The sequence below is a fragment of the Rhodanobacter umsongensis genome (genome assembly GCF_042654965.1).
Taxonomy (GTDB): domain Bacteria; phylum Pseudomonadota; class Gammaproteobacteria; order Xanthomonadales; family Rhodanobacteraceae; genus Rhodanobacter; species Rhodanobacter umsongensis.
The window spans coordinates 1,063,853-1,121,523 of record NZ_JBHSMK010000002.1 but is presented as its reverse complement, the minus strand read 5'-3'; the positions used below and the strand labels follow the sequence as shown (position 1 = coordinate 1,121,523).

The following is a 57,671-nucleotide window of genomic DNA, read 5'->3' as shown; positions in this document are numbered from 1 at the left end:
TGTGGAATCGGCCAAGGCCATTGCGCGGCGGCACTATGAGTTGCTCGAGCACATGCAGCTGTCGCTGCCGGACACGCTCGGCGATCGGCTCGGGGATCTGGCCAGGCTGGCCGACGAGGGCGCCGCGGCGCTGGGCGAGCTGGCCTGGCAGGCGCAGGTGCAGGCGCATGGCGAGCTGATGTCCAGCGCGCTCGGCGCCGCGTTTCTCAGCCACAGCGGGTTGCGCACGCACTGGCTGGACGCGCGCGACTGCCTCGCCGCGATCGCGCTGCCGAACCAGAACGAGCGCACCCGATTGCTGTCCGCCATGGTCGAGGCGAAGCCCGATCCCGCCCTGAGCGCGCGACTCGCCGCGCTCGGCGAAGTGTTCATCACGCAGGGTTTCATCGCGCGCGAAGCGCGTGGGCGCACGGTGCTGCTGGGCCGCGGCGGCTCGGACACGTCGGCGGCGTACTTCGGCGCGCTGCTGAAGGCGCAGCGGGTGGAGATCTGGACCGACGTGGCCGGCATGTTCAGCGCCAACCCGCGCCAGGTGCCGGGTGCGCGCCTGCTGCAGCGGCTGGATTACGAGGAGGCGCAGGAAATCGCCTCCACCGGCGCCAAGGTGCTGCATCCGCGCTGCCTGTCGCCGCTGCGCGAACCGCGCGTGCCGTTGCTGATCAAGGACACCAACCGGCCAGAACTCGACGGCACCGTGATCGGCCCCGAAGTGCGTGCGCACGCGCCCAGCGTCAAGGCGATCAGCGCGCGCAAGGGCATCACCCTGGTGTCGATGGAGTCGGTCGGCATGTGGCAGCAGGTCGGCTTCCTCGCCGACGTGTTCGCGCATTTCAAGCAGCACGGGCTGTCGGTCGACCTGATCGGCTCGGCCGAAACCAACGTCACGGTGTCGCTCGACCCCACCGAGAACCTGCTCGACTCCGATGCGATCGCCGCGCTGGCCACCGACCTGGCGAAGGTGTGCCGGGTCAAGGTGATCGCGCCGTGCGCGGCGATCACCCTGGTCGGTCGCGGCATGCGCTCATTGCTGCACACCTTGTCGGGCGTGCTGGCCGAGTTCGGCCAGCTGCGCGTGCACATGATTTCCCAATCATCGAACAACTTGAACCTCACCTTCGTGGTGGACGAGGAAGTGGTCGATGCGCTGCTGCCGCATCTGCACGATCTGCTGATCGCCGCCGGTGCGTTGCGCACCGACGACAGCGCACTGTTCGGCCCGAGCTGGCAGACGCTGTACGGCACCGGCGAAGCGCCTGGCGCGGTCGCCGCCTGGTGGCGCGACGCGCAGCGGCAGCAGCTGCTGGAGCTGGCGGCCCAGACCACGCCGCGCTACGTCTACCACCTGCCCACGGTACGCCAGCAGGCGCGGGCGCTGAAGTCGCTGGCTGCGGTGGATCGGCTGCACTACGCAGTGAAGGCGAATACCCATCCGGCGATCCTGCGCGTGCTGGCGGCGGAAGGCTTCGCGTTCGAATGCGTCTCGCCGGGCGAGCTGAAAGCGGTTGGTGCGATCGTGCCGGAAGCCACGCCGCTGCTGTTCACGCCGAACTTCGCGCCGCGCGAAGACTACGTCTACGCGCTGGGCACCCGCGCCACCATCACGCTCGACGCGCTGCACCCGTTGCAGCACTGGGGCGAGCTGTTCCGCGGTCGCGAGATCGTGCTGCGGATGGATCTGGGCCGTGGCCTGGGCCATCACGAGAAGGTGCGCACCGGCGGCAGCGGCAGCAAGTTCGGACTGCCACTGGACCAGCTGGCGGCATTCCTGCAACTGGCCGATGCGCACGGTGCCACGGTGCGCGGCCTGCATGCGCATCTGGGCTCGGGCGTGCTCGATGCCGGCCACTGGGGCGAGGTGTACGTGCAACTGGCCAGCCTGGCCGAACGCATCGGCAGCGTGGCGTTCCTCAATATCGGCGGTGGCCTTGGCGTGCCGTCGCATCCGGGCGAGGCGCCGCTGGACATGGTCGAACTCGACCGGGTGCTGCGCGAGGTCAAGGGCGCCTATCCGCAATATCAGTTGTGGATGGAGCCGGGTCGTTACCTGGTCGCCGACGCCGGCGTGCTGCTGGCGCGCGCGACCCAGCAGAAAGACAAGGGCGCGTTCCGCTATCTCGGCATCGACACCGGCATGAACAGCCTGATCCGGCCTGCGCTGTACGACGCCTGGCACGAGATCGTCAACCTGAGCCGGCTGGACGAGCCGGCTACCGCGCTGTATCAGGTGGTCGGCCCGATCTGCGAGAGCGGCGATGTGCTGGGTACGGATCGTCGCCTCCCCGAGGGGCAGGAGGGCGATGTGATCCTGATCGCGCAAACCGGCGCCTACGGCAAGGTGATGTCCTCCCACTACAACCTGCGCGACGAGGCCGACGAGGTGGTGATCGACACCTGATCCGGAACGCGCCTGTTCAAGGATGCGAGCAGGGCGAAAGTCACGGGATCGTCGCTTGACCCGCCCTTTGCCCGCCAAAAGCCATCGAGCCGGTATCGCTCGAAGCTAGAATCAGCCTGTTCGCTCGCGATGAAGCGGGCGATGGAGAACGATGTGAGCAACACGATCCAACCGCGCCTGACGCAGGTGTTCCGCTTCGTGCGTTGCAACTACACCGACGGCGTGGCCGAACTGGGGTATGCATTCGACGACGGCGACGAACTGGTCGAGCGGATCCGCTTCCCGAACGCACCTGCGGTGCCGGCTGCACGCACGGCGGCGTTCGAGGCGGCGCTGAAGCTGCTGCACCTGATCGCCGGCATCAGCTACTACAAGGCCGGTGTGCCGCCACAGATCCACTTGGCCAGCGGCCCGCTCGACCACGCCACGGCCGACTTGCTCGACGCGCTGTACCTGCACGGTCTGGCCGAGTTCGCCTATCGCAACGGCCTGGACCTGCGCGGGCGCATCGCCTTTCCGCGCCTTGGCGCGGAAAGATCGGCAGGTTCGCATGGTGGCGTCGCGCCCGCGGTGGGCGCGCTGGATCTGCCCAGGCGCACCCTGGTGCCGATCGGCGGCGGCAAGGATTCGCTGGTCGCGGTGGAGGCGATCAAGGCGATCGGCGGCGAGGCGACCGCGGTGTGGGTCGGCCAATCCGCGCTGATCGCCGCCTGCGCCGAACGCACCGGCTTGCCCACGCTGAACATCCAGCGCGAGCTGGCGCCGGGCCTGTTCGAGTTGAATCGGTTGGGCGCGTGGAACGGACACATCCCGGTGACCGCGGTGAACTCGGCGATCCTCGCCGTGGCCGCGGTCCTGTACGGCTACGATTCGATCGCGTTCGCCAACGAGCGCTCGGCCTCGGCCGCCACGCTGGAGTACGACGGCCAGCAGGTGAACCACCAGTGGAGCAAGAGTCTCGCGTTCGAGACACTGCTGGGCGACTGGCTGCATACGCACGTGGCCAGCGACCTCGACTACTGCTCGCTGCTGCGGCCGTACTCCGAGCTGGCGATCACCCACGCGTTCGCGAAGCTGACGCCGTACTTCGACGTGTTCTCCAGCTGCAACCGCAACTTCAAGCTGCTCGGCCCGAAGCCGGCCGACCGCTGGTGCGGACAATGCCCGAAGTGCCACTTCGTGTTCCTCGCGCTGGCGCCGTTCCTGCCCAAGCCGCGGCTGCTGTCGATCTTCGGGCGCAACCTGCTGGATGACGAGAGCCAGGCCGCCGGCTTCGACGCGCTGCTGGAGTACCAGGACCACAAGCCGTTCGAGTGCGTGGGCGAGGGCGCCGAGGCGCGCGCCGCGATGTACGCGCTGAGCCAGCGCCCGGAATGGCAGGAGGACGCCGTGGTCGCGCGCTTCCGCAGCGAAATCCTGCCGCAGCTGGATGCGTCATTGCTGGCGCTGGAGCCATGGCTGCAGCCGTCGCCCGAACACCGCGTACCAGTCCGATTGCAGGGCGCGCTGGCGGCGATCGGCGGATGAAACCTTTCACATTTCCCGCAGGAGCCCGCTGGCGGGCGATGCTCTTGTGGGTTCGATCAAAGGCATCGCCCGCCAGCGGGCTCCTGCGAAAGCGCTGCGTGGGCTTGCATGCGCATCGCTGACCTCATCGATCGTCGTGTCGCCATCTGGGGCTTCGGCCGCGAAGGCCGTGCGGCGATCCGTGCACTGCGTCAGCGCGGCGGCGAGCAGCATTTCACGCTGTTTTGCAGTGCGGGTGAAGTCGACGCGGCGCGTGCGTTCGATCCCGCGCTGGACATCGTTGCCGGCGAACCGGATGCTGCCGCGCTGGGCCGTTTCGACGTGGTGGTGAAATCGCCTGGCATCTCGGCGTACAAGCCGGCGCTGCTGTCCGCACAGATGCAGGGCACCCGATTCACCTCCGGCACCGCGCTGTGGTTTGGCGAGAATCCCGACGCACGCGTGATCGCGGTCACCGGCACCAAGGGCAAGAGCACCACCAGCGCGCTGATCGCGCATCTGGCACGTGCGCTGGGTGTGCGCACCGCACTGGCCGGCAATATCGGCCTGCCGTTGCTGGAACTGCTCGACCAGCCTGCGGAGCTGTGGGTGATCGAACTGTCCAGCTTCCAGACCGGCGAGGCCGGCCCGCTGGAACTGGGCGTGGTCACCAGCCTGTACGAGGAACACCTGGACTGGCACGGCTCGCGCGAGCGCTACGTGGCCGACAAGCTGAAGCTGGCCGATGCCGCGCGCACGCTGCTGGTCAATGCGTTGCAACCGGTATTGCTGGAACGCACGCAGGATCACCCGCATCGGCTGCTGTTTGGCACGCCGGAAGGCTGGCATATCGGTGACGGTTTCATCTGCCGCGGTACGCAGGCGGTTTTCGCGATCGAGCAACTGGCCGCACCGGGCCTGCACAACGCACTCAACGCCTGTGCCGCGCTCGCTGCACTGGAATCCATCGGCATGGATGCGTTGGCCGCTGCACCGGCGCTGGCGCAATTCCGCCCATTGCCGCATCGCCTGCAGCCGCTCGGCGCACACGGTGGATGGCACTGGGTCAACGACTCGATCAGCACCACGCCGCTGGCAACCCTGGCCGCGCTGGAAAGCCTGCACGGCCGCGCGGTGACCGTGCTGGTCGGCGGCCACGACCGCGGCCTCGACTGGACGCCGTTCGTTGAGGCGATGCGTATCGCGCCGCCGAACGCGATCGTCTGCATGGGCAGCAACGGCGCACGCATCGAGGCGGCGCTGCGTGGCGCGGAAATCCACTGCCCGATCATGCGCGTCGACGACCTCGCCGGCGCCGTGGCCGAGGCGAAGACGCACATCCCGCGTGACGGCGTGATCCTGCTCTCTCCCGGCGCGCCCAGCTTCGACCAGTTCAAGGATTACGCCGAACGCGGCCGGCGATTCGCTGAATTGGCCGGGTTCGATGCGGCAGCGATTGCCGGCATCGAAGGCTTGGGCATTGGCTGATCGCGGATGAATGCACCGCGCGCAGCCTGACTCGCCGGGTCGGCCGACAGAACAAGTATGGCGTGCATCATCACTCCGATCCGGTTCCGAAGATTCCCCTGTTTCCTTCGTCGCGTGCGCAGGAACGCACCGCTTCCGGTCGTGGGTCGAGGCGCGGACAGGCCGTTGCGCTGCGATGCGACTGCCCGACGACCGCCATGCGTGCGGATTATCCCTGGCGCCGCTATCGTTCCTTTCTTTTTATTCCATTGACATGCCGCAGCCATGACCGACCAGCCCACCTTCGAACACCTGACCGCCTTGTTCAATCAGCGTGCATGGCCGCAAGCGCTGGCCATGGCCAGGACACTGAAGGCCGGCTCGTCGTCGCACCCGATGCTGTACTACATCGCAGGCATCGCCAGCCTCGAGATGCAACAGCTTCCCGAAGCCATCGACTACCTTGGCAGGGCGGCGACCATGGCGCCCGACAATGCCGAATTCGCGGTACACCACGCCAAGGCGTTGGTCCTGGCGCGCCGCACGCGGGATGCACGGCAGGAAGCCGATCGTGCACTCGCGCTCGCACCCGGACGTGCCCCGACGCTGGACACGCTGGGCGTGGTCTATACGCAGATCGCAGCCCATGATCAGGCCGTCGAGGTATTCCGCCAGGCCGTCTCCAGTGCGCCCGGTCACGCTGTCTACCACTACAATCTGGCCACCGCGATGATTGCCGTTGGCGACATCGATGGCGCCGAGCGCGAGATTGAAGCCTGCCTTGCACTGGAACCGCGTTACTGGCGGGCGCATCTGACGCTGGCCCAGCTGCGGCGCCAGACCCCCGCAGCCAACCACGTGGTGCGTTTGGAAGCGGTACTGGGCGAGGCTGGCCCCGACGCCGGGCAAACGCAGGCCCAGGTGTGCCTGAACATGGCGCTGGCCAAAGAGCTGGAAGATCTGGGCGAGTACGCCAGGGCTCTCGATCACATGGCCAGGGGCAAGACCGCCGCCGGCCAGGGCCACGATTATCGGGTCGCGCGCGATGAACAGCTTTTTTCCGCGCTGCAGGCGCGGTTTCCGGAACCACCCCCGCCGAGCCGAGGGTGCGCCAGCGGGGAGCCCATTTTCGTCGTGGGGATGCCCCGCACCGGCACCACCCTGGTCGAACGCATCATATCCAGCCATCCGGACGTCCATTCGGCGGGCGAGATGCTGAACTTCGGCATGGCGCTGAAGTTCATGTCCGGCACCCACACTCGCTCGCTGGTGGATATCGAGACCGTCGCCGGTACCCGTCACGTTGATTTCCGCACGCTGGGACAAACCTACCTGGACAGCACCCGGCCGGCCACGGGCAGAACGCCGCATTTCGTGGACAAGCTGCCGCACAACTTTCTCTATGTGGGCTATATCGCCCAGGCATTGCCCAACGCCAAGATCGTGTGCCTGCGCCGCAACCCGATGGACACCTGCTTGAGCAACTTTCGCCAGTTGTTCGCGCCCAATTCGCCGTACTTCGATTACTCCTTCGACCTGCTCGATACGGGCCGCTACTACGTCCTTTTCGACGCGATGATGCACCACTGGCAGCGCGTGTTTCCCGGGCGGGTGCTCGAGGTGGATTACGAGGCTCTGGTGGACGACCAGGAACGCATGTCCCGTCGCATCATCGAGTTCTGCGCTCTGCCGTGGCACGAGGATTGCCTGCGATTCGAAGCCAATCCGTCGCCGGTGGCCACCGCCAGTGCCGTGCAGGTGCGCGCTCCAATCTATCGCAGCGCGCTGCAGCGCTGGCGGAAGTACGGCGAGGCGCTGGCGCCGCTGCGCGAGTTGCTGGCCGGCGCGGGGATCGAGGTCTAGCGGCACCCCCGCTGCCCGAAAAAAAAACGGCCCCGCCAGAGCGGGGCCGTCGCGTTCCGCATCCAGGTACGGCTACTGGCCGAACTTGTAGCTTGCCTCGACATAGATCGCGCGCCCGAACACGTTGTAGTTGAAGATGTTGTACGGCTCGGCGCTGAGACCGCTGTAGCTGGTGTCCCTGGGCGGCATCCTGTTGAACAGGTTGTTCACCATCAGCGACAGCCCAAGCGCCCTGGTCGGCTTGAACGTGAGGCTCGCGTTGTACAGCGTCCACGGGCCCAGCCGGCCCGTGCCCGGGGAGGTGTAGTTGTCGAGCGAACTGGCCAGGTAGTTCGGCGTGCTTCCGAACCGGTTTGCGTACAGCGTGGTGCTCCACTTCACGTTCGACCAGGTGATCGAGCCGTTGGTCTTGGACTTGAAGTCCGTGCTCCAGTAAGGGTGGCGCAGCAGGTCCACCGGCTCGTCGGTCGGGTAATCCTGGTAGGTGTGCTTGAACATGTCCGAGTAGGACAGATTCAGTGCCAACTGGCCGAAGCGGCCGATGTCCTGCACGTAGCTCATCCCGGCCGTAAGTGCGTTGACCTTCTCGTTTGCCACGTTCTGCTTCGGCGTGGCGATCGAAATGATGTGCCCCAGCAAATTGCCCTGGCCCGGGCCGCGGGTGATCAAGCTGAATGCCATGCTGCAAGTGGTCGAGTTCATGTCCAGCGTGCCGATATCGCACAGGTACTGGGTGTTCGACAGCTGGTCCGCGCTGACCTTGGCGACCTCGTTGCTGATGTCCCAGTGCAGATAGTCGACGTTGAAGGACAACTTGGGAATGGGAGCCCATACGAAGCCGTAGGTCCACACCTTGGCGGTGATCGGCCTCAGGGTCGGATTGCCGGAGGTTTGACCGTTGAACTGCTCGTTGTCGTAGGGCGTCGGGCATTGGTCGATGTTTGCCCCGGAGAAGCCGAGGCGGCCACAATTGAGATAGTCGGTGACACTGCTGTAGTAGCCGCTGGGGCCCTGGAATTCATCGCTCAGGGTGGGCACCTTGAAGGCGGTGCCGTAGCGGCCGCGCAGCAGCAGGGTTTCGAACGGCCGGTATTCGATGCCGAAGTTGTAGGTCTTGTGGCTCACGCGGCTGGAGGCCACGTTGTAGCTGTCGTAGCGACCCGAAACATCGAGCGTGAGCTGGCTCAGCACCGGCAGGCGAAGCTCGGTGGTGGCCGCGTAGCGCGAGCGGTGGCCGGCACCCGGCGTGGCACTCCAGCCCCACACATACGGGACCTGGTTGCCGTTGTAGTTGATGTCCTGCAGCAGCCGGGGATCCGGGGTGCTGTTCCAGCCTTCGTTGCCACCCTCGAGCACCATTGCAATGCCTGCGTCGCCGCCGGGGAGGGAGAACAACGACCCGTTGGTCAGCTGGGCGCGCAGCAGGTTGTCCCAGGTCTTCGCGTTGTCTTCGGTGTAGCCGGTAAAGGCGCGGAAGTCGGCATTGGAGACGGGATGGTAGAGCGCCTCGTAGTCCGGCTGGAACACGGGATAGCCGTAGTAGGTGCCCATCTGCGGCCCCATCACGTGGGAAGCGAAGTAATCCTCTATCGGCTTGGTGAAGCGCTGGAACACGCGACTCTTCAGCTTGTCGTCCGAATGCATGAAAGACAATTCGTAGTCCCAGGTGGACTGGCCGAACGTGCCCTTGGCGCCGAGCGTGAGCATGTAGGAGTTTTCGGTGTCCTTGCTCATGATGTTCTTGTAGCCGCCAACTTCTTCCGGAGAGAAGTTGCGCTGCACCAGCATGTAGTCACCGATGCGCGGATCCCAGAAGTAGCCGCCACCCGCAGCGGCGGTCACCACGTTGGTACCCCACCAGGTGTAGTCGGCGCCGTTGGTGTATTTCTGCTCCTGGTAGTTGTAGAGCAGGTCGCCGTACAACTGCAGGTTGTCGTTCACGTCGAACGTCGCATGCGTGTAGAAGTTCGCCTGCTTGTTGTCGGTGGTCAGCGTCGCGTAGCCGGGGCTGGTGAAGGAACCGCAATAGTCGCCTTTGCCGGCGCGGTGACGCTTGCCCTCGTTGCCGTACCACTGGTCGGTCAGGCCGCTGCAGTTGTCGGGGTCGAAAAAATGGTAGCCGGTGAAGTAGCCGAGTACCAGATAGTCGCGTGACGCCACCGCGGGACTGGTGCCGTGGGTGTAGTAGTGGGCGGTCAGGTCGCGATCGCGGCGCCAGATCGGCTGGGTGCTCTCGTACTGGCCGCCGACCAGCAGGTTGAAACGGCCTGCGCTGAAGCTGTCCGCCACGCTGATGCGACGGCTCGCCCCGCCGCCGTCGCTGTGCCAACCGTAGCGCGCGTCGACGACCGGCCCACCATCCAGGTGCTTCTTGAGAATGATATTGACCACGCCGGCGATCGCGTCCGAGCCATACAGCGAGGATTGCCCGCCCGGCAGGATCTCGATGCGCTCGACCATCTCGGTCGGAATGCCGCTGAGGTTGTTGAAAATATCGCTGCCGTTGTACAGGCCGGGGAAGTTGCCCATCGGGCGCCCGTCGATGAGGTACTTCACGAAGCCTACCGGCATGCCGAACATGCTCAGGGTCTGCGCTGTCGGCGTGAAGCCCGCCGAGAACTGCGACCCCTGCACCGAGCCGGTCGCGAACGAGGACTGCTGCAGGGCTTCCGCCACCGTGGTGAAACCACGAGCCTTGATGTCTGCGGCCGTGATGGTGGTGATCGGCGTGGCGGTCTCGATCTCGGTTTGCGGGATCAGCGAACCGGTCACCGTGACTGCTTCGAGCTTCTTGGCCTTGGTGCTGTCCGGCGTCTGGTGGTTGCCGCCATCGGCGGACTGCGTGGCATCCTGCTGCATGCCGGCCATGCCTGCCTGTCCAGTTGCGTCATGCGCGAACGCTGCGCACGGCCCGAAGCTCAACGCGACCAGGACGGCGGCCGCAAGTTTGGTCTTAAGCATGGATTCCCCCCCAGTATCATTTTCAAAGGACGACCGCCCAGTGCCACCGGGCTTCCCCTGTGGTCAGGGGCTGTCTGGCCGGGTGCAGCTACGCGCTCCGGTGCCTCGTCGGACGTGGATGATTAATGGCGCATTTGTCCACGTCTCGCACCATCGACGCGGACACGTTGCCAACAGACAGCGGGTGGGTGAGTCGGATCCCCTTGATTCCCAGCACCATGCCGCCCCCGCGGTCATGGGGCATCCCCCGTGAATTGCTAATGCGATCCCCGCTGTTGCCGTCATGGTGGACGGGAATTCCCGCGACCGTCTTGTTCTTTGGCAACGCATGTGGTGCGGATTTGAGCATAATCATGTGCACGCCAGTCGATCACTCGATCCTGCGCTCCATCCGCTACGCTCGATCAAAAGGCCCGAATGGCGAGGCATGATTCACCGAGGGAAACTCCCCGGCTCCGCCGAGGCTCCCCAAGTTCAAAGGTTCGGGGGGATTTCGCCCCGCATTGCGTTGCATCGGCCGATGATCTTCACCGGTTGCGGGCCGGCCCCTTTGGAGTGGCGGCGGCCGCAAAGCTTCCGGCTTTGCCGGGAGACCCCTGCTTCCCGAGCGCCTTCACCGCGCCCAGCGTCTCTTGTAGGTGCTGCTTCGAGTTCAGGGTCGAATGGAGGTGCACGATCATCCACGACGGGGCGATCAGGTCATCCCCGACACTTTTTTGCTGAATGGCACTTACTCAAGCGCTGCACTCCCGAGAAAAGTGGATATCCGCTGACGGCCGCTCCGGCAGCTGTTCCGATTCACGCAGAAGGGCCGCGCTCACGCACGGCCCTTCGTGTTTCGCACACCCGGACTCCCTACCAGATCTTCACACGGTCCTTCGGCGCCAGGTACAGCTTCTGGCCCGGCGTCGGCGAGAACGCGTCGTACCAGGCGTCGAGATTGCGTACGGTCTGTGCGCGGAAGCTGCCGGGAGCGTGGCCGTCACCGATCACCTGGGCGCGCAGGGCGGCAGGGCGGGTCTTGCTGCGCCACGACTGGGCGAAGGCGAGGAAGAAACGCTGGTCGCCGGTGAGCCCGTCGATCACCGGCGCGGGCTTGCCGTCGAGCGACTTGTGATACGCGATCCAGGCGATGGTGAGGCCCGACACGTCGGCGATGTTCTCGCCCAGCGTCTGCTGGCCGTTGATGTGCAGGCCGGGCAGCGGCTCGTAGGCGTTGTACTGCTCGACCAGCTTCTGGCCGGTGGCCTTGAAGTGGGCCTGGTCTTCCGGCGTCCACCAGTTGGCCAGGCGGCCTTCGGCATCGAATTCGGCGCCGGTGTTGTCGAAGCTGTGGCTGATCTCGTGGCCGATCACCGCGCCGATCGAACCGTAGTTCGACGCCGCATCGGCCTTTGGATCGAAGAACGGTGCTTCGAGGATCGCGGCGGGGAAGTTCAGTGCATTCTGCAGCGGCAGGTTCACCGCATTGACGGTCTGCGGCGTCATCCACCACTCGCCCTTGTCGATCGGCTGGCCGAGCTTGGCCAGCTGGTGCCGGTACTCGTGCTGCTCGGCGCGCAGGCGGTTGCCGACCGGATCGTCGCGGCGGATCTCGAGGTCGGAATAGTCACGCCAGGTTTCCGGATAGCCGACGCCAACGCGGACAGTGGCGATCTTCGCCTTGGCCTTCTGCTTGGTCGCCGGAGTCATCCAGTCGAGCTGGTCGACGCGGTCGTTGAAGGCGGCGAGGATGTTGTCGACCATCTGCTTCACCTGCGCCTTGGACGAGGCCGGGAAGTACTTCTTCACGTAGATCTGGCCGACCGCGTCGCCGAGGTCGTTGTTGACCGCGCCGAGTGCGCGCTTCCAGCGGTCACGCTGCTTCGGCGTGCCCTGCAGCGTGTGGCCGTAGAACTCGAAACTGGCGTCGGCGAAGGCCGGCGGCAGCAGGCCGGCGCTATGGTTGATGGTGTGGAAGGCGAGGAAGGCTTTCCAGGTGTCCAGCGGTTCGCTGGCGACCAGTGCGGAGATTCCCTTGATCGCGCTCGGCTGCCACACGGTGATTTGCTTCTGCGTGTCGATGCCGGCGGCGTGCAGGTAGGCGGGCCAGTCCAGGCCCGGCGCCTTGCTGGCGAAGTCGCTGGTGTTCCAGGGGTTGTTGGCCTTGTGCACGTCCTCGCTCTCGACCAGGCTCTCCTGCACCTTGGCGATCTTCATCTCCAGCTCGAACACGGCCTTCGCCTTGGCGTCCGCACCGGCGATGCCGGCGTTCTTCAGCTGGGCGGCGATGTAGGCCTGATACTTGGCGCGGATGCCGGCCATGTCCTTGTCGGTGGCCAGGTAATAGTCGCGGTTGGGCATGCCGAGGCCACCCTGCAGCAGGTAGGCGACGTTGTGCGCGGAATCTGCCAGCCCCTGCGTGACGAACAGGCCGAACAGGTGTTCGGTGCTGAAGTTGGTTGCGTTGACCGGATCGACGTCGGCGCGCAGCTGGCTGCCCAGCACGCCGGCGAGATCGGCCGGCGTCTTGATCGCGTCGATGCTGGCGAGTTCCGGCTTGAGCGGGCTCAGGCCATGCTTGGCGATGCCGGCCTGATCCATGAACGCGGCGTAGTAGTCGGCGATCTTGCGCTCGTTGGAGCCGGCGGGCGCGTTCGACGCCGCAGCGGCCTTGATCAGTTCGGCGTTGCGCCGCTCGGCTTTCTGGAACACCTGCAGGAAGATGCCGGTGCTGGCGCGGTCGGCCGGGATCACCGCGGTCTTGCGCCAGTTGCCGTTGGCGTAGCCGTCGAAGTCGTCGCCCGGTTTCACGCCGTGGTCGATCCCGGCCAGGTCGATGCCGGTAGGCGGGTTGGCCGGCGTCGCCGCCCATGCCGCCGGACCGCACAGGATTGCCGCCGTCAGTACCCATCGCATGCGCTGCATGGTCGTTCCTCTGCCTTGGGAGGCGCCCACGATAGTCCGCCCTGCCGGCCGTGTGTGCATGACCTATGGACTAGGCGGCAGGCCTTCGTTGCCGCGACGCTACTTTTCGATGCGGTAATTGAAGCTGGCGCGGCTGAAGTCGGTGGCCTGCTGCGCTTCGAAGTTCCAGCGCCTGCCCAGCCGGTAGCGCAGCGTGATCACCTCCCCCGGCTCGAACAGGCCCACGCCGTAGCTGAGGTACAGCCGCGGCGACAGGTACTTGCCGACGGTGAACGCCGAGCCGCCGCCAAGCGCCTCGTTGCTGGAGACGCCGATGTCGTCGAGGCCGAGCTTCGAGCCCACGCTCTTGGCCAGCAGGTCGCCGGCGGCCGAACCCAGCGCCTGCGCGGCGGCGCTGACCATGTTGCCCTCGCCACCCTTCACCTCGGACAGCGGCTTGCCGGTGATCAGGTAGGACAGCGCGTCGGACTGCTCCATCACCGGATTGGAGAACACCGTGAGGATCGGCCGCTGCGCGGTGCCGGATACCAGCAGACCGACTTCCTGCCCTTCGTCGATGGTGGCGTTCGGGTTGAGCTTGCGCACGGCGCGGATGTTCAGCCCGGGGTTGTCGATCGGCGTGCTGGCGAACAGCAGCTGGCCGCGCTGGATCTGCAGGCTCTGGCCGTAGGCGCGATAGGTGCCGTCGACCGCGAGCTGGCCCCGGCCGGTGGTCGCCCGGCCAGGGCGTTCGCTGACCGTCAGCAGCCCGCTCACGCGACCGTCCAGGCCCATGCCGATGATATGCGCCTGGCGGCCGAGATCGACCCTGACCTGCGCGCTGACCGGCAGTTTGCGGGCGGCCTGTTCCTGTTGCTTCTGATCGACCACCACCACATCGGGCGAAGCCTGGGTAGCGCCGGCGCCGGGCAACTTGTCGGCATTCACCTCGGCGCTGTCGATGGCGAGGCCGCCGCTGATGTCGATGCCTTCGGCGTCCTGCTTCACCACCAGGTCGGGCGAGATCACCACTTTCGCAGCGGGAATGTCGGCGGCGGTGACCTGGCTGCCCTTGAGCGTGATGGCGGTCTTCGCGGCGGCGCCGAGGCCGACGCTGCCGTTGATCGCCAGCGTGCCCTTGCCCGACTGCACGTTGCCGTTGACGAGAAGCTGGTGGGCGTCGACGGTGCTGACGCTGAGGCGGCCCCGGGTCAGCCTGAGTCCGGCCGAAGGCACTTCGGCGGCCAGCTCGCGGACGTCGGCCTGGCCGGTGATCGCCGGCTGCTTCAAGGTGCCGGCAAAACGGAAACTGCCGTCGACGCGGCCTTTGACGTTCGCCACTTCGCTACTGAACAGCTCGATGAAAGCGAGGTTGTTCAGGCGCAGATCGAGCTGGCCACCCAGCGCCTGCTGCGCGCCGCTGATGGTGATCCGGCCATCCAGACGGCCGCCATCGTCGAGGCCGCTGTGCACGTCGATACGCTGGCCGGCGGGTGCGAGTTCCGCGCTCAGGCTCAGCTGGTCGTAGCGCAACAGCGGCGCATCCGCCTGATGGGTGTAGGTGATGCTGCCGCGCGCCGAGCTGATCGAGGCGTTGCCGCTGAGCGCGCCGGCGGCGCTGCGGCGAATTCTGCCGTTGCCTTCCAGCGTGCCGTCGGCGCGCATCGGCAGGTCGGCGTCGGCGGCCGCGTTCAGCAGCAGCGCCAGCGGCAGCGCATGCAGCCGATAGCTGGCGTCGAGGTTGCCGGGCTTGTCCCGCTTCGCCGTCACGCACAGTTGCGGATCGCCGGCGCGGAGGCAGAGTTCGGACAGGCTCATCGCGCCGTCGATGTAGCTCAGCCGCGATGGCTGCTGCAGGCGCCAGCCGGGCATGCCCTGCGGTTGCAGGTCGAGGGTGGCGAGCGTGCCGTTCCATGCCGAGCCCTGCAACGCACCGTGCAGGGCCAGCTTGCCGGAGAGCTGGGTGCCGCGCGCATCCAGGCTCAACCGATGGTCGCCCTGGCTGCCTTCGGCGAGCAGGCTGACGTGCCGGAACGCCAGCCCATCCAGGTGGACGTCGCTGGTCTGCAGATCCACCTTGCCGGTCGGATGGCTGAGGTCGGGCAGGCCGACGACCAGTTGCAACGTGTTCGCCTTCTGTTGCTGCCAGGCCAGCGACTGGCCATGCAGCCGACCATTGAGGCTGAGCTTCGGCTGCCTGCCGCGGATAGTGAAATGGCCGTCCAGACGGCCGCCAGCATTCGGCAGCCAGTCGCCCAGCGAGGCGATCGACAGTTGCAGGTCCGCATTGTTCTCGGCGCCGGGCCTGGCATCCAGCTTCACGATGCTGCCGCCCGAGGCGAGTTCGAGCCGGCCATCGATCACCTCGTTCGATGACAGGTGCAGCGTGCCGTTGCCGCCGACCGTACGGTCGCGCAGCTTGCCGGCCAGCTTGCGGATCTCCAGCGTGGCGTCGGGGCCGGCCTTGGGCAGCGTGCCGCGGCTGGCGATGTCGAAGTCCAGTGCGCCGTTCCAGCCGGCAAAGAGCTGGCCGGGATCGAATCGGTGGGCACGGGCCTCGGCTTGCCACGCGAAGGCCGGTTGCAGGGTCAGCGTGCCGCTCGCCTGCACATCGCCTTGCGGCTGGTTCAACGTCAGCGTGTGCAGGGCGATGCGCTGCGCGCTGCCGTCGAGGTTCAGCGCCAGCCTGGCCAGCTTGCCGGGTGGCCCGATCTCGACATCGCCTTCGGCGTGGTAGTTGCCGGCCGTGCCGCTGGCCTTGAGCGAGCCACGGCTGGCCAGTACCTGGCCGGCCAGATGCTGCGGCAGCAGCAGATCATTCCAGTGGATGTCGAACTGGGCGCTGACCGGCTTCGCATCGAGTTGCACCACGCCGCTGGCGGCGACGCTGCCCTTGATCTGCGGCGAGCCGAGGTCGAGCTGCTGCACGCTCAGCGTGTTGAAGTCGTGGCTGAACTGCGCGCGCAGCTGCCGCAGCAACAGCTGGTAGTCGTTGAGATCGATCCGGCCATCGAGCGCGCCGCCGTAGCGGTCGCCATGCCCCTGCAGGGAAACCGACAACGCCTTCAGCGAGCTGTCGCCGAGCAGCGGTTTCGGGTCGAAACGCGGCACATCGAGCTTGCCGGTCCAGGCGTAATCGCCGCTCGGGCGCAGATCCAGCTGCAGCTGCGCGATGGTCGGCGAGCTGAGCGCGAGATCCAGGTGTGCCTGTTTGCCGTCGCTGTGCGCGACGAGTTCGCCGGCATAGTCCGCATCGCCGGCCCTCCACGCGAATGCGGCCTTGCCGTTGCCCTGATGATGCTTGCCGATCGCCAGCGTGCCGGCAAGGTCGACGTGGCCGGCCGGCGCCTGGAGGGCGAGCCGGCGGAGCTCGATGCCGTCATGGGTCCAGCTGCCGGCCAGGTCGAGCCGGCTGGAGGCGAACAAGGGCTGGCCGGCCCGGGTCACCTTCGCCGTGCCGACGTGGACGCGGTCGAGGATCAGCTCGACCGGTAGCCGCAGCGAGAAGCCGCCCGGGCTGGCGGCCTGTTCCGGCGCAGGCCTGGGCAACGCCACCTCGACGCCATCGAGATCCAGCACGAGTACGTGCACGCGTTTGGCCAGCAGCGGCCAGACGCGCAGGTCCAGGTGCGCCTTCGCCACGTTCGCGACAGTGCCCTTGCCGTCGTCGTAGCGCACGCCAGCCAGATCCAGCGGACCGATCAGGCGACCCTGGGCATCCCGTACGCTGAGCGCGCCATCGGTGGCGGCCTGCACCCGCGCCAGCGCAAAACGCAGGCCGGAGCGGGTGCCGAGCAGCCAGCCGGTGGTGATGGCGAGCAGCACCACCACCACCAGCAACGCGCCGCCGAGCCAGCGCAACCAGCCGAGGCGACGGGGGGTGGCAGCGATAGTCGTGGTCGTGGTCATCTCAGAAGTCCGGCCCGATCACCAGGTGCAGCTCGATGCCATGCGCGCGGTTGTCGTGGATCGGCGTGCCGAGATCGACGCGGATCATGCCCACCGGCGACAGCCAGCGTACGCCCAGCCCGGCGCCGATCTTCGGCCGGTAGTCCGTGCCGCTGAATGCATTGCCGGTGTCGACGAACGCAGCCATGCCCCAGTTGCGGTTGAAGTAATGCTCGACCTCGGTACTGGCGATCAGGACGCTGGTGCCGCCGATCACGCGGTCGTCACGATTGCGCGGGCCGATCGACTGATAGCCGTAGCCGCGTATCGAACGGTCGCCGCCGGCGAAGAATCGCAGCTGCGGTGGCAGCGCGGCGAAATCGTTGGTCCAGGTGTAGCCGGCGCTGCCGCGCAGAATCAGCCGATTGCGCTGCCGTGCGCCGAACGCGCGGATCCATTTCGCGTCGGCGATGACCTGGCTGAAGCTGGCGTCGGACAGCAGCCCCCCCGCGGTGCTGCGGGCGGCAAGGCTGATCGACCATCCGCGCCGCGCGAAGCTGGGATTGTCGGCCTGCTTGCGCGTCAGCGAGGCCTCGCCGAACACCAGCGTGCTGCGGCCATGTTCGATGCCTGGCGTGCTGTCCGGTTCGTTGCCGCGCTTGCCGACGGTGAACGTCCCGGACAGCGCATGTGCGCCAAGGGTTCGGACCCAGCCGTGCCACTGGCGCGCTTCATTGCCAACCAGTTCGAGCGTGCGCGATTGCGAGGTGTCGGTGTTGGCGTCGCGAAAATTCGCGCCGAAGTTGAAGCTGCGCTGGTTGGGGCCCGGCATCGGGATCGAGTACAGCGTGGCCAGCGTCTTCAATCGCTGCGCCACGACCAGTTCGTTCTTCCACTTGTGTCCCCGCCGGTTGACCCAGCGCCGCTCCATGCCGCCGCGGAGGCCGAAGCCGGTATCGGTGCCAATGAACGGGCCACCGGTGTAGATCGTGCGCTTGGCCGGCGCCAGCTGCACGGTGACGTCGATCACGCCATTCCTTGCTTCGTCCACGTCCGGCAGCACGTTGACCACCGCGAAATAATCCGCGCCGTTCAACGCCTGCTGAAGTTCCAGCAGCTGCTCCTGCGAGAAATAGTCGCCGGACTGGAATGGCACGTAGCGATCCAGAAAGCCCTCGTCGAACTGCGAGCCCTCGAAATGCACGCGGCCATAGCGATAGCGCGGGCCGGCCCGCCAGGCCAGCTTGATCGTGGCGCTGCGGTTGGCGCGGGTCACCTCGACCCGATGGGTGAGCAGCCGGGCATCGAGAAAGCCGTTGGCGGTGAGCTGCGCGCTCAACGCGTCGCGCGCGCTGTCGTACGCGCCGTGATCGAGTGTCTTGCCCTTCATGTGCTCGAGCACCCGCTGCGCGCGACGGATCGGCGCGATGGCGGCAGCGGACCGGTCCAGTTGCACATCGACCGCAGCGACTTTCACCGGCTCGCCCGGTTTCACGTGCAGCGTTACCCGCCAGTTCTTGCCGACCTGCTGCAGATCGCCGGTGGCCGTGGCCTCGTAGTAGCCGTAAGGCTCCAGCGCCGACTTCACCTGATCGGGAGCGCGCTCATACAGCCGCCGTACCTGGGCGTCACTGACATCGCGCGTGGCGTACTGCGACAGCTCGACGCCGGCCACGACAGCGCCTTTCAAGGGATCCGCGACGCCATCCACGGTCAGCTGCACGCCGGCATGGGCCAACAACGGAAGCAGCAATGCAGAAACGGCGAAAACCCGGTGGGCGAGGTTCAGGCGTCGGTGGGGGCGGCGCATACGGCGGGATCCCGTCCTCGGTCGATTCAAGTCATGACCTGTGCCGCGGCGCAGGCTGATACAAGCGCGAGATTAACGTCCCGGATGTTGGCAATGCATCAAGCCCGCCGCGACTCGATCATTTCACCGCCCGGAACAGCAGAGGCAGCATGCGCCATGGTTGCTCAGCGGCCGGATCGGCCGAGGTCAGACCTTCGTCAGGAGCATGACACAGGCCGATTTCGACGCGGGTGAAACCCGATTCACGCAGCAACTCGAAAAAGTCCCAACCAAAATTGTGGAACGTATAGATGCCGCCGCGCGCCATGCCGTCGCCGTGGTATTCCGGTGGCTCGAGGTGTTTGATCTGGCCGTCGTCCTGCAGGCGCCCGCGCAGTATGGAGTCGTGCCTGTCCGCAAAGAACGGTGCGGTAAACAGCATCACGCCGCCCTTGCGAAGGATGCGAGAGCATTCCCGCAGTGCCTGTTTCGTGTCGTAGACATGTTCAAGTATGTCGCTGTGCGCAAGCAGGTCGATCGAATGCGAGGCGTAAGAGAACGAGGTGATCGATTCGTGCCGCGTATGTCGCCAGCGCCACCAATGGGTTGACCACCAGTACTGTCCGCCGCCGACGTGGTCGTCGCCGAGATATTCCGAACCGACAATCCAGCGCCATCGTGCATGGGCCACGCGATACAGTCGTGTGGTCTGCTCGAGCATGGCGCCGCGCAAGGGACTGGCCAGACTGTCTATTTCCTGCTGCATCGCCAGCATGATCAGGCGCTGTCGCGCGGTCAGCTTGCAGTGGGAACAGCGCAGGCCTTCACGAAGGTTGGGCCGCTCGGCGAACATGGCGCCGGGGTTGACCTCGAACAGCGTCTGCCTATCGCATGTCGGGCAATGGCCGTTGACGAAGGCCGCTTCGGCGATGGGAATGTCCCATTGCGCGATCGCTTTCTGCATGCCTTTGGCTGCGACGGTGAAGCTCTCCTGGTTCTGGAACCAGCGGATCTGCGCCATCAGGTTTTCCTTGATCCTGGATCAGTAACGTATGCGGAGGCAGTCGATTGCCCTCGCTTCCTCCGGATACGTGCCGTCAGCCCGCCTTGTCGCCCGCCTTGTGGGCGATCCACGCCCCGATCACCGCAGAGACATAGGGGATCGACTGCGCGGCGAGGATGAACATCCACAGCGTGCCCTCGATGTAGTGCGTGCCGTAGTTCAACGCCATGCCGACGATGCACAGCATCAGCGCGATCGCCATCAGCCCTTCCTCGCGCACCGGCGCGAAGGCGGCGAAGTTGCTGCCGCCCAGGCGTCGGCTTTTCGCGGTGACGACGAACGAGGTCTTCTCGCGGGTCAGGCCGTGCAGGATGCCTCGGGCGATCGCATGCGACAGACCCATGCTGGCCAGCGAGGCCATCAGCGTGTCGTACCAGCTGCACGGCACGCGGGCGCGGTACAGCACGATGCCGAAGATCGCCTTGGCGAAGAAGAAGCCGATCACCGGGATCAGGAACAGCTGCATCGGAAGGCTGAAGTATTGCGGGTAGGCCACCATGCCGGCGGTCCAGAACAGCGCCATCAGGGTGAAGATCAGGTGCAGCGCGTCGGCGAACCAGCTGAACCAGCCGGTGAGGAAGTGGAAGCGCTGGCCGGCCGACAGCGGCCCGGCCTTGGTCATCCAGCTCCAGCGACCCTTGAGGATCTGCATCGCGCCGAAGGCCCAGCGGTAACGCTGGCTCTTGTACGCCTTGAAGTCGGCCGGAGTCAGGCCCTTGCCCATCAGCTCATCGACGTAGACCAGGTCGTAGCCGGAGTGCATCAGGCGCAGGCCCAGCTCGGCGTCCTCGCAGATCGTCCACTCCGACCAGCCGCCAGTGCCTTCCAGCGCGGTGCGGCGGACCATCGTCATGGTGCCGTGCTGGATGATCGCGTTGCGCTCGTTGCGGTGGTGCATGCCGATGCGGAAGAAGCCGTCGTACTCCCATGCGGTCATCCGGCGGAACGTGTTGTGCTCGAACTCGCGGTGCGCCTGCGGGCACTGCACCACGGCCACCTTGGGGTCGTGGAAGTAGCCGGTGAGGCTGGCCAGCCAGTCGGCGCGCACTTCGTAGTCGGCATCGATCACCGCCACCACGTCGGCCTGCGGATCGGTTTCCTTCAGGCCGAAGTTCAGCGCGCCGGCCTTGTAGCCGGGCCACGGTTCGAGATGGAAGAAGCGGAAGCGCTTGCCGAGCTTTTCGCAGTAATCCTGCACCGGCTGCCACACCGCTGGGTCCTTGGTGTTGTTGTCGATCACCAGCACTTCGTAGTTGGCGTAGTCCAGTGCCGCCAGCGAATCGAGCGTGATGATCACCATCTCCGGCGGCTCGTTGTAGCAGGCCAGGTGGATCGACACGAACGGCTGTTTCTCCGGCGGGTCGGGCGTGAGCATGCCGGCGTGACGGATCCATTCGCGCCGCCACAGCACTTCGGTGAACTCGAAGCCGTTGATCAGCAGGATCGCCAGGATCGCGATCTGCGCCGGGAACAACAGCACCAGCATGGTCCAGTCGATCCAGCTGAGATAGAAATTGAACGGCAGCGTGGCCGACCAGGTGATCAGGCCGCAGGCGAGCTGGATCAGCATGCAGAAGAACAGCCGCCCCATCAGCTTGAAGCGGCTGAAGCGGCGCGCGAAGAAGATCATCGGCAGCAGCGCCAGCAGGCTGGCGGCAATCGCCTTCCACGGCCAGGCGGTGTCCTCGGTCACCGGGCCGGTGAACGGGAATTTCGGCTGGCGATCGGCGTTGAAGATGCCCCAGTATGCCTCGGTGCGGCCCGACAGCTGCTCCTTCCAGGGCTGGTCGAACGCTTCCATCAGGTAGTAGTCGATGTTGCGCTGCTTCGCCGCGAGCAGCCACTCGCGGATGAAGATCGCCTCGTTCGATACCGACGGATCGGCGTGCTCGTGGCGGTCTCCATTGGAGGGCCAGCCGATCTCGCCGACAACGATGTGCTTGTAGGGAAAGCGCTGCTGCAACGTCTGGTACGAGCCCAGCGCGGCGCCCAGCGCCACACCGTTGGCGACCGGGATGCCGTTCCAGAACGGAAAGATGTGGATGGTGATGAAGTCGACGTGATCGGCCAGCTCGGGATACTTCAACCAGATGTATTCCGGCTCGGCGATCGACACCGGCTGACGCACGGCGGCACGTACGCGATCGAGATAGACCATCATCTGTTCGGGCGTGAGGTCGTTGCGGAACAGCACCTCGTTGCCCACGATCACGCGCTTGATCGAGTCGGGATAACGACGCGCCTTCGCGATCAGCGTGTCGATCTCCTTCTCGTTGTTCTCCATGCGCCGACTGATCTCGGCGCCGGCCATCACGTCCAGGCCGTCCTTGGCGGCCAGCCGATACGTTTGCGGGTTGACCTGCATCGAATAGGTACGGATGCGGTCCGAGTACCTGGCGATGAACTTGAGATCCCGATCGACCTCGTCGTCGCTGGGATAGTCCTGCTTGATCGGATCCTGATAACGCTGGAACGGCGAGAACGCGAAACCGCCGATCTTGCCGTGCCAGTCGTCCGGACCGTGCGGCAGGTTGCTCCACCACCACAACCCGAAATTCATTGCGGCCACGATCAGTGCCAGCACGATTGCCGTGAACAGCGGATACCGACCGTTGTGCTTTGCTGCGGAGGCGCTCAAAAAAATTCCCGACGAAAGCCTGCGCAACAGGCGGTAAAGCCTGTGAAGCTTAACCAATGCGGGGCGCCGGGCTCAATGAAGATCGTCGCCGGCGGTCAGCCCAAGCTCAGCAGCGGCGCCGTGGTGGCACCCTTCATCGCTCCGGCGAAACACCAACGGAGGTCCCGGTGAGTCTGCCTGGCTGCTGTCCGGCGGCAACCGCGCCGTGTCGCCGCGCCGGCGGGCGCCTTCTGCGGCTGATGCTGATTCTCCGGGAGTGCGCCGGTTGGGTCCTTGCCTGTGGCGGGGCCGCCGCCGGCGGGCGGGTGCCGGCCGGCGATCTCCGATGGCCGGCCGCTGGCTGGCCAGGGTCCGTGCGGTGCCGCTCCTGTTGCCGCCCGGGCTGGGCCGGCCCACCGGCGCTGGCCGCGTGTCGGTGTCGGCGCATGCCGTGGCACACGGCTACGAGGATGTGCTGCCGGCCGTGCCAATCGGGCTGGTCGTGCCCGGATGGAGCGGATTCCGGCCGCTGCGCACCCGCCGGGCTGACGCGCGGATGCGGATGCGGCCGCTTGACCGTGCTGGAATGCCAAAAAAAACCCGCAAGTCGCGGGTTTTCCTTGACGCGCATCGGTGCGGCTTACTTGAGCAGGGAGCGCAACATCCACGCCGTCTTCTCGTGCTCCATCAGGCGCCCTGTGGCCAGGTCCGCGGTGCCCTGGTCGCCGGCGGCGTCGGCGGCCTTGATGGTGGCGCGCGCGGTGGCGGCGGCGACTTCATGTCCCTCGACCAGCTGGCCCACCATCTCCTTCCATTCCGGCACGCCGGCTTCCTCCTTGATCGAGGTGAGCTTGCCGAACTGGCTGTACGAGCCCGGCGCGAACACGTCGAGCGTGCGGATGCGCTCGGCCACCTGGTCGGCGGCCAGCCACAGTTCGTTGTACTGGGTCTCGAACATGAGGTGCAGGCTGTTGAACTGCGGCCCGGTGACGTTCCAGTGGAAGCTGTGGGTCTTCAGGTACAGCGAATAAGTGTCGGCCAGCAGCTTGGACAGATGCTTGGCGACGGCTTCGCGATCCTTCCTGGCGATACCGATGGAAATGGCCATGTGCTGCTCCTTTCGGGTGATGGTGCGTTGGAGCGACAGTAGCCGTTCGACCGGGTGCGTGGAAATGAATCCTGCCGATGCGGCCGATAGCCGGGGGCTATCAGCCCGCTCACCCTCGACAGGTGCGACCCATGCGGCCCATGCGGCCACGGGGCCGACCCGGCAACGGCTATCATGTGCGGTCCGATGAACGACGCCCGCCTCCCCCATCCCGCTACCGACCCCCGCCTGCGCCAACTGCACGGGCAACTGGAGCTGGTTTCCAGCCGCGATTTCGGCCGCCTGCTGGGTCGTTGGCGCACGCTGTCGCGCCGGTTCGATGAGCGCAAGCTGGCGGCATTGATCGCGGATATCGAGCGCTCGGCGGCGCAGCGCCGGGCACGCGTCGCCGCGAAGCCGGCGATCAGCCTGGACGATTCGCTGCCGATCAGCGCGCGCGGCGAAGACATCATCCGGCTGATCCGCGCGCACCAGGTGGTGGTGATCGCCGGCGAGACCGGCTCGGGCAAGACCACCCAGTTGCCCAAGCTGTGCCTGGCCGCCGGTCGCGGCGAGGCCGGCATGATCGGCTGCACCCAGCCGCGAAGGCTGGCCGCGCGCTCGGTCGCGCGCCGGGTCGCCGAGGAGCTGGGCACACAGGTCGGCGACATCGTCGGCTTCCAGGTGCGCTTCAACGACCAGGTATCCGAGCGCAGCCTGGTCAAGTTCATGACCGACGGCATCCTGCTCGCCGAGACGCAGGGCGATCCCTGGCTCTCTGCCTACGACACCATCATCATCGACGAGGCGCACGAGCGCAGCCTCAACATCGACTTCCTGCTCGGCTATCTGAAGCAGTTGGCGGCGAAGCGCCCCGAGCTGAAGATCATCGTCACCTCCGCCACGATCGACACCGCGCGCTTCGCCGGCCATTTCGACGGCGCGCCGGTGGTGGAAGTGGAAGGGCGCGCGTATCCGGTCGAACTGCGCTGGCGCTCGCTGGACGAGATCGCCGTACGGCAGGGCCGCAGCAGGGACATGCAGCAGGGCAGCGCCGAACACATCGCCGCCGTGCTCGATGAAATCAGCCACGACGATCCGCGCGGCGACGTGCTGATCTTTTTGCCCGGCGAGCGCGAAATCCGCGATGCGCATCAGCTGCTGTCGCGCCGCCAGTATCGCGAGACCGAAATCATGCCGCTGTACGCGCGGCTGTCCGCCGGCGACCAGGATCGCGTGTTCAAGCCCGGCATCAAGCGCCGCGTGGTGCTGGCGACCAACGTGGCCGAGACCTCGCTGACCGTGCCGCGGATCCGCTACGTGATCGACACCGGCACCGCGCGCGTAAAGCGCTACAGCCAGCGCAGCCAGCTCGAGCGGCTGCATGTGGAGCCGATCTCGCAGGCGGCCGCCGATCAGCGCAAAGGCCGTTGCGGACGCGTGGGGCCGGGCATCTGCTATCGCCTGTACGACGAGGCCGACTTCGCCGGTCGCGCCGCGTTCACCGATCCGGAATTGCTGCGCTCGTCGCTGGCCAACGTGATCCTGCGCATGCTGGCGCTGCAGCTGGGCGACGTGGAGGCGTTTCCGTTCCTGGAGGCGCCGGACCCGCGCGTGGTGGCGGACGGCTACCGCCGCCTCGCCGAAATCTCGGCGATCGACGACGCGCGCAAGCTCACCGCGATCGGCCGCACGCTGGCGCGGCTGCCGATCGACGTGCAGCTGGCGCGCATGCTGGTCGAGGGCGAGAAGCTGCATTCGCTGCGCGAGCTGCTCACCATCGTGTCGTTCCTGAGCATCCAGGATCCGCGCGAGCGTCCGTCGGAGGCGCGCCAGCAGGCCGACGCCGCGCATGCCGTGTTCGCCGATCCGAAATCCGACTTCGTCGGCGTGCTGAACCTGTGGCGCGCCTATCACGATGCGCACGAGGAGCTGACCCAGTCGAAGCTGCGCGACTGGTGTTCGCGCCATTTTCTGAGCTTCATGCGCATGCGCGAATGGCGCGAGCTGCATCGGCAGCTGCTGCTGGTGGTGCATGAGATTTGGGGAGCGGGGAGCGGGGAGCGGGGGACACCGATTGTCCGGCAACCTGCGATTCCTGGCTCTGGCGAGGGCGGTGGTTTGATTGGAAAGCGCAGCGCATCCGGCAGCGCGCAACTCCCTGTTCCGGGTTCCCCGTTCCCTGTTCCCGATCTTGCCTACGAGAACATCCATCGCTCCCTGCTGGCCGGCTTGCCCACCCAGGTCGGGCGCAAGGACGAGAAGGGTGTCTACCAGAGCACGCGCGAGCGCAAGTTCCACGTATTTCCCGGCTCGGCCTTGTCCAAGGCGCCGCCGAACTGGATCTTCTCCGCGCAGATCCTCGACGTGGGCGGGCGCGTGTGGGGCATGGCGAATGCGCGCGTCGAGCCGCTGTGGATCGAGCAGCAGGCGGCGCACCTGCTGCGCACGAGCTGCCGCGACGCGCACTGGTCGAAGAAGCGCGGCTGCGTGGTCGCATACGAGCAGGTCAGCCTGTTCGGCCTGGTGCTGGTCGAGAAGCGGCCGGTCACGTTCCAGCAACAGGATCCCGCCCTGGCTCACGCGATCTTCCTGCGCGAGGCACTCGTGCGGGGTGACGTCGAGAGCAAGGCGGATTTCGTGCGCGCCAACCAGCGCGTGCTGGAAGAGGCGCTGGGCATCGAGGCGAGGCAGCGTCGGGAGGGCCTGGTCCGCCATGAGGATGATCTGGTCGCGTTCTTCGAGGGCAAGCTGCCCGAGGACATCGCCAGCAGCCGCGCGCTGGATGCGTGGTACCGCAAGGCGCGCCCGGCAGAGCAGGCCGCGCTGCGCTGGTCGCTGGGCGATGTGCTGGTCGGTGGCGCGGGGCTGGATGCGAAGGCGTATCCCGCAACACTCGATATTCCGCCGCTGGCCATGGATGGCCGAGTGCCGCGCGCACGGGCGACGGCAGGGATGCCGGAGGCAGAGCCATGCACGAAGCAATGGCCGGATGCGCAGGAGCGGCCACAGCGCTACAAGCTCGAATACCGCTTCGTGCCCGGCGACGAAGCCGACGGCGTCACCCTGCACCTGCCGCTGGCGATGCTGAACGCGCTGCCGCCCGCACGCTGCGAATGGCTGGTGCCCGGCCTGCTGGGCGACAAGGTGGCCGAGTTGATCCGCGGCCTGCCCAAGGCACTGCGTCGCAACTTCGTGCCGGCGCCGGATTTCGCGCGGGCCTTCGTCGAGGCCGAGCCGCCCCGCGACGAGCCGCTGGCGAAGGCGCTGGCCGCGTTCCTGAAGCGCGCCACCGGTGTCGACATTGCCGCGTCGGAATTTTCTGCCATCGAACTGCCACCACACTTCCTGATGCGCTATCGGCTGCACGACGAGCGCGGCGAGATACTGGCCAGCGGCCGCGACCTGGCCGCGTTGCGCGGACAATGGGAGGGCCAGGCGCGCGAGGCATTCTCGCGCAAGACCGACATCGAGCTGACCCGCGAGGACGTGACCAGCTGGGATTTCGAGGAGATCCCCGCCCAGGTGCGTTCCGAGGCCGGCCTGATGGCATTCCCGGCGCTGGTCGACCTGGGCGAGACGGTGGCGTTGCGTGTGTTCGAGCGCAGCGACGAAGCGCGCGCGGCGCATCGGCAAGGCGTGGTGCGGCTGCTGCGCAACGCGCTGGCCAGCGACACCAAGCAGGCGCGTCGGCGCCTGCCGATCGGCAATGCGCTGGCACTGAAGTACGCGCCGCTCGGCGGCGTGGATGGCTTGCGCGAGGACCTGCTCGAAGGCGGCTTCAGCGACCTGCTGGAACAGCATGAGCTCGACGTGCGCACGTCCGGCGCATTCGAAAAGCTGCGCGCGCAGTTGTCGCGCGAGCTGTTCGGCGCCGGCGTCGAGCGACTGAAGCTGGCCGAGCCGATCGTCGAAGCGCAAGCCGAATTGAAGCCGTGGCTGCAGCCGCCCCTGATGGGTTTCGCTCGTGCCAGTTACGACGACCTGCGCGAACAGTTCGACGCCTTGCTGACGCCGGGCTTCCTGCGCGAACTGCCGGCGGCACGACTGGCGCATTACCCGCGTTACCTGAAGGCGATGCGCCTGCGCGGCGAGCGGCTGCGCCAGGATCCGGCGAAGGATCAGCAGCGGATGCTGCAGGTCATGCCGTACTGGCGTGCGTACCTGCAGCACCGCGCCGCCGGCGCCGACGCGACGGATCTGGCCGAGCTGCGCTGGCTGATCGAGGAGTGGCGCGTGTCGCTGTTCGCGCAGGAGCTGAAGACCGCCGAACCGGTGTCGGCCAAGCGGTTGGCGAAGGCGCTGGCCACGCTGGGTTGAGCACGATGGCGTGCAGGCTGCCGGGAAAGCTGCGCCACTGCGGCTACCATGGACGTCCATGACAGGACTTTCTCGCATGGCTCCGCCCGTCACATCCCTCAGCCTGCAGCAATGGCGCGATCGCGCCGGCACGCTGCCGCCGCTGCTGGACGAGGCGTTGCAAGCGTGCGCGACGCATGCCGTTCCCGAGGCCGAATGCTGCGACGTGCTGGACCTGCTCGGCATGCTCGGTTGCGACGCGCAGACCCAGGCGGCGGCGTTGTGGTTCGAACTGGCGCGGGTCGATCCCGCACGGTGGAAGACGCAGGCCACGAAGTTGCCGGCCGAGTTGCAGCGGCTGGTCGGTGGCCAGCAGGCCGCCGAGCAGGTGTGGGCCCTGCACGCGCAGCGGGCGCCGGAGGGGGCGGCCGAAGGCCTGCGCCGACTCTTGCTGGCGATCGTGCGCGACCTGCGCGTGGTGTTCGTGCTGCTGGCGCGGCAGCTGGCGCGGATGCGAGCGGCGGCGACCGCGCCGGAGGCCGAGCGCCAGGCGCTGGCACGGCTGACCCGCGACATCCACGCCCCGCTGGCGAACCGGCTCGGCATCTGGCAGCTGAAGTGGGAACTGGAAGACCTGGCGTTCCGTTACCTGCAGCCGGAAACCTACCGCCGCATCGCGAACCTGCTCGACGAGCGCCGCGCCGACCGCGAGGCGTTCATCCGCGACTCGCTGGACGAACTGCAGCGCGCGCTGGAAGCGGCCGGCATCCATGCCGAACTGGCCGGGCGGCCGAAGCACATCTATTCGATCTGGAAGAAGATGCAGCGCAAGTCGCTGGATTTTTCCGACCTGTACGACATCCGCGCGGTGCGCGTGCTGGTCGACAACATCACCGACTGCTACGCCGCGCTGGGCGTGGTGCATTCGCTGTGGCCGCACCTGCCGGGCGAGTTCGACGACTACATCGCGCGGCCCAAGGCGAACGGCTACCAGTCGCTGCACACCGCGGTGCTGGGGCCGTCCGGCAAGACCCTGGAAGTGCAGATCCGCACCCACGCGATGCACCGCGCCAACGAACTGGGCGTGGCCGCGCACTGGCGCTACAAGGAAGGCGGCAGCAGCGATGCCGAGTTCGAGGCCAAGATCGCCTGGATGCGCAAGCTGCTGGATACGCGCGGCGAGGACGACAGCACGCTGGCCGCCGAGCTGCAGACCGAGCTGCTGGAAGACCGCGTCTACCTGCTGACCCCGAAGGGCGAGGTGTTCGACCTGGCGCGCGGCGCCACCGTGCTGGACTTCGCCTACCTGGTGCACACCGAGGTGGGCCATCGCTGCCGCGGCGCCAAGGTCAACGGCCGCATCGTGCCGCTGACGTTCCAGCCGCAAAGCGGCGACCGGGTCGAGATCCTCACCACCAAGCTGGGCGAGCCCAGCCGCGACTGGCTGTCGCCGCACCACGGCTACCTCAACACCGCGCGGGCGAGGGACAAGGTGCGCGCGTGGTTCCGCCGGATCGCGCACGACGCAAATCTCGCGGTGGGCCGAAGCATGTTCGAGCGCGAGCTGAAGCGGCTGGCGCTGTCAGGCGCGGACGTGAGCAAACTGCCGGCCCACTTCCACCTGCAGACCCACGACGAACTGCTGATTGCGCTGGCCCTGGGCGAGATCACGCCGGGCCAGATCGCCCGCGTGGTGCAGGAGGCCGCCCAGCCGCCGGCACCTTCGCCGCCGCCGGTGACGACGGCGCGACCGGTCACGCTGGATCACAGCGCGCTCAGCATCGAGGGCATCGGCAACCTGCTGACCACGCTGGCGCGCTGTTGCCAGCCGCTACCTGGCGATCCGGTGCGCGGTTTCATCACCCGTGGCCGCGGCGTGTCGGTGCACCGCGCCGATTGCGGCAGCCTGGCGCGGTTGCTGCGACGCGATCCGGACCGCGTCATCGAGGTGAGCTGGGGCAATGCCGCGGCGCACGCATACGAGGTCGACATCGAACTGCGCGGCTACGATCGCAAGGGCCTGCAGAAAGACGTCACCAGCGTCATCAGCAACGCCGGCACGCACATCATCGCCTCGTCCAGCCGCCAGTTTGCACACACCGGCGAGGTGGAGATGCGCTTCACCCTGCGCGTGCGCGACTTCGAGCAACTGTCGACCCTGCTCGGCAAATTGCTGGCGCTGCCCAACGTGATCGACGTGCGCCGGGTCGGCATCGGCTGAATGACCGCGCAATGCCGCGTCGTCGCGGCCAAAGCTGCCTGCAGGCCAATGCTAAGCTGGGCTGACAGCCTTTACAGCCGTGCACCATGAGCGAACGCCGAGACCAGCAAGACGCGAATCCCCCCCGCCGCACCGAGCCCACCCTGGGTGATCTCGATCGCATGGATCCGCTGAACCTGCCACCCGCCGACGACCTGCCCCAGATGCCGGTCGAACCGCGCCAGCCGCGCGGCAGGCGCGGCGGCTACAACCATCGGCACCGCCGCCGCCGTGGCTGGCTGGTTCCGTCGTTGCTGATGCTGGTGGTCGTGCTGGTCGGCATGCTCTGGTTCAACCAGAACCGCCTGCGCGGCATGCTGCCGCGCACCGACTTCAATACCGTGCTGACACAGGCGCAGCAGGCGCTGCAGGATGGCCGTCTGGACGGCCAGAACGGAACCAGCGCGCGCGAGCTCTTCCAGGCTGCCGTGGCGCTGGAGCCGGACAACGATCGCGCCCATGCCGGCCTGCGCCAGGTGGGCCAGGCCGAGCTGGCGCAGGCCGATGCCGCGTTGCAGGCGGGCCATCTCGATCAGGCCACGCAGCAGGCAGCGACGGCGCGCGAGCTGCTCGGCGGCGGCAGCGACATCGACCGGCTCGATCGTGCGATCGCCAGCGCCCGCGCGGCACAGATGCATACGGGCGACCTGATCGGCCAGGCGCAGCAGGCCCTGGCGGCGGGCCAGCTGGACGGCCCCGCCGGCGCCGGTGCCCTGTATCAGCGCGTGCTGCACGCCGACCCCGGCAATGCGGTAGCGGCGCACGGGCTGGATCAGGTCGGCTACGCACTGGCCGTGCAGGCGCGCAAGGCGCTCGATGCGAAGGATACGGCCGCCGCGGACCATGCCATCGAACAACTCGCTGCGCTGCAGCCGAACAATGGCTCGCTGCCGGCACTGCGCGCATTGCAGGCGCAAACGCGCAAGCAGGACGACAGCGCGCTGGATGCGGCACTCAGTCAAGGCGAGAACGCCTTGCGCGACGGCCGCATCGGTGGCCCGGGGGAGAACACCGCGCTCGCCCATTTCCAGGCGGCGCTCAAGCTCGATCCGGACAATGCCCGGGCGCGGGCGGGCCTGGGCAAGGTGGCGCAGGCGATGACGGTGCAGGCGAGCGCAGCGATCGATGCCAACGATATGGCGCAGGCGAGAAGCCTGCTGGATCAGGCGGCGGCGCTGGCGCCGAGGTCGGCGGATCTGGCCGCCGCCCGCGCGCGCCTGGACAGCGCCGCGCCGAAGCCGCCTGCCGCCGCGCAACCGGACGCGGAAGAGGCCGAAGCGCCGCCCGCACCCGTGGTGCTGTCGCCGCAGCAAAGTGCGGCGGTGGCGCAACTGGTGCAGCGCGCGCAGCTGGCCGCCAGCAACGGCAACATCATGTTGCCGCCGGGCGACAGCGCATACGACCTGTATCGCAGCGCGCTGGCGATCGATGGCAACAACGGGCCCGCGCTGAACGGGCTGCAGGCGCTGCCCAGGCAGGTCGAGGTGCAGTTCAACGAGGCGCTTGCCGCGGGCAAACTGGCGCGGGCCGACGAGATGCTGGCGAACCTGGCCGAACTGGCGCCGGGCGATGCGGCGCAGAACGGGCTGAGCGACCGACTGGCCAGCGCCTGGCTGGATCAGGCCGAGCAGCAGCTCGGACGCGACGATTACGTGGGCGCCAGCCAGTCGCTGGATCGCGCGCGCAAGCTGGCGCCGAACCATCCCCGGGTGGTCGATCTGGCGGCCCGCTTGCAGGGTCGAAGGTGAGCATTGCATGACAGTACTGGTGTTCGGCGGCAGCAGTCAGATCGGCCACTTCCTGCTGCCGCGACTGCTCGCCACCGGCGAGCAGGTACTGGCGCTGAGCCGGTATCCGCGCCCGCCGCTGGCCGGCGTGACGTGGGTGGTAGGCGCGCTGCCCGCCAACGTGCCGATATTGCCGCCGGTGTCGGCGATCATCAGTTTCGGCCCGCTGCCGGGGCTGGCCGAATGGCTGGCGCGGGCAGCCCTTGGCAATGCGCCGCGGGTGGTCGCCATCAGTTCGATGAGCGCGGAAACCAAGCGCGACTCCCGCGTGCCGGCCGAGCGCGGCATATCGCAGCAATTGCGCGATGGCGAGAAGGCGCTGGCTGCGGCGTGCGCGCGGCACGGCTGTGCGTGGACGGTGTTGCGGCCGACCCTGGTCTACGGCGCCGGCCTGGACAAGAGCCTCACCCCGATCGCCCGCCGTGCGTTGCGCCTGCGATTGTTTCCGCTGCCTTCGGCTCGTGGTCTGCGCCAGCCGGTGCACGCGGACGATATTGCGCAGGCGGTGATGGCCGCGCTCGAATGCCCGGCTGCGGCCGGGTGCATCCTGCCGATCGGCGGTGGCGAACGCCTGGCCGCCCGCGAGATGTTTGCGCGGGTGCGCCGCAGCCTGGCACGCAGCACCATGCCGCTGCCGCTGCCGGCATGGCTGTTGAGGCTGGGCCAGCATGCGCTGCCGCCGCTACGCGGCCCGCTGAGCCGCCTGCATGCCGACCTGGTGGCCGACAACGGCGAGCTGCAGCGACTGCTCGGCGTGCACCCCCGACCATTCCGGCCGGATTCCACCATGTGGACGCCGCCCGGGTAGGAGCTCAGCCTGTGCGCACTGCTCTTCGCTTCGATCGATATCGAGGCATGCGCAGGCGCGCGCCTGGTGCTTCCTCGATCGGCATTGCCCGCGTTTCGCCACAAAACTCCCGCTGCGTTCATATGCCCGCCGGGTGGCAGGCCCTATGATCGAACCCACTTGATTGCCGGGATTCCCCACGTTGGACTTCTTCACTCGCCTTCGTTCGTTCGCGCGCCGGAGCTGGCCGTGGCTGCGCATCCCGTTCTGGATCGGCATGGGCCTGCTCTTCGGCTTCGTGCTGCCGTACACGCTGGTGCTGAACAAGCGCGTGCAGGATCGCTTCAACGACCTGGTATTCGCCGTGCCCACCCGGGTCTATGCGCGACCGCTGCCGCTGGCGGCCGACATGCCGATGACCCCGGCCGCGCTGGAGCTTGAACTGACTTTCGCCGGCTACAGCAAGGACGGCCATGGCCAGGTCGCGGGCAGCTGGCTGAAACAGGGCGAGCGCTACACGATTACCTCGCGCGGCTACGCCGGCCCCGACGGCGGCGAGTTGCCCAAGCGCATCCGTGTCAGCCTCGGCAAGGGCACCGTGCAGTCGGTGCAGGACGCTGCCAGCGGCAAGAAGATCGCGCTGGCGCATCTGGATCCGGCGCGCATCGCCACGCTGTATGGCGCGACCCAGGAAGAGCGCCGCTTCGTCCACCTCGCCGACGTGCCGCCGCTGTTGCTGAGCGGTTTGCAGGCGGTCGAGGATCGCGATTTCAAGCATCACATCGGCATCGACTTCAGTGCCATCGCGCGCGCCGCATTCGCCAACCTGCGCGCCGGCCACACCGTGCAGGGCGGTTCCACGCTGACCCAGCAGCTGGTGCGCAACCTGTTCCTCAGTCGCGACCAGAACTTCACGCGCAAGATCAACGAAGCGCTGATGTCACTGCTGCTGGAGGCGCATTACAGCAAGGGACGGATCCTGGAGGCCTACGTCAACGACGTCTTCCTCGGCCAGCAGGGCAGCCAGGCGGTGCACGGTTTCGCGGCGGCCTCGGAGTTCTATTTCGGTCGCCGGCTCGAAGACCTGCGTCCGCAGGAGATCGCGCTGCTGGTCGGCATGGTGAAGGGGCCGAGCTATTACGACCCGCGCCGTTCACCGGAGCGCGCGTTGATCCGGCGCAACCTGGTGCTGCAGGAATTCGCCACCACCGGCCTGCTCACCGCCGCGCAGGAGAATGCCGCGCAGGCCGCGCCGCTGGACATCGTCAGCAACGGCCAGTTGCCGCACAACCGCTTCCCGGCCTTCATGCAACTGGTGCGCACGCAGATCATTGCCGACTTCGACGAGCAGGCCTTGCGCGACGGCAACCTGTCGATCTTCACCACGCTCGATCCCGCCGCGCAGTTGTATGCCGAACAGGCGATCACCAGCGCGATGAAGAGCCTGGGCAAGCGCGCCGATCCGCTGCAGGCCGCCGCGGTGGTGACCAACGCGCAGACCGGCAGCGTGCTGGCCGTCGTCGGCAGCCGCGACCCCGGCGACCAGGGCTTCAACCGCGCGCTCGATGCGCGCCGGCCGATCGGTTCGACGATCAAGCCGTTCGTCTATCTGGTGGCGCTGACCCAGCCGGATCGCTGGAATCTGGCCAGCCTGCTCGACGACAGCCCGATCAGCATGCGCCAGCCCGATGGCAGCGTGTGGACGCCGCAAAACGACGACAACCAGAGCCATGGCCAGTTGCCGATGGTCGACGCACTGGCCAAGTCCTGGAACCTTGCCACCATCCATCTGGGGCTCGCCGTCGGATTGCCGCGCATCCAGTCGTTCCTGCAGTCGTTCGGCTTGGCCGACGTGCATCCCAGCCCGTCGCTGCTGATCGGCGCCCTCGACCTCGCACCGCTGCAGCTGGCGCAGCTCTATCAGTATCTCGCGGCCGACGGCCATGCCCTGCCATTGGTGGCCGTGCGCGGCGTGGTGGACGGCAACGGCCGCACCATCAAGCGCTATCAGGTGCAGGGCGGCAGCGGCGAGTATCAGCAGGCCGTGCGCCTGACTACCTGGGCGATGCAGCAGGTGGCGGTGTACGGCACAGCCAGTTCGATCGGCAACTCCGGGTTGGCGTGGCTGCATGCCGCCGGCAAGACCGGCACCAGCAACGACACCCGCGACAGCTGGTTCGCCGGCTTCACCGGCGAGCACCTGGCGGTGTTCTGGATGGGGCGCGATGACAACAGATCGACGGGCCTGTTTGGCGCCACCGGCGCATTGCGCGCATGGCGCGACCTGTTTGCCAAGCTGCCGACACGGCCGTTGTCCACGTCGCCCGGCGACGGGCTGGAGATGGCCTGGATCAATCCGGCCGACGGCAAGCGCACCGACCCCCAGTGCACGGGCGCGCGGCAGGTTCCGGTCGTTGCCGGGTCGTTGTCCGCCGATACCGAAGGCTGCTTCTGGCAGGGCGTGCGAAGCCTGTTCGGTGGCGACAATCCCCCCGCCACCAGCAGCGCTCCCTCGGTGCCGGCTGACTCATCCATGCGGAATTGACCATGCGATTCTTGTACCGGAATGCCACGTTGCTGGTGGCGATCAGCCTGCTTGCCGGTTGCGGCATCCTGGCGACGACCCCCGACACGACCCGGCACTCGTCCGTGCCGGGCTATGACCTGGTCGCCGCGATTCGCGCCGCCGGCGATCGCGAAAAATCCATCATCGATGTCAATCCGCTGCGCGACCCCAGCGTTACCGCGCTGCAGGATGCCGCGCAACGCGACGAGCAGACCGGCAAGTATGCCGATGCGGCTGCCAGGCTGGACCAGGCGATCAGGCTCAGCCCGACGTCGCCCGACCTGCTGCAGGAGCGCGCGGAGATCGCCGTGCGCCTGCGCGATTTTGGTGCGGCCGAGAAGCTCGCCCACCAGTCATGGTCGCTGGGCCCAAAGCTCGGCCCGCTGTGCGCGCGCAACTGGCAGACCGTGGTCGAGATGCGCCTGCAGGCCAGCGACGTGGCCGGCGCACAGACCGCGCGGAAGTGGGTGCAGCAGTGCCACAAGGCGGGCATCCCACGCTACTGAGCGCCATCGTCCACGGCCCTTATCGTTCGATCGACGGCGCGGCGACGGCCTCCCGTAAACCGCCACAGGGCAAGATTCCGCCCAGCAACGGCAGGACGAAACCCGCGCCGAAGCGCTGGCGGGCAACCGCGATGCACGGGCATGGCTCGCTTCGCGGCGGCAACCAGGGGAGGCGGGAAAACGGCCAGCCCGCAGGCCGATGCAGCGCCAGCGCCAGCTACCGTCGACTACGCCCGCCTGCACTCGTTGCGACTCGCGCCGCGCCCCCGTCCATCCGCCGTCCTGCCAATGGCCGCGCTCAGAACAACGCCCCCAGCAACATCACGATGCCGACGATGCTCACCGCCCAGATCAGCGTGCGCAAGTACGGTATGCCGGCGGCGTAGGCCGGCAAATGGGCCAGCCGGGCCCAGAAATAGAGCTGGGCGCCGAGCACCGTCGCGCCATCGTGTCGCTGCAGCAGATGGGCGGCCAGCACGACGGCGAGAAACAACGGAAAGGTTTCGAGAAAATTGGCGCGGGCGCGATCGAGTCGCCCGCCGATGCCGGCAAGCGGCGGCTTCGCCTCGTCGCGCGCACCCGCGGCCCAGGCCAGTCCGCGCTGGCCGACTGAACAGATCGCGGCGAGCGCGATCTGCAGCAGGCCCAGCACGACGCTCCACATCAGCATGCTCAGTTCGGTCGTCATGATGCATTCCCCTGGCGAAGTTGCCGCATGGTGAACCATCGCCAGGGTGGCCGCCAGTGGGCGTCGTCAGGCGGCGCGTTTCATCCCCGCTCGCAGAAATTGCTCGACGCGCTGCAGCGGGATGCGGTCGCCGGCATCGGTGCCGTAGTAGGCGTCGACGAGGCGGCCGTGCTCGTCGATCAGAAAATCCGCGGGCATCAGGTTGCTGGTGCTGAGGCCGGCCAGGCCGACCAGCCGCATGCCCTTGAGCAAGGTGGGCACCCGCGTCGCGATCGCCTTCAGCTTGCGCCACAGCGAACGCTCGATGCCGTAGGTCTCGTGCGCGTCGGAGGTGGGGTCGGCGGCCAATGGAAATGGCCGCGGCCGATGCCCGGCAAAGCGCAGCACGTCCGCCTGCGACGCGCTGAACACGGCCACGATGTCGAGCCCACCGGCGGCGAGCTGCGCATGCTGGCTGGTGAGTTCGTAGATGCGGAAATTGCAGAACGGACAGGCAGCGTCGCGAAAGAACGACAGCAAGGTGAGCCGGCCGCGGCTGCTGATCATGATGGGCTGGCCATGGATGTCGACCAGATCAAGCGCGGGCGCCAGTGCGGGTGCGATCAATTTCACATTGGTTCTCCTTGGGCGGGCGGGGCATGCTGTCCAGTGGATGCGCCGGCGAGGGTCAAGGTTCCCATCGCGGTTTCGTCGCGCGCTTCCGCTCCGCCATACTTGGCGGATGACCCACCTCGATGACACCGAGTCCGACGACATCGGCACACTGCTCGGTGCCGATGGACCGTTCGCGCGCGAGCTGCCCAATTTCGCGCCGCGGCTTGCCCAGCAGGCGATGGCGCGGGCGGTGCAGCAGGCGATCGCCGGGCGCGACACGCTGATCGCCGAAGCCGGCACCGGCACCGGCAAGACGTTTGCCTACCTGGTGCCGGCGCTGCTGTCGGGCGAGCGGGTGATCATCTCCACCGGCACCAAGACGCTGCAGGACCAGCTGTACTTCCGCGACCTGCCGAAGGTGCGCTCGGTGCTGGGCGCGCGCCTGAAGACGGCGCTGCTGAAGGGCCGCGCGAATTACCTGTGCCTGTACCGGCTCGATCAGACCGTGCGCGAAGGCGCGACCTTCGAGCGCACGCAGGCGGCGCAGCTGGCGACAATCCGCGCGTGGTCGGCGCGCACGCGCCGCGGCGACCGGATGGAGCTGGCCGAGGTGCCGGAGGAATCGCCGCTGTGGCCGCGCGTTACCTCCACGCCGGAAAACTGCCTCGGCGTGGAGTGCCCGTTCTTCGAGGACTGCCACGTGGTGAAGGCGCGCCGCGAGGCGCTGGAAGCGGACGTGGTGGTGGTCAATCACCATTTGCTGTTCGCCGACCTGGCACTGAAGCAGGAGGGCTTCGGCGAGATCCTGCCCGGCGCGGCGGCGTTCATCCTCGACGAGGCGCACCAGATCCCCGAGCTGGCCGGGCAGTTCTTCTCGCAGAGCATCAGCGCACGCCAGCTCACCGACATGGCCAAGGACGTACTGACCGAATGCACCGGTATCACCGGCGCGATCGGCCTGCTGCTGGAACCGGTCGAAGCGCTGCAGGATGCGCTGCGCAAACTGCGCCTGGCACTGGAACCGCTGCCCACGCGCGGCGCGTTCCAGTTGCTGGAGGATCGCGCCGACGTGCGCGCCTCGCTGCACGAGCTGCGCGAGCTGCTGGCCACGCTGGAGGAGCTTCTCGCCTCGCAGGCCGAACGCTCGCGCGGCTTCGCCAACCTGCGCGAGCGCGCCGAGCTGTTCACCGAACGGCTGGAGCGCATCGTCGAATCGCATGGCGACCAGGACGTGCGCTGGTACGAAACCTTTCCACGCGGCTTCGCGCTGTACGCCACGCCGCTGGATCTGGCGGTGCCGATGCGCGGCCTGCGCGAGCGCACCCACGCGGCGTGGATCCATACCTCGGCCACGCTGTCGGTGGCCGGCAACTTCGACCACTTCGCCCGCCAACTCGGCCTCGACGATCCGCGCACACTGAGTCTGGGCAGCCCCTTCGACTATGCACGCCAGGGCCTGTGCTACCTGCCGCCGGACCTGCCAGATCCGAATGCGCGCGACTACACCGAGCAGGTGATCGAGTCCGTGCTGCCGGTGCTGCATGCCTCCAACGGCCGTGCGTTTCTGCTGTTCACCTCGCATCGCGCGCTGCGTCGCGCGGCCGAACTGCTGCAGGACAAGGTGCCGTGGCCGCTGTTCGTGCAGGGCACCGCGCCGCGTCCCCGGTTGCTGGAAGAGTTCCGCGCCAGCGGCCACGGCGTGCTGCTGGGTGCGGCGAGCTTCTGGGAAGGCGTGGACGTCGTCGGTGAGGCATTGAGCGTGGTGGTGATCGACAAGCTGCCGTTCGCCGCGCCCGACGATCCGGTGCTGATGGCGCGCCTCGCCGCACTGGAGCAATCCGGCATCAATCCATTCATGGGCTGGCAGGTGCCCAGCGCGGTGATCGCGCTGAAGCAGGGCGCCGGCCGCCTGATCCGCGACGTGCACGACCGCGGCGTGCTGGTGCTGTGCGACCCGCGCCTGACAAGCAAGGGTTATGGACGTCTATTCCTGGCCAGCCTGCCGCCGATGCCGCGCACGCGCGCGCTGGCCGACGTGCAGGTATTCTTCGCCAATGCCCTCTCCCCCGACGCGCGCGATGGAGGTGAGGGCCGGGCTGGGGTGTGAGGCTGGTCGCGCGTCGGACACCTCGGATCAGCCGCGCCCACGCCCCAACCCTCTTGCCTCGACGGTGTCGGGGAAGAGCAAGCCGACTTCAGCGAGGATCGAACGATGGCGAAAGTAACCGGGCTCGGCGGCGTCTTCTTCAAATCCCGCGATCCCGCCGCACTCTCGGCGTGGTACGCGAAACATCTGGGGCTGAGCGTCGAGGACTGGGGCGGCGTGCGCTTCAACGAAGACGAACAGCGTGCGGGCTACGCGCTGTGGTCGCCCTTTGCCGCCGGCACCACCTATTTCGGACCGGGCTCCCAGCCCTACATGATCAACTTCCGCGTCGATGATCTCGATGCGCTGCTGATGCAGCTGCGCAACGATGGCGTCGAGGTGGACGAGCGCATCGAGAGCAGCGAGTTCGGCCGCTTCGGCTGGATCACGGATCCCGAAGGCACACGCGTCGAACTGTGGCAGCCGGCGACGTAGGCCCGTGGAAAGCTGCCTGACGATCACACTCGATGCGATGAGCGCCGCTATGGAACCCGATCTGGCCACTGCCCCCGAACTGACCGGCGTGCTCGACGAACTGCGCCGCCGCGAGCCGATCTTCCACCGCCCGGAATACGGAACGTCCCGCGCCGATTTCGAGCGCATGACTGCCGCCGACTTCTGGGAAATCGGTGCCTCCGGGCGGCGCTACAGCCGCGCCCACATCCTCGACGTGCTGGACGCGCGACGCGATTCGCCCGAACCGGATGTATGGGAGACCTTCGGGTTCCACTGTCGCCGGCTCGCCACGGGTCTCTACCTGCTGACTTACACGTTGCGACAGGGTTCGCGGCTGACCCGGCGTTCGACCATCTGGCGACAGCTGCCTGACGGCTGGGAGATCGTGTTCCACCAGGGTACCGAAGTGGCTGCGGCCTGAGGCGTCAGTCCAGTGGGGCGCCGAAGCGCTCCCCGCGTGGCAGGTAATGATGATCGGGATTGAGCGAGGCGACCACGTAGCGCGAGCGTCCGACGATTTCGTCGCGCGGGAAGAAACCGAAGTAGCGCGAATCCATGCTGTTGTCGCGATCGTCGCCGAGCAGCAGGTACTGACTCCGCGGCACCGTCACCGGCCCGAAGTTGCTGGCCGGGCTTGGCCAGTTCAGCGACGGTCGTACCGCGTGACGCGTGACCGTGCGTATGGTGCGAAGCTTCATTGACACGACAAGGCCATCCTGCGCAACTGCTCCGCCGTTTCAGCATCGGCCGGCACGAACGCTTCCAGCGCCAGTTCAGCGAGGGTGATGTCGACCGGACTGCCAAAGACGGTGGTGGTGCTGAGCATGGAAAGCACGACGCCGTCGACCTCCAGTTGAATCGGTACGGCGATGGCGGCGGGTATGGCGACTTCGGCGGCCGCATCGAGTGATGGCGCGGGTAGTGCCTGCAATTCGCGCAACAGGACCATGAGTTGCGGGTCGTGGCTGGCATCGATTTGCTGGCGCAGGCGATGCAGCAGGTGGGCGCGCCATTGCTGCAGGTTTCGGATACGCGGAGCGAGGCCGGCGGGATGCAAGCTCAGACGCAATACATTCACCGGCGGCTGCAGCAGTTCGGGAGCCACGCCGGTCAACAGGCGCAGCGTGGCCTGGTTGCTGGCGACGAGTTGCCAGTGGCGATCGACGGCGAGCGCTGGATACGGCTCCAGCCCTTGCAGCAGCAGGTCGACAGTGGCTCGCGCGGTGGCGAGTGCGGGGTCGTCCAGCCGGCGCTCCTTGAACGCCGGGGCGAAGCCAGCGGCGATCAGCAGGACATTGCGCTCGCGCAGCGGCACGTCGAGATATTCGGCCAGGTGCAGGATCATGTCGCGGCTCGGTTGCGAGCGGCCCGACTCGACGAAGCTCAGGTGCCGGGTGGAGATTTCCGCGCCGCTGGCAAGGTCGAGCTGGCTCAGGCGTCGATGGCGCCGCCATTCTCGCAGCAGGTCGCCGACGGGGCGTGTGGTGTCGCTGGGCAGGGCGTTCATGGCGTGATGATGCCAGTGCGCGTCCGTGCCGTGGTGCGCGGCCGCGGTCATGCAGCTGCTTGTCGGTGCGAGGTTCCCGCGTGCACGGCGGTCGGCGTGTCCCGCATGAAGGCGAACATGTCGGCGACGAGTCGCTCGAAGTGTGTGTGATACAGGCCGTGCGGCGCGCCGGCGTATTCGAGGTAGCGACTATGCGGCACCAGCGCCGCGATGGCGCGGCCCTGTTGCACCGGCTCGCTGACGTCGCGGTCGCCATGCACGACGAGCAGCGGCACGTCGATGGCGCGCAGTTCGTCGCGTTGATCCACGTACTTGGCACGGAAGCACTCGATCAGCGCGTGCAGCGAGGCGTCGAGCACCATGTCGATGGTGTGACGAATGGTGTCCGGCGAGGTGCCGGTTTCGGCAGGCAGGAAGAAGCCGTCGGCGCTGTCGGCCAGCCATTTCGGCAGGTCGCGGCGCATGTCGGCCAGCACCGGTTCGGCGGTGACGCTGTCCATGCTGCAGGCGTCGCGGCTACCGTCGAGATAGCTTGCCGCCACCGGAGCCAGGTACACCACGCGGGCGATACGATCGCTGCCGTGGCGAGTGAGGTAGCGCGTGCATTCGCCGGTGGCCATCGAGTGGGCAACCAGGGTGACCTCGCGCAGATCCAGGTGATCGAGCAGTTCGGCCAGGTCGTCGGCGAGGCGGTCGTAGTGGTAGCCGCGGCCGGGATCGTCGGAACGGCCATGGCCGCGGCGATCCATCGCGATGCAGCGGCAACCCAGCGCGTTGAAGTACTGCATGTGCGATCCCCAGGCGCGCGAGTCCAGCGCCCACGAAGCGACGAACACGATGGGCCGGCCGCTGCCCCAGTCGCGATAGAAAAGGCGGGTGCGATCGCTGGTGTCGAAATGGCTCATGGCGAAAATCCTCTTGCGAAGGTGGCTATAACGGCGGTGCGTCGTCCTCAAGCGGCAACCGGCACCTTGTCGAGGAAGCCGTGCACCTGGCGGATGCGGCCCGCATCCAGCACGGCGACGTCGAAGCCGATCACCAGCGGTTCGTCCGCGCCCGGCTCGGCCAGGTGCCATTGGAAACGTGCGATATCGTGGTGCGCATCGACGTCGCCGGCTAGGGTGAATACATGGCCGGGGAACATGTCCTGCACCGCGGCGATGGTCGCGTCGATCGCCTCCCAGCCGCGCGCTTCGATCATGGGATCGACATAGGCGGCGTGTTCAGCGTAGACGTCTTCGATCAGCGCGCGGCGGCGCAACGGATCGGTCTCGTTCCAGCCTTGCAGATAGCGTTCGACGAGTTGGCGGGTGGCGGTCATGGCATGTGCTCCGTTGGTGGGTGGACACAGCTTGCGACCGGTTCGACGGTCTGGCGATTACGCCGCAGGTAATGGGATTCACGTTGCGCGACAGGCGAGGGTCGCCGGATTGCCCGCGTTTTTCCCGCGATTGCCCGCTGAGCTGCCGCGCCCATTGCTGCAATGGACGCTCCGAATGATTAAGGAGTGCAGGACATGGTCACATGGATACAGACGGTCACGGCCAAGGTGCTGGGGGCCAGCCGGTGCGCTTCGATCCGTTGGCCGATCGTGTCGGTACGTGGCCGAACGTGGTGGTGCCGATCGACCTGGATGTGCTGGCCGATCAGCCGATCGATGTCGACGCTGACGATGTACCTGACCTGCCGCATCGATTGGCACGCGTACGTACCGACGTCATCCGAACCGACCGAGGCGCCAGCCGCTATCATGGACAAATCATGAACCTGCTCGCGATCGAAACCGCCACCGAAGCCTGCTCCGTCGCCCTGATCCACGGTGACGAACTGATCGCCCGCAGCGAGATCGCGCCGCGCCGGCATACCGAGCTGGTATTGCCGATGGCCGACGCACTGCTGGCCGAAGCCGGCATCGGCCGCCATGCGCTGGATGCGATCGCGGTGGGCCGCGGCCCTGGCGCGTTCACCGGCGTGCGCCTGGGCGTGTCGCTGGCGCAGGGCATGGCGCTGGCGCTGGATCTGCCGGTGATCACCATTTCCTCGCTGGCCGCGCTGGCGCTGGAAGCGCCGGAGGAAGAAGGCACCGCGATCCTCGCCGTGATCGACGCGCGCATGGGCGAGATCTACGCCGCCTTCTACCGCCGCGACGACAATGGCGGCCTGATCGCACTGGACGAGGAGCGCATCTGTACCGCCGGGACGCTGGTGTTGCCCGAAGCCGCTGCCTGGCAGGTGGTCGGCACCGGCTGGGCCACCTACGCCACCTCGCTGAGCCAGCGCCTGACCGGCCTGTTGCACTCGGCGGATGGCCTGCGCTATCCGCAGGCCGCGCATGTCGCCGAGCTTGCGCTGCGCGAATTCCAGGCCGGCCACCTGCAGGCGCCCGAGCTGGCGTTGCCGGTGTACCTGCGCGACAAGGTGGCATTGACGCTGGTGGAGCAGGGCAAGGCGTGAATGGCCGCTGGCGCTGACCTCCGCCGGGATAGTGAATGACCAACGAATGAGTCGCGTGCTGCAAACTTTCATCAGCGAGCTGGAACAGGACCGGTCGCTGCGTGAACCGGATCGACTGCGTGAGCGCAGCCATGCGCTTGACCGCCTTGAGGCTTATTGCCTCGACGGGTCGCTTCACGAGGCTCATGCCGATGCGGCGGCGGAGGCGGGACTTCGCCACCGGATCGACATCTTGCGCGCCGAGCTTGAAGCCATCGACGGCCAGCTTTACCAGAGCATTCGCCTGGATATCCAGTGCGGCGCGGGGGCGCACAGGCTGCTCGAATGGGCGCACGCAACCGCTCCGGGTCACGCAGGCACTCCAGCCGATGGCGAAAGCTATGACCATCTCGACGGATTGGTCAGCGGCGTTCTGCAGATCGATGAACCCGAACTCCAGCTTGCCGGGCTGTCGGCAGAGATGGTGTTTTACCAACCCACGCCGGCGCGCCATATCTTCGACATGATCGCCCGCACGGCACTCGACGAGCGCGACGTGCTGATCGATCTCGGTTCCGGCCTGGGCCAGGTCCCCGTGCTGGCCGCCATCTGCACCGGCGCACGCTGCATCGGCATCGAATGGGAATCGGCCCATGTCGAGTGCGCGCAGCGCTGCGCCCGCGCACTGAATCTCGACCAGGTGACGTTCGTGCAGGGGGATGTGCGGGTGGCCGACCTGTCAGCCGGCACGGTGTTCTATCTGTACACGCCGTTCGAGGGCGCGATGCTGCGCGACGTGCTGGACCTGCTGCGGGCGGAGGCAGCCAGGCGCGCGATCCGCATCTGCACGCTCGGGCCCTGCACCGCAGCCATCGCGCGAGAGCGGTGGCTGCAGGCTGTCGGCCCGTGGGAGATGCATCGGCCTGCCGTGTTTCGCAGCGCTTGAATGCCTGGCGCTGCAGCCGTCACAGCTGCCCGATCACCCACTGCACCAGCAGGCTGCTCACTGCCACCGCGATCCACACGCCCAACCCCAGCAGGATCGGCCGCGCGCCGCTGGCGGCCATCTTGCGCAGGTTGGCGGACAGGCCGATCGCGGTGAGCGCCACGATGATCAGGAACTCGGCCAGCAGGTGGATCGCCGGCTGGATCGCCACGGGGATCAGGCCGGCGGTGCGTACCGCCGAGGCGACCAGGAACCACAGGATGAACCACGGGAAGATGCTGGCGAGGCTGAAGTGGCTGACGCTGCCGGCCTGCGCATGCTTGCGCTTCTCGCGGGCAGCGACCACGAAAGCGAGCACCAGGCAGACCGGGATGATCAGGGTGGCGCGGGTCAGCTTGACGATGGTGGCGTAGTCGCCGGCGGCGTGGCTGTAGCTGTAGCCGGCGGCAACCACCGAGGAGGTGTCGTTGATCGCGGTGCCGGCCCACAGGCCGAAGCCGAGGTCGGACAGATGCATCAAGTGGCCGAGCAGCGGGAACAGCAGCACGGCGACCAGGTTGAACAGGAAGATGGTGGAGATCGCGAACGCGGTGTCGTGGTCGTCGGGGCGGATGATGGGAACCACCGCGGCGATCGCCGAGCCGCCGCAGATCGCGGTGCCTACGCCGATCAGGATTCTCAGCTTGTCGTGCACGCCGAGCCAGCGGCCGAGCAACCACGCGGCGAGGAAGGCCACGGTCATCGTCACCAGGGTGACCGACAGCGACTCCAGGCCGGTCTTCGCGACTTGGTTGAGGCTGAGCCCGAAGCCCAGCGCGATGATCGACCACTGCAGCACCTTCTTGCCCGCAAACGCGATGCCCGGCGTGTAGCGCGCGCCAGGCGACAGCAGGTTGCGCACCACGATACCCAGCACGATGCCGATCACCGGCCCGCCGATCAGCGGCGCCCAGCGCCCCAGCAGCAGGGCCAGCAGGCCGATGCCTACCGCCAGCAGCAGGCCGGGCGCGCGCATGCGCAACGTGGGGCGGATCAGGGGGGCGATGGACGAGGTGGTCATGCATGGGCTCCGGCAATGCCGCCATTGTCCGCTGGCACATCAATCAGCAAAACTTGGAATATGTGATCGGATGTATAAGCCACGCTGATAACATCGGCTGATGATCAATATCAGCCCGCGCCAACTCGAGGTGTTCGTGCAGATCGCGCTGCATGGCAGCGTGCGTACCGCCGCCGGGCGATTGCACCTTACCCAGCCTGCGGCCAGCATGGCGCTGGCGGAGATGGAGCGGCAACTGGATGCGCCGGTGTTCGCGCGCGAACGCGGTCGCCTGCGCCTTAACGCACGCGGCCGCGAACTGCTGCCGCTGGCGCAGGAGTTGCTGGAGCGGCACGCCGAATTCGGCCGGCGTGGCCGTGAGGAAGGAGCGGCGCTGAGCGGCGAGTTGCGCATCGGCGCCAGCAATACGGTAGGCAATTACCGCGTAGGCGAATTGCTGGGCACGTTCGTGCGGGCGCATCCGCAGGTGGCGATTCGGCTGCGGGTGGCGAATACCGAAATGATCACGGCAGGCATGCTCGATCACAGTCTCGACATCGGCTGCGTCGAGGGGCCGGTGGCACACCCGTTGCTGCAAGTGCGGCCCTGGCGCGACGACCTGCTGGTGGTGTGCGCGCCGCCGGAGCATCCGCTGGCACGCAAGCGCAGCCTGAAGCCAGCCGATTTTGCCGGCGCCCGCTGGGTCCTGCGCGAACCCGGCTCGGCCACGCGCGCCACCAGCGAGCGCGTGCTGGCGCAGCTGCCGCCGGGCGAAACCGTGCTGGAACTGGACCAGATCGAGGCGATCAAGCAGGCCGTGGTGGCCGGGCTGGGCATCGCCTGCCTGCCGGCGGTGGCGGTCACCGATGCATTGGCGACCGGGCGGCTGAAGGCGCTGAAGACACCGTTCCTCGACCTGCGCCGAAAGCTCTCGCTGCTGCTGCACCGGCAGAAGTATCGCGGAGCGTTGCTGGACGCGTTTCTGGAGGGCATCGGCTTCGACGGCTGAGTCTGCCGCACGCGGCTACCCGCGAAATTCCCCCATCGGCTCCGGCGACCGGCGCCGGGAGCCCGCGGCGGGCTTACTGTTTCATCGCCACGAACGACATGGTGGTCCCGTGGAGCTTGTCACTGACGGCGATCTTCATCGTCTTGCCGTCGGCCGCGACCGTCATTTTCGAGACGCTGATGACCTTGCCGTCCCGCTTGTCGGTTTCCTGCAGGGCGTTCTTGCCGAGCTTCTTCACCGAGACGCTGGTGGTTCCGGGATCGCCCATGTAGGGCGCATCCGAGCCATCTGTTTTCGCGCTGTAGGACTGGCCGGTGGGGCTGGTCATGCTCAGGTTGTCGCCATCGACCTTGTAGGTGAAGGTCAGCGCGTTGTCCGAGACATCCCCGTAGCTCGTCGTTCGCCAGGAGCCGGACAGCGCATGTGCCCCGGCGGGACCCTTGGCAACACGGCTCATGGTGCCCTTGCCCGTCACCGGGTCGGCATTCGTGTTGCTGCTGTCGCTGAATTCGAACGCTGCAGTCTTCCCGTCGGGCGCCACCACGGTTTGCGACGTGGCGACGACCTTGCCGCCCTTCTTGTGCGTTTCCTGGACGGTGTGATCGTCGACGATCTTCACGGCAATCATGTCGAAATACGGATGGCCGGTGACTTTCTGATCCGTGCCGTCTGCCTTGATGGCTATCGGCGGGACGCAGGTCTTGCACTCGTACCTGCCATTCTGCAACAGCAGGACGTCCGGCTTCTGCGGCATCTTCGCCTTGCTCACGTCGATCTTCCAGGTGCCTTCGAAGGCATCCTGCGCTGCGGCCAGCGAGGGCATCAGGCATGCCCCCAGCAAGCCGCCGAGAAGTAGAGCGTATAGATATTTTTTCATGGTGGGGACTCCCTCTGGCCGTGATCGGTTTCGTGAGATGCGCGGAGGAGCCGTGCCGAAGTCCGGGCGGTCTGAACGCGCACACTGCTGCTTTCCCCTGGCCGCTGACAATGCGCCGGGAAATGTAAAGGGAGCTCGAACAATTCGTGACAAATTGGCAGTGACCGGAACGGTCAGTCGATGCCGTCGGAAACGATGAGCTTCAGCCCGGCGGCGCGCCCACGATGTCGTTCAACATCGCCTCGGCCTGCTCGTGCGTATGCGCGCGCAGCAACTGCGCGGCGTGGCGGCGCAGGTTGGCGTGGTCGAGCGTGCCGAGGCGGTCACGCACCTGCAGGATCTGCGCCGGGTGCATGCTGAATTCGTTGAGGCCAAGCAGCAGCAGCAGCGCGGTGAAGTTCACGTCACCGGCGATCTCGCCACACAGGCTGACCGGTTTCCCGGCGCGGCGGCCGGCGCTGAGCACGTGCGAGATCAGCCGCAGCAATGCCGGCTGCAGCGGGTTGTAGATGTTTTCCAGCGCGTCGTTGCCGCGGTCGGTGGCCAGCACGTACTGGGCCAGGTCATTGGTGCCGATGGCCAGGAAGTCGGCGTACTCCAGCAGGGCGCGCACGTTGATCGCTGCCGCCGGCACCTCGATCATGGCGCCCAGCGGCAGCTTCTCCGGCAGGTCGATGGCTTCGCGCTTCAGGTCCTGCCGCGCCAGCTTGAACAGCGTGCGCACCGCGATCAGTTCGTCCGGCTGGGTCACCATCGGCACCAGCACGCGCACCGGGCCGTAGCAGGCGGCGCGCAGGATCGCGCGGATCTGGGTGGTGAACACCGCCGGGTAGCGCAGCGACAGGCGCACGCCGCGCACGCCCAGCGCCGGATTGTCCTCGCCGCGCACCACCAGGCCGGCGGCGTCGGCCTTGTCTGCACCCAGATCCAGCGTGCGGATGGTCACCGGCAACCCGCCCATGCCCATCACCAGGTCGCGATAGGCGATGAACTGTTCGTCTTCGGACGGCAGCCCCTTGTGCTTGAGAAACAGGAATTCGGTGCGGTAGAGGCCGACGCCGTCGGCTCCGCGCGCGCGTGCCATGGCCACGTCGGCCGGCGTTTCGGCGTTGGCGAGAAGGCAGATATCGACGCCGTCGCGGGTGCGCGTGGGCGCATTGGCCAACTTGGCCAGGCGGCGCCCTTCGATCACTGCCTCGCGTTGCCAGGCGCGGTAGCGCGACAGATCCTGTGCGGTGGGGTGTACCACCGCTTCGCCACGTTCGGCATCGAGCAGGATCAGGTCGTCATCATGGATGTTCGACAGCGCATCGCGCGCGCCCACCAGCATCGGCAGGCCGAGGCTGCGCGCCAGGATCGCGCTGTGCGAATACACACTGCCGGAGCTGGCGACCACGCCGAGCAGCCCGTTGCCGGCCAGCTGCGCCATGTCGGCCGGCGCGATGGTGTCGGCGATCAGGATCTCGCCCACGCGCGCGGCCAGCTTGCGTTCCTCCGGGCTGGTCTGCCGCTGCAGCGCGGAGATCACCCGGTTGATCACCTGCTCGACGTCTTCCTTGCGACTACGCAGATAGGGATCGTCCATCGCCTCGAACACCGCCGAGAGCCGATCGCGCTGCTTTTTCAGTGCGGCGCCCGGGCGATAGTGGCCGATGCGCACCAGGTCGTCGAGGCCGCGCAGCAGCTCGGCATCGTCCAGCAGCAGACTGTGCGCGTCGATGAACTCGTTGACCTCCCGCGCCAGCGCGCCGTGGAGCTTGCCGCGCAGCTCGTGCAGTTCCTGCCGTGCCGTGTCCAGCGCGCGATGCAGCAGTTCGAGCTGCTCGTCGATCTCGTCCTCGGCCAGCGGCCGGGTATCGACGCTGTACCGGCTCGGCTGCACCAGCCGGGCGCGGCCGAGCGCCATGCCGTGTGCCGCAACCGTGCCGTTGAGCAGATGCCTCATGGATGGCTCCCTGCGGAGGCAGGAGCCGGGCATCGGACATCAGGGCTCGCCGAAAGCTCGGCGCGCGCGGGCCGGCATTTCACCGTAAGCCTCATGCTCCCGGCTTTGCTCGTTACCGATGCCCGATGCCCCATGCCCATGTGGATCACGCTCCCTCGTCGAACTTTCGCTCGAACAGTGCGGCCACCGCAGCCAGCGCGGCCTGCTCGTCCGGACCCTCGGCGCGGATGGTCAGCGTGCTGCCGAGCCCGGCAGCCAGCATCATCACACCCATGATGCTCTGCGCGTTGACCTCGCGGCCCTTGCTGATCAGCCATACGGTGGCCTTGAAACCCTGCACCAGTTGCACCAGTTTGGCCGAGGCGCGGGCGTGCAGGCCGAGTTTGTTGGTGATGACAACTTCCTGCTCAAGCATGATCGATGAAGATTCCCCCGCGGCCACCGCTGGCGGCGATTTCGGCCAGTTCGTCCAGTGGTTTTTCCGCATAGTTGAGTACGCGCAGCAGCATCGGCAGGTTGAGGCCGGAGACGCAGCGAAGATGGATGCCCAAAGCGCCGAGCGACAATCCGATGTTGCATGGCGTCGCGCCATAGAGATCGGCCAGGATCAGCACGCCGTCGCCCTGGTCCAGTTCACGCGCGTGGTGTGCGGTGAGCGTGCGCATCACGTCGGGGTCGGCTTCGGGTGGCACCTCGACCGCCGCCACCCGCAGCGGCAGCCGCGGCATCACGTGATGCGCGGCGGAGATCAGCGCCTTGCCGACCGCCTCGTGCGTCATCAGCAGCACGCCGACGCTCATGCGTGGCGACCTGCGGCGAAAGGGCAAGCCGGCGTGCCCATCATTCGAGCTCGCGATGGAAGGTGAGCACGCCTTCGCGACGATCGCGATAGTACGCGGCGAGCTTCTCGACCAGGTAGACCGAACGATGCCGGCCGCCGGTGCAACCGACCGAGATGGTCACGTAGCTGCGATCGTCCTGCTCGAAACGCGGCAGCCAGGCGTCCAGCCAGCGCGCGGTGTCGGTGAAGTACTCGCCGACGAGAGGTTCCGCGTCGAGGAATTCGCGCACCGCGGCGTCCTTTCCCGACAACGGACGCAGGCGCGGATGCCAATGCGGATTCGGCAGGCAGCGCGCGTCGAACACGAAATCCGCATCCAGCGGCAGGCCGCGGCGGAAGGCGAACGACTGGAACATCAACGTGAGCCCTTCGGTCGCCTGGGCGTAGCCGGTGGCGACCAGGCGACGCAACTGGTGCACGTTGAGCTCGCTGGAGTCGATCACCTTTTCGGCGATGGCCATCAGCGGGCGCAGCAGCCGGCGTTCTTCCACGATCGCGTCGGCCAGCGACAGCCCGCGGGTGGCCAGCGGATGGCGCCGGCGGGTTTCCGAATAGCGCTTGATCAGCACCTCGTCGCGGCAGTCCAGGAAAATCAGGTGCACCTGCACGCCGGCCGCGGCCAGGTCCGACAGCACGGTCGGCATGTGGGCGAAATCGGTGCCGCGGTTGCGCACGTCCACGCCCACCGCGATGCGCCGGTGCTTGCTGTTGCCCTCGATCACCGCGTTGACCAATTGCGGCACCAGGGCCGAAGGCAGGTTGTCGACGCAATAAAACTCCAGGTCCTCCAGCGCACGCAGCGCCACCGTCTTGCCGCCGCCGGACATTCCGGTCAGCACGATCAGGTGGATCTCGCGCGGATCAACCAGCGGATTGATCTGGGACTTGCTGTTGTCGCTCATGCGTTCACCATGGAGGCAGCCGGCGCAACTGGTGTGCCTGGCGATCTATGAAGGTCTGCGCCGGATCGATGCCTTTGCTCTTGAGCGCGTGACTGCGCACGGCGGCCTCGACCAGCACCGACAGGTTGCGTCCGGAGGCCACCGGAATGGTGATCATCGGTACCTGCACGTCGAATATCTCGCGATGGCCGATGTCGCCGGTAAGCCGGGTCAGTGCATCGCTGTCCTCGCCGTCCCGCAGGGGCTTGAGGTGGATCACCAGGCGCAGGTATTTGGACGGCTTGACCGACATGTGACCGAACATCTCGCGCACGTTCAGCACGCCCAGGCCGCGCACTTCCAGCAGATCCTGCAGCAGTTCCGGACAATTGCCGTCGATCACGTCCGGGGCGATAAGGGTGAACTCGGTGGCGTCGTCGGCCACCAGTCGGTGCCCGCGGCTGATCAGTTCCAGCGCCAGCTCGCTCTTGCCGGAGCCGGCTTCGCCGGTGATCAGCACGCCGATCGAGAACACTTCCAGAAACACGCCATGCAGGGTGGTCTTGGCTGCCAGCATGCGCGCCAGATGGTATTGCAGATAGGTCAGCAGCTCGTGGCCGCGCTTGGGGCTGATCCATAGCGGCGTGTTGGTTTCCTCGGCGACCTCGCGCAGGTCGGCTGGCACGGTCTGGTCCTTGGTCACGATCAGCGCCACCGGCTGGTAGGCGGCGACCTTGTGCATGACCTCCCAGCGCTGGCGCGAGTCCAGCGAATCGAGGAAATTCAGCTCCTCCGACCCGATGATCTGGATCTTGTTCGGGTAGATGACGTTGAGGTAGCCAATCAACGATGGCCGGCGCGCCTGCGCCGCGCCCGGCTCGAGCACGCGTGATTCCCCGCGCATGCCCGACACCCAGCGCAGGGCCATGCGTTCGTGGACGCCATCGTAGAGTTGTCGTGCGCTGATGCGGTCCAAGCGAAGATCCTTTGCGCCGCAAGGGAAGCCCGGTGGGCAACTGCGGCGGCACGACCATTGTGCCAGCTTGGGGAATCACGCGCCTTTGCAACGGGGCGGGCCGCCGCGGGCGGCCCTGGCAACGGAAGCGGCCCGCCAAGGCGGGCCGCAGGGGGATCAGCCGTACTGGCGCGCTTCACGCGCCTCCTGTTGATGCTTGTCGCTGACTTTCTCGCGATGCTTGCGCAACTGGTTGACCAGCTTGTCGAACAGCACATCGATGGATGCGTACATGTCGAGCTCGGTGGCCTCGGCATGCAGGGTGGCGCCGACCACGCCCAGCGTGCCCTCGGCCCGTTGCTGGAGTTTGTCGACGGACAGCACGATCGCAAGGCTGATCAGTTTTTCGTCGAGGCGGGTGAGGCGGTCGAGCTTGGCGGTGGCGTGGTCGCGCAGGGCCGGGGTGACTTCAATCTGCTGGCCGCTGAGTTGGAATTGCATGGGGCGCCTCCTCTGGTGGTGCAGTGCCGCTTTTCGCGGCGGGGGTGGACGTGCCGTGGCCGGAGCGGCTGCGGCGCATCGTCGATCGGTCAGTTACAGGTATGGGAACGCTTTTGGGATAACCAAGTTCCCGCGTCTGTGTGCGTTGTGACTCAGCTGGCGCGCTGGCGTTCGCTGGACGTGGGAATGCGCAGCCCCTCCCGGTATTTTGCGACGGTGCGGCGCGCCACCTGGATGCCCTTGCGCTGCAGTTCCTCGGCGATCGCCAGGTCGGACAGCGGCTTGCGCACGTCCTCGGCCTCGATCAGCTTGCGCAACATGGCCTGGATGGCGGTGGCCGACGCGCTGCCGCCATCCTCGGTGGAGACGCCGCTGGAAAAGAAATACTTCAGCTCGAACGTGCCACGTGGGGTATGCAGGTATTTGCGGGTGGTGACGCGCGAGATGGTGGATTCATGCATGCCCACTTCCTCGGCCACCTCGCGCAGCACCAGCGGATGCATCGCTTCGGGGCCGTAATCGAGGAATGCACTCTGCCGCCGCACGATGGCGTCGGCGACCTTGAGCAGGGTCTCGGCGCGCGATTCCAGACTCTTGATCAGCCAGCGCGCTTCCTGCAGCTGGCCGCGCATCCAGCTGGCGTCCTCGCCGCGCGCCTTGGCGATGAGGCCACAGTAGTGCTGGTTGAGGCCCAGCCGGGGCTGGGCGTCGGCGTTCAGGCTGACCCGCCAGCGGCTGCCGTCGCGCACGGCGTATACATCCGGCGCGACGTACTCCACCGGGGTGGCGTCGAGCGCCGCACCCGGACGCGGGTCGAGGCTGCGGATCAATACGGCGGCGGCCGTCACGTCGTCTTCGCTGGCGCGCAGGCGGCGCGCGAGTCGTGCGATGTCGTTGCGCGCGAGCAGTTCCAGTTCGGTGTCGACCATGCGCAGCGCCAGCTCGCGTTGCGGTGTTGCCGGGTCGAACTGCTCCAGTTGCACCCGCAGGCAGTCGCGCAGGTCGAGGCTGCCCACGCCGGCGGGGTCGAAGCCCTGCAGCCGGCGGCGCACGGCATCGATCTCCTCGATGGTGGCGTTGAGGTTGGCAGGCAGCGCGGCAAGAACCGCGTCCATGCCTTCGGCGAGATAGCCGGCGGAGTTCAGCGCGTCGATCAACACCGTGGCGATCAGGTGCTGGCGCGGATTGAACGAGGCCAGGTTGAGTTGCCACAGCAGATGCTGCTGCAGGGTTTCCGGCGCGGCATTCTGCGGCTCGAAATCCTCGTCGTTGCGCGAGCCGGCGCCACTGCTGATGCTGCTGCTGGAAAAGTCGATGGGCGATTCGGCGACACCACCGCCGTCGGCCCAATCGCTGACGTCGTCGTGGTCGTGCTCGCTGGCGCTGGTGGCGGCGACGCTTTCGGCGCTGGGGTACTCGCTTTCGGACTGGGCGGTGTCGATGGCCTCTTCGTCCTCGATTTCCTCGGCGAATTCCAGCAACGGGTTGCTTTCGGCGATCTGCCGCAGCTCCGCTTCCAGCTCCAGCTGCGACAGCTGCAGCAGGCGGATAGCCTGCTGCAATTGCGGCGTCAGGGTCAGCTGCTGGTGGAGGCGAAACTGCAGTGCGGGTTTCATGCCAGCCGTATCGAAGGAAATCGCGTCCATCCTAACGCGTGCCCGCAGGGGCAGCCATAGCCATTCAACATGCCGGAAGCAAACCGCGACAGGTGCCTCAGAGGCGGAACTCGCGCCCCAGATAGACCTCGCGCACCCGTTCATCCGCGAGGATGTGGGCCGGCGTGCCGCGCGAAAGCACCTCGCCCTCGTTCAGGATGTAGGCGCGATCGCAGATGCCCAGCGTCTCGCGCACGTTGTGGTCGGTGATCAGCACGCCGATGCCGCGCTCCTTCAGGTGGCGTACGATGCGCTGGATCTCGCCGACCGAAATCGGATCGACGCCGGCGAACGGTTCGTCCAGCAGCATGTAGCGCGGCTTCGCCGCCAGCGCGCGGGCGATCTCGACCCGGCGCCGTTCGCCGCCGGACAGGCTGATGCCCTTCTGTCCGGCGATGTGGGCGATCTTCAACTCGTCCAGCAGGCTTTCCTGCTCGGCCGTGCGCTGCTGCACGGTGAGGCCCTCGCGCAGTTCCAGCACGGCCATGATGTTGTCTGCCACGCTGAGCCGCCGGAACACGGAGGCCTCCTGCGGCAGGTAGCCGATGCCGAGCTTGGCGCGCGCATGCATCGGCAGGCCGGTAATGTCCCGCTTGTCCAGCTTGATGATGCCGGCATCGGCTTCGATCAGGCCCACCACCATGTAGAAGCAGGTGGTCTTGCCCGCGCCGTTGGGGCCGAGCAGGCCGACCACTTCACCCTGGCGGATCGAGAAGCCGAAATCACGCACGACCTGACGCGACTTGAAGCTTTTTTGCAGACCTTCGGCGGAAAGCATCTTTTAGGGGTGTTCCTGCCCGGGTGCCGAACCGGCTGCAGCCGGAGTCGCTGGCGTGGCGGCTTCGGCGGGCTTGGGCTTGGGTTTGAAGGTCATGTGCACCATGCCGTCACCGCCGCTTTCGCCGGTCATCTCGCTGGTTTCGGTGTTGTAGGTGAGCTTGTCGCCGCGGGCGTCGCCGCGGCCCTTCTGCGTGATCGAGGCGTTGCCGCTCAGCACGGCGATGCCCTTGAGATTGTCGTAGTCCAGCGTGGCCGCGTCGCCGAGCACGAGGTTGTTGTTCTCGTCCAGTTGCTCGAGATGGGCCGGGCTGCCGGTGATGACGACACGGCTGATCTGGCTTTCGGCATCGAAATACACCTTGGCCTGGGCGCCGGTGGCTTTCAGCGTGCCCTGCGTGATCACCACGTTGCCGGTCAGCGTGCTGACGCTGTTGGGTTTCTGGAAACCGTCGAAATGCTTCGCCGCGACGTGCATTTCCTGCTGGCGGTCGCTTTTCCGCGCCAGCGCGGGCTGGGCCGCGAGCAGGCCCAATGCCGCGGCGGCAAGCGCGAACCTAGCGCTTGCGCTGGCGCGGCGGGAACGTGGCATGGACATCATCGAGCAGCTCCAGGTGTTTGTCGTTGAGGTTGGCACGCATGCCGATACCGCTGATTCTAGTGCCGCCTTGCACCATCTGCGCCGGTGCCGCGGTTTCCAGGCGGTTTTCCTTCGGCCACGCGCTGACGTCGGCGGTATGGATCTCGGCGGCCGGGGTTTCGCCAAACGCCGGCCGGTGCATGTTGACCGGGCCCTGCAGCTTGAGCTGGGTGCCGCCCTTGTTGACCCAGCCATACAGCGACTCGCCCTGCCAGTCCGGCACGCCCGGCTGCTTGGGCGGCAACTGGAAGGTCGGCGAGTTGAGGTACAGCGAATCGTCGCCCTCGCGACGCTCCAGGTGCGGCGTCTGCAGGTGGAAGCTGGGCCGCCCCTCGGCGTTGTATTCGGTCACCCGCGCATTGGTCAGCGTGTAACCCGAGCGCGGCGGGCCGACGAAGTCATGGGTTCGCGGTGCCGGCCCGAACCACCACAACAGCAGTTGGGCCATGCCCGCGGCGAGCGCGACGGCGAGCGTCGCGGCCGGCAGTCGCCGGTCGCGCAGGTAGGCGCGCAGATTCACCGCCAGCGCTCCCGCTCGGCGTCGCTTTTCCCCTGTGCATGCAGGATCAGGTCGCACACCTCGCGCGCGGCGCCCATGCCGCCAGCATGGCGGGTCTGCCAGTGCGCCTGCTCGGCCACCCACGGATGCGCATTGGCCACGGCCACCGCCAGTCCGGCCAGGCCCATCGGCGGCAGGTCGGGCAGGTCGTCGCCGACGAAGGCAACCTGTTCGGGCGTCAGCTGCAGCGCGTCGATCAGCTCGAGCAGACAGCCGCGCTTGTCGCCCTGGCCTTGATAAACGTGGGTGATGTCCAGCTCCTCGGCACGCAGGGCGACTGGATGGCTGATCCGCGCGGTGATCAGCGCCACCTGCACACCGTTGGCCTGCAGCCGCTTCAGGCCGAGCCCGTCGTGCACGTGGAAGACCTTGGTTTCGCGGCCGTCCTCGCCGTACCACAGACGCCCGTCGGTCAGCGTGCCGTCCACGTCGAACGCCGCCAGCCGGATCTTGGCGGCGCGGGCGAGGATGTCGGCGGGAAGGTCGGCCAGGTACATGGAGTGGGCTCGTGCCGGGAGGAGAGTGAACGGGCGATCAGACCACGCGCGCGCGGAGCAGATCATGAATGTTCAACGCACCGACCACGCGCCGTTCATCGTCGACCACCAGCAACGCATGGATCTGGTACTTCTCCATCAGCTGGGCCGCCTCGGCTGCCAGCTTGTCGGCGGCGATCGTCTTGGGGCCGCGGGTCATCAATTCCGCCACGGTGGCGCCGCGCAGGTCGACGCCGTCGTCGTCCAGCGCGCGGCGCAGGTCGCCATCGGTGAATACGCCGAGCAGGCGCTGGTCGGCATCGACCACGGCGGTCATGCCCAGGTGCTTGCGAGTCATCTCGACCAGGGCGGCGGTAAGGCTGGCGTCCGGCGCCACCCGTGGCACGTCGTCGCCTTTGTGCATCACGTCGGCGATATGCAGCAGCAGCCGGCGGCCCAGGCTGCCGGCGGGGTGGGAGCGGGCGAAATCGTCGGAGGTGAAGCCGCGCGCTTCCAGCAGTGCGATCGCCAGCGCATCGCCCAGCACCAGCGCGACGGTGGTGCTGGTGGTCGGCGCCAGGCCCAGCGGGCAGGCTTCGCTGGAGATGCTGCCGTCCAGATGCACGTCCGCCTCGGTGGCCAGCGAGGAATCCGGCTTGCCGGTGATCGCGATCAAGGGAATGCCCTGGCGCTTGATCACCGGCAGGATCAGCAGCAATTCGTCGGTCTCGCCGGAATAGGACAGCGCCAGCACGACATCCTGCGGCGTGATCATGCCGAGGTCGCCATGGCTGGCCTCGCCCGGATGGACGAAGAACGCCGGCGTGCCGGTCGAGGCCAGTGTGGCGGCGATCTTGCGCCCGATGTGGCCGGACTTGCCCATGCCGCTGACCACCACGCGGCCGCGGCAGGCAAGGATCAGCCGGCAGGCTTCGACGAACGGGGCGCCGATCCGCGGCTGCAACGCGTGCACCGCTTCCGCCTCGGTGGCGATGACCGCGCGCGCGCTGCGCATGATG

43 protein-coding genes (1 of these 43 cut by a window edge) are annotated in these 57,671 nt (G+C 67.1%); 16 read left to right on the top strand and 27 right to left on the bottom strand.

The features are described 5' to 3' along the window. The 4 genes from ACFPME_RS05325 to ACFPME_RS05310 form a co-directional block, all read left to right on the top strand. Window positions 1-2,395: the 3' portion of a bifunctional aspartate kinase/diaminopimelate decarboxylase gene (locus tag ACFPME_RS05325; RefSeq protein ID WP_377302752.1), read on the top strand. 221 nt of this gene lie to the left of the window's left edge; the window shows 2,395 of its 2,616 coding nt (coding positions 222-2,616); its start codon lies beyond the left edge, outside the window; its stop codon occupies window positions 2,393-2,395. Between the two features lie 153 nt (window positions 2,396-2,548). Further along, the gene (gene murL / locus ACFPME_RS05320) at window positions 2,549-3,922 is read left to right on the top strand and encodes a UDP-N-acetyl-alpha-D-muramoyl-L-alanyl-L-glutamate epimerase (protein WP_377302750.1); all 1,374 of its coding nucleotides are present in this window, start codon (window positions 2,549-2,551) and stop codon (window positions 3,920-3,922) included. 108 nt (window positions 3,923-4,030) lie between these two features. Then, complete coding sequence (murD, locus tag ACFPME_RS05315) at window positions 4,031-5,389, top strand: UDP-N-acetylmuramoyl-L-alanine--D-glutamate ligase (RefSeq protein ID WP_377302748.1); 1,359 nt, start codon at window positions 4,031-4,033, stop codon at window positions 5,387-5,389. Between the two features lie 264 nt (window positions 5,390-5,653). Next, window positions 5,654-7,231, top strand: coding sequence for a tetratricopeptide repeat-containing sulfotransferase family protein (locus ACFPME_RS05310; protein ID WP_377302746.1), 1,578 nt, complete (start codon window positions 5,654-5,656; stop codon window positions 7,229-7,231). Between the two features lie 72 nt (window positions 7,232-7,303). Here ACFPME_RS05310 and ACFPME_RS05305 read toward each other — a convergent pair whose 3' ends face one another. The 7 genes from ACFPME_RS05305 to ACFPME_RS05275 form a co-directional block, all read right to left on the bottom strand. After that, window positions 7,304-10,192 (bottom strand): TonB-dependent receptor domain-containing protein, encoded by a 2,889-nt coding sequence (locus ACFPME_RS05305; protein ID WP_377302744.1) that lies wholly within the window; start codon window positions 10,190-10,192, stop codon window positions 7,304-7,306. Window positions 10,193-11,047: 855 nt separating this feature from the next. Then, the gene (locus tag ACFPME_RS05300; RefSeq protein ID WP_377302742.1) at window positions 11,048-13,099 is read right to left on the bottom strand and encodes a M13 family metallopeptidase; all 2,052 of its coding nucleotides are present in this window, start codon (window positions 13,097-13,099) and stop codon (window positions 11,048-11,050) included. A 99-nt stretch (window positions 13,100-13,198) separates the two neighbouring features. Further along, on the bottom strand, window positions 13,199-16,987 hold the full coding sequence (locus tag ACFPME_RS05295) for a translocation/assembly module TamB domain-containing protein (RefSeq protein ID WP_377302740.1): 3,789 nt from the start codon (window positions 16,985-16,987) through the stop codon (window positions 13,199-13,201). A gap of 1 nt (window position 16,988) precedes the next feature. Continuing rightward, the gene (locus ACFPME_RS05290; protein WP_377302738.1) at window positions 16,989-18,776 is read right to left on the bottom strand and encodes an autotransporter assembly complex protein TamA; all 1,788 of its coding nucleotides are present in this window, start codon (window positions 18,774-18,776) and stop codon (window positions 16,989-16,991) included. 118 nt (window positions 18,777-18,894) lie between these two features. Further along, window positions 18,895-19,776, bottom strand: a complete 882-nt coding sequence (locus tag ACFPME_RS05285) for a methyltransferase domain-containing protein (protein WP_377302736.1) — start codon at window positions 19,774-19,776, stop codon at window positions 18,895-18,897. Window positions 19,777-19,852: 76 nt separating this feature from the next. Continuing rightward, on the bottom strand, window positions 19,853-22,456 hold the full coding sequence (locus ACFPME_RS05280; RefSeq protein ID WP_377302734.1) for a glycosyltransferase: 2,604 nt from the start codon (window positions 22,454-22,456) through the stop codon (window positions 19,853-19,855). Window positions 22,457-23,075: 619 nt separating this feature from the next. Then, window positions 23,076-23,543: a Dps family protein gene (locus ACFPME_RS05275; RefSeq protein WP_377302732.1), complete on the bottom strand. Its 468-nt coding sequence runs from the start codon at window positions 23,541-23,543 to the stop codon at window positions 23,076-23,078. Window positions 23,544-23,729: 186 nt separating this feature from the next. Here ACFPME_RS05275 and hrpA point away from each other — a divergent pair, with 186 nt between their 5' ends. The 6 genes from hrpA to ACFPME_RS05245 all read left to right on the top strand — a co-directional run bounded on the left by hrpA (window position 23,730) and on the right by ACFPME_RS05245 (window position 35,727). Continuing rightward, window positions 23,730-27,842, top strand: coding sequence for an ATP-dependent RNA helicase HrpA (gene hrpA, locus ACFPME_RS05270; protein WP_377302730.1), 4,113 nt, complete (start codon window positions 23,730-23,732; stop codon window positions 27,840-27,842). Window positions 27,843-27,918: 76 nt separating this feature from the next. After that, window positions 27,919-30,042, top strand: coding sequence for a RelA/SpoT family protein (locus ACFPME_RS05265; RefSeq protein WP_377302728.1), 2,124 nt, complete (start codon window positions 27,919-27,921; stop codon window positions 30,040-30,042). 86 nt (window positions 30,043-30,128) lie between these two features. Then, on the top strand, window positions 30,129-31,829 hold the full coding sequence (locus ACFPME_RS05260) for a tetratricopeptide repeat protein (RefSeq protein WP_377302726.1): 1,701 nt from the start codon (window positions 30,129-30,131) through the stop codon (window positions 31,827-31,829). A gap of 7 nt (window positions 31,830-31,836) precedes the next feature. Further along, window positions 31,837-32,676 (top strand): SDR family oxidoreductase, encoded by an 840-nt coding sequence (locus ACFPME_RS05255; protein WP_377302724.1) that lies wholly within the window; start codon window positions 31,837-31,839, stop codon window positions 32,674-32,676. A 181-nt stretch (window positions 32,677-32,857) separates the two neighbouring features. Beyond that, window positions 32,858-35,200, top strand: coding sequence for a penicillin-binding protein 1B (gene mrcB, locus ACFPME_RS05250; protein WP_377302722.1), 2,343 nt, complete (start codon window positions 32,858-32,860; stop codon window positions 35,198-35,200). A 2-nt stretch (window positions 35,201-35,202) separates the two neighbouring features. Beyond that, a complete protein-coding gene (locus ACFPME_RS05245; protein WP_377302720.1) occupies window positions 35,203-35,727 on the top strand; it encodes a tetratricopeptide repeat protein in 525 nt (174 codons plus the stop codon). Window positions 35,728-36,025: 298 nt separating this feature from the next. Here ACFPME_RS05245 and ACFPME_RS05240 read toward each other — a convergent pair whose 3' ends face one another. Both ACFPME_RS05240 and ACFPME_RS05235 read right to left on the bottom strand, forming a co-directional pair. Beyond that, window positions 36,026-36,415, bottom strand: coding sequence for an MAPEG family protein (locus ACFPME_RS05240; protein WP_377302718.1), 390 nt, complete (start codon window positions 36,413-36,415; stop codon window positions 36,026-36,028). Window positions 36,416-36,481: 66 nt separating this feature from the next. Continuing rightward, a complete protein-coding gene (locus ACFPME_RS05235; protein ID WP_377302716.1) occupies window positions 36,482-37,027 on the bottom strand; it encodes a redoxin domain-containing protein in 546 nt (181 codons plus the stop codon). 109 nt (window positions 37,028-37,136) lie between these two features. Between ACFPME_RS05235 and ACFPME_RS05230 the strand changes: the two genes are divergently transcribed. The 3 genes from ACFPME_RS05230 to ACFPME_RS05220 all read left to right on the top strand — a co-directional run bounded on the left by ACFPME_RS05230 (window position 37,137) and on the right by ACFPME_RS05220 (window position 40,032). Further along, window positions 37,137-39,116: an ATP-dependent DNA helicase gene (locus ACFPME_RS05230; protein ID WP_377302714.1), complete on the top strand. Its 1,980-nt coding sequence runs from the start codon at window positions 37,137-37,139 to the stop codon at window positions 39,114-39,116. Window positions 39,117-39,221: 105 nt separating this feature from the next. Then, on the top strand, window positions 39,222-39,590 hold the full coding sequence (locus ACFPME_RS05225) for a VOC family protein (protein WP_377302712.1): 369 nt from the start codon (window positions 39,222-39,224) through the stop codon (window positions 39,588-39,590). 49 nt (window positions 39,591-39,639) lie between these two features. Further along, window positions 39,640-40,032, top strand: a complete 393-nt coding sequence (locus ACFPME_RS05220; protein WP_377302710.1) for a nuclear transport factor 2 family protein — start codon at window positions 39,640-39,642, stop codon at window positions 40,030-40,032. Between the two features lie 4 nt (window positions 40,033-40,036). Here the strand turns inward: ACFPME_RS05220 and lepB are convergent, their stop codons facing one another. Genes lepB through ACFPME_RS05200 form a run of 4 tightly spaced genes read right to left on the bottom strand, consistent with a single transcriptional unit; the run spans window position 40,037 to window position 42,439 of the window. Next, the gene (lepB, locus tag ACFPME_RS05215) at window positions 40,037-40,309 is read right to left on the bottom strand and encodes a signal peptidase I (RefSeq protein ID WP_377302861.1); all 273 of its coding nucleotides are present in this window, start codon (window positions 40,307-40,309) and stop codon (window positions 40,037-40,039) included. After that, the gene (locus tag ACFPME_RS05210) at window positions 40,306-41,169 is read right to left on the bottom strand and encodes a helix-turn-helix domain-containing protein (protein ID WP_377302708.1); all 864 of its coding nucleotides are present in this window, start codon (window positions 41,167-41,169) and stop codon (window positions 40,306-40,308) included. Before ACFPME_RS05210 ends, lepB begins: the two co-directional genes overlap by 4 nt. Next, window positions 41,166-42,023, bottom strand: a complete 858-nt coding sequence (locus ACFPME_RS05205; protein WP_377302706.1) for an alpha/beta fold hydrolase — start codon at window positions 42,021-42,023, stop codon at window positions 41,166-41,168. Before ACFPME_RS05205 ends, ACFPME_RS05210 begins: the two co-directional genes overlap by 4 nt. Window positions 42,024-42,070: 47 nt before the next feature. Next, on the bottom strand, window positions 42,071-42,439 hold the full coding sequence (locus ACFPME_RS05200; RefSeq protein ID WP_377302704.1) for a nuclear transport factor 2 family protein: 369 nt from the start codon (window positions 42,437-42,439) through the stop codon (window positions 42,071-42,073). 440 nt (window positions 42,440-42,879) lie between these two features. Here ACFPME_RS05200 and tsaB point away from each other — a divergent pair, with 440 nt between their 5' ends. Both tsaB and ACFPME_RS05190 read left to right on the top strand, forming a co-directional pair. Continuing rightward, complete coding sequence (tsaB, locus tag ACFPME_RS05195; RefSeq protein WP_377302859.1) at window positions 42,880-43,572, top strand: tRNA (adenosine(37)-N6)-threonylcarbamoyltransferase complex dimerization subunit type 1 TsaB; 693 nt, start codon at window positions 42,880-42,882, stop codon at window positions 43,570-43,572. Window positions 43,573-43,618: 46 nt separating this feature from the next. After that, complete coding sequence (locus ACFPME_RS05190) at window positions 43,619-44,497, top strand: class I SAM-dependent RNA methyltransferase (RefSeq protein WP_377302702.1); 879 nt, start codon at window positions 43,619-43,621, stop codon at window positions 44,495-44,497. Between the two features lie 19 nt (window positions 44,498-44,516). On the opposite strand, the gene ACFPME_RS05185 is transcribed toward ACFPME_RS05190, so the two are convergent. Beyond that, on the bottom strand, window positions 44,517-45,557 hold the full coding sequence (locus ACFPME_RS05185) for a YeiH family protein (protein ID WP_377302700.1): 1,041 nt from the start codon (window positions 45,555-45,557) through the stop codon (window positions 44,517-44,519). 100 nt (window positions 45,558-45,657) lie between these two features. On the opposite strand from ACFPME_RS05185, the gene ACFPME_RS05180 reads away from it, so the two are divergent. Further along, a complete protein-coding gene (locus ACFPME_RS05180; RefSeq protein WP_377302698.1) occupies window positions 45,658-46,545 on the top strand; it encodes a LysR family transcriptional regulator in 888 nt (295 codons plus the stop codon). Between the two features lie 73 nt (window positions 46,546-46,618). On the opposite strand, the gene ACFPME_RS05175 is transcribed toward ACFPME_RS05180, so the two are convergent. From ACFPME_RS05175 to ACFPME_RS05115, 13 genes are all read right to left on the bottom strand, one after another. Next, window positions 46,619-47,368: a hypothetical protein gene (locus tag ACFPME_RS05175; RefSeq protein ID WP_377302696.1), complete on the bottom strand. Its 750-nt coding sequence runs from the start codon at window positions 47,366-47,368 to the stop codon at window positions 46,619-46,621. Between the two features lie 256 nt (window positions 47,369-47,624). Further along, window positions 47,625-49,367 (bottom strand): phosphoenolpyruvate--protein phosphotransferase, encoded by a 1,743-nt coding sequence (gene ptsP, locus ACFPME_RS05170; protein WP_377302694.1) that lies wholly within the window; start codon window positions 49,365-49,367, stop codon window positions 47,625-47,627. A gap of 145 nt (window positions 49,368-49,512) precedes the next feature. Continuing rightward, on the bottom strand, window positions 49,513-49,782 hold the full coding sequence (locus ACFPME_RS05165) for an HPr family phosphocarrier protein (protein ID WP_377302692.1): 270 nt from the start codon (window positions 49,780-49,782) through the stop codon (window positions 49,513-49,515). Then, entirely contained in the window at window positions 49,775-50,167 is a 393-nt protein-coding gene (locus ACFPME_RS05160) for a PTS sugar transporter subunit IIA (RefSeq protein WP_377302690.1), read from the bottom strand. The genes ACFPME_RS05165 and ACFPME_RS05160 overlap by 8 nt, the downstream gene beginning before the upstream one ends. A gap of 40 nt (window positions 50,168-50,207) precedes the next feature. Further along, complete coding sequence (gene rapZ / locus ACFPME_RS05155) at window positions 50,208-51,110, bottom strand: RNase adapter RapZ (RefSeq protein ID WP_377302688.1); 903 nt, start codon at window positions 51,108-51,110, stop codon at window positions 50,208-50,210. 4 nt (window positions 51,111-51,114) lie between these two features. After that, window positions 51,115-52,065 carry an HPr(Ser) kinase/phosphatase gene (gene hprK, locus ACFPME_RS05150; protein WP_377302686.1) on the bottom strand — a complete coding sequence of 317 codons (951 nt, stop codon included), beginning with the start codon at window positions 52,063-52,065 and terminating at the stop codon, window positions 51,115-51,117. A gap of 156 nt (window positions 52,066-52,221) precedes the next feature. After that, window positions 52,222-52,545, bottom strand: a complete 324-nt coding sequence (gene hpf, locus ACFPME_RS05145; protein ID WP_377302684.1) for a ribosome hibernation-promoting factor, HPF/YfiA family — start codon at window positions 52,543-52,545, stop codon at window positions 52,222-52,224. A 152-nt stretch (window positions 52,546-52,697) separates the two neighbouring features. Then, a complete protein-coding gene (locus ACFPME_RS05140; RefSeq protein WP_377302682.1) occupies window positions 52,698-54,161 on the bottom strand; it encodes an RNA polymerase factor sigma-54 in 1,464 nt (487 codons plus the stop codon). 97 nt (window positions 54,162-54,258) lie between these two features. Beyond that, window positions 54,259-54,978, bottom strand: coding sequence for an LPS export ABC transporter ATP-binding protein (gene lptB, locus ACFPME_RS05135; protein WP_377302680.1), 720 nt, complete (start codon window positions 54,976-54,978; stop codon window positions 54,259-54,261). A gap of 3 nt (window positions 54,979-54,981) precedes the next feature. Next, window positions 54,982-55,578, bottom strand: a complete 597-nt coding sequence (gene lptA / locus ACFPME_RS05130) for a lipopolysaccharide transport periplasmic protein LptA (RefSeq protein ID WP_377302678.1) — start codon at window positions 55,576-55,578, stop codon at window positions 54,982-54,984. After that, window positions 55,535-56,137 carry an LPS export ABC transporter periplasmic protein LptC gene (gene lptC / locus ACFPME_RS05125; protein WP_377302676.1) on the bottom strand — a complete coding sequence of 201 codons (603 nt, stop codon included), beginning with the start codon at window positions 56,135-56,137 and terminating at the stop codon, window positions 55,535-55,537. Before lptC ends, lptA begins: the two co-directional genes overlap by 44 nt. Continuing rightward, a complete protein-coding gene (locus ACFPME_RS05120) occupies window positions 56,134-56,673 on the bottom strand; it encodes a KdsC family phosphatase (protein ID WP_377302674.1) in 540 nt (179 codons plus the stop codon). Before ACFPME_RS05120 ends, lptC begins: the two co-directional genes overlap by 4 nt. 37 nt (window positions 56,674-56,710) lie before the next feature. After that, on the bottom strand, window positions 56,711-57,667 hold the full coding sequence (locus ACFPME_RS05115; protein ID WP_377302857.1) for a KpsF/GutQ family sugar-phosphate isomerase: 957 nt from the start codon (window positions 57,665-57,667) through the stop codon (window positions 56,711-56,713). Between the last annotated feature and the right edge of the window lie 4 nt (window positions 57,668-57,671).

Coding starts and splice junctions, on each gene's coding strand:
- ACFPME_RS05260 (WP_377302726.1), top strand. CDS start 30,129: ATGAGCGAACGCCGAGACCAGCAAGACGCGAATCCCCCCCGCCGCACC.
- ACFPME_RS05225 (WP_377302712.1), top strand. CDS start 39,222: ATGGCGAAAGTAACCGGGCTCGGCGGCGTCTTCTTCAAATCCCGCGAT.
- ACFPME_RS05160 (WP_377302690.1), bottom strand. CDS start 50,167: ATGAGCGTCGGCGTGCTGCTGATGACGCACGAGGCGGTCGGCAAGGCG.
- murD (WP_377302748.1), top strand. CDS start 4,031: ATGCGCATCGCTGACCTCATCGATCGTCGTGTCGCCATCTGGGGCTTC.
- lepB (WP_377302861.1), bottom strand. CDS start 40,309: ATGAAGCTTCGCACCATACGCACGGTCACGCGTCACGCGGTACGACCG.
- ACFPME_RS05300 (WP_377302742.1), bottom strand. CDS start 13,099: ATGCAGCGCATGCGATGGGTACTGACGGCGGCAATCCTGTGCGGTCCG.
- ACFPME_RS05220 (WP_377302710.1), top strand. CDS start 39,640: ATGGAACCCGATCTGGCCACTGCCCCCGAACTGACCGGCGTGCTCGAC.
- hpf (WP_377302684.1), bottom strand. CDS start 52,545: ATGCAATTCCAACTCAGCGGCCAGCAGATTGAAGTCACCCCGGCCCTG.
- tsaB (WP_377302859.1), top strand. CDS start 42,880: ATGAACCTGCTCGCGATCGAAACCGCCACCGAAGCCTGCTCCGTCGCC.
- ACFPME_RS05175 (WP_377302696.1), bottom strand. CDS start 47,368: ATGCCCTCGCTGGCCGCAGCGCAGGATGCCTTCGAAGGCACCTGGAAG.
- ACFPME_RS05200 (WP_377302704.1), bottom strand. CDS start 42,439: ATGACCGCCACCCGCCAACTCGTCGAACGCTATCTGCAAGGCTGGAAC.
- ACFPME_RS05285 (WP_377302736.1), bottom strand. CDS start 19,776: ATGGCGCAGATCCGCTGGTTCCAGAACCAGGAGAGCTTCACCGTCGCA.
- ACFPME_RS05305 (WP_377302744.1), bottom strand. CDS start 10,192: ATGCTTAAGACCAAACTTGCGGCCGCCGTCCTGGTCGCGTTGAGCTTC.
- ACFPME_RS05140 (WP_377302682.1), bottom strand. CDS start 54,161: ATGAAACCCGCACTGCAGTTTCGCCTCCACCAGCAGCTGACCCTGACG.
- lptB (WP_377302680.1), bottom strand. CDS start 54,978: ATGCTTTCCGCCGAAGGTCTGCAAAAAAGCTTCAAGTCGCGTCAGGTC.
- ACFPME_RS05120 (WP_377302674.1), bottom strand. CDS start 56,673: ATGTACCTGGCCGACCTTCCCGCCGACATCCTCGCCCGCGCCGCCAAG.
- rapZ (WP_377302688.1), bottom strand. CDS start 51,110: ATGAGCGACAACAGCAAGTCCCAGATCAATCCGCTGGTTGATCCGCGC.
- ACFPME_RS05190 (WP_377302702.1), top strand. CDS start 43,619: ATGAGTCGCGTGCTGCAAACTTTCATCAGCGAGCTGGAACAGGACCGG.
- ACFPME_RS05245 (WP_377302720.1), top strand. CDS start 35,203: ATGCGATTCTTGTACCGGAATGCCACGTTGCTGGTGGCGATCAGCCTG.
- ACFPME_RS05295 (WP_377302740.1), bottom strand. CDS start 16,987: ATGACCACGACCACGACTATCGCTGCCACCCCCCGTCGCCTCGGCTGG.
- hrpA (WP_377302730.1), top strand. CDS start 23,730: ATGAACGACGCCCGCCTCCCCCATCCCGCTACCGACCCCCGCCTGCGC.
- ACFPME_RS05180 (WP_377302698.1), top strand. CDS start 45,658: ATGATCAATATCAGCCCGCGCCAACTCGAGGTGTTCGTGCAGATCGCG.
- ACFPME_RS05185 (WP_377302700.1), bottom strand. CDS start 45,557: ATGACCACCTCGTCCATCGCCCCCCTGATCCGCCCCACGTTGCGCATG.
- ACFPME_RS05255 (WP_377302724.1), top strand. CDS start 31,837: ATGACAGTACTGGTGTTCGGCGGCAGCAGTCAGATCGGCCACTTCCTG.
- lptA (WP_377302678.1), bottom strand. CDS start 55,578: ATGATGTCCATGCCACGTTCCCGCCGCGCCAGCGCAAGCGCTAGGTTC.
- ACFPME_RS05290 (WP_377302738.1), bottom strand. CDS start 18,776: ATGCGCCGCCCCCACCGACGCCTGAACCTCGCCCACCGGGTTTTCGCC.
- ACFPME_RS05205 (WP_377302706.1), bottom strand. CDS start 42,023: ATGAGCCATTTCGACACCAGCGATCGCACCCGCCTTTTCTATCGCGAC.
- ptsP (WP_377302694.1), bottom strand. CDS start 49,367: ATGAGGCATCTGCTCAACGGCACGGTTGCGGCACACGGCATGGCGCTC.
- ACFPME_RS05165 (WP_377302692.1), bottom strand. CDS start 49,782: ATGCTTGAGCAGGAAGTTGTCATCACCAACAAACTCGGCCTGCACGCC.
- ACFPME_RS05115 (WP_377302857.1), bottom strand. CDS start 57,667: ATGCGCAGCGCGCGCGCGGTCATCGCCACCGAGGCGGAAGCGGTGCAC.
- ACFPME_RS05240 (WP_377302718.1), bottom strand. CDS start 36,415: ATGACGACCGAACTGAGCATGCTGATGTGGAGCGTCGTGCTGGGCCTG.
- ACFPME_RS05230 (WP_377302714.1), top strand. CDS start 37,137: ATGACCCACCTCGATGACACCGAGTCCGACGACATCGGCACACTGCTC.
- ACFPME_RS05275 (WP_377302732.1), bottom strand. CDS start 23,543: ATGGCCATTTCCATCGGTATCGCCAGGAAGGATCGCGAAGCCGTCGCC.
- ACFPME_RS05265 (WP_377302728.1), top strand. CDS start 27,919: ATGGCTCCGCCCGTCACATCCCTCAGCCTGCAGCAATGGCGCGATCGC.
- ACFPME_RS05310 (WP_377302746.1), top strand. CDS start 5,654: ATGACCGACCAGCCCACCTTCGAACACCTGACCGCCTTGTTCAATCAG.
- ACFPME_RS05210 (WP_377302708.1), bottom strand. CDS start 41,169: ATGACCGCGGCCGCGCACCACGGCACGGACGCGCACTGGCATCATCAC.